General features: G+C 71.1%; 40 protein-coding genes. 19 read left to right on the top strand and 21 right to left on the bottom strand.

Annotation, left to right across the window (positions count from 1 at the left end; translation table 11 throughout):
• The first annotated feature begins 1,401 nt into the window (after positions 1-1,401).
• Positions 1,402-3,768 (top strand): DUF4082 domain-containing protein, encoded by a 2,367-nt coding sequence (locus ABD481_RS41510; protein WP_344671407.1) that lies wholly within the window; start codon positions 1,402-1,404, stop codon positions 3,766-3,768.
• 141 nt (positions 3,769-3,909) lie between these two features.
• On the opposite strand, the gene ABD481_RS41505 is transcribed toward ABD481_RS41510, so the two are convergent.
• The 6 genes from ABD481_RS41505 to ABD481_RS41480 all read right to left on the bottom strand — a co-directional run bounded on the left by ABD481_RS41505 (position 3,910) and on the right by ABD481_RS41480 (position 12,919).
• Positions 3,910-5,028: an AAA family ATPase gene (locus ABD481_RS41505; protein ID WP_344671406.1), complete on the bottom strand. Its 1,119-nt coding sequence runs from the start codon at positions 5,026-5,028 to the stop codon at positions 3,910-3,912.
• Positions 5,025-5,693, bottom strand: a complete 669-nt coding sequence (pnuC, locus tag ABD481_RS41500) for a nicotinamide riboside transporter PnuC (protein WP_344671405.1) — start codon at positions 5,691-5,693, stop codon at positions 5,025-5,027. Before pnuC ends, ABD481_RS41505 begins: the two co-directional genes overlap by 4 nt.
• 67 nt (positions 5,694-5,760) lie before the next feature.
• Positions 5,761-7,026: an acetyl-CoA acetyltransferase gene (locus ABD481_RS41495; protein WP_344671404.1), complete on the bottom strand. Its 1,266-nt coding sequence runs from the start codon at positions 7,024-7,026 to the stop codon at positions 5,761-5,763.
• Complete coding sequence (locus ABD481_RS41490; protein WP_344671403.1) at positions 7,026-8,561, bottom strand: OB-fold domain-containing protein; 1,536 nt, start codon at positions 8,559-8,561, stop codon at positions 7,026-7,028. The genes ABD481_RS41495 and ABD481_RS41490 overlap by 1 nt, the downstream gene beginning before the upstream one ends.
• 51 nt (positions 8,562-8,612) lie before the next feature.
• Entirely contained in the window at positions 8,613-10,778 is a 2,166-nt protein-coding gene (locus ABD481_RS41485; RefSeq protein ID WP_344671402.1) for a hypothetical protein, read from the bottom strand.
• A gap of 188 nt (positions 10,779-10,966) precedes the next feature.
• The gene (locus ABD481_RS41480) at positions 10,967-12,919 is read right to left on the bottom strand and encodes a substrate-binding domain-containing protein (protein ID WP_344671401.1); all 1,953 of its coding nucleotides are present in this window, start codon (positions 12,917-12,919) and stop codon (positions 10,967-10,969) included.
• 228 nt (positions 12,920-13,147) lie between these two features.
• Here ABD481_RS41480 and ypfJ point away from each other — a divergent pair, with 228 nt between their 5' ends.
• The 6 genes from ypfJ to metK all read left to right on the top strand — a co-directional run bounded on the left by ypfJ (position 13,148) and on the right by metK (position 19,121).
• Positions 13,148-14,095 carry a KPN_02809 family neutral zinc metallopeptidase gene (ypfJ, locus tag ABD481_RS41475; protein ID WP_344671400.1) on the top strand — a complete coding sequence of 316 codons (948 nt, stop codon included), beginning with the start codon at positions 13,148-13,150 and terminating at the stop codon, positions 14,093-14,095.
• Positions 14,096-15,090: 995 nt separating this feature from the next.
• Positions 15,091-15,405, top strand: a complete 315-nt coding sequence (mihF, locus tag ABD481_RS41470) for an integration host factor, actinobacterial type (RefSeq protein WP_344660914.1) — start codon at positions 15,091-15,093, stop codon at positions 15,403-15,405.
• Positions 15,406-15,504: 99 nt separating this feature from the next.
• Positions 15,505-16,113: a guanylate kinase gene (gene gmk, locus ABD481_RS41465; RefSeq protein ID WP_344671399.1), complete on the top strand. Its 609-nt coding sequence runs from the start codon at positions 15,505-15,507 to the stop codon at positions 16,111-16,113.
• Between the two features lie 78 nt (positions 16,114-16,191).
• The gene (gene rpoZ / locus ABD481_RS41460; RefSeq protein ID WP_344671398.1) at positions 16,192-16,512 is read left to right on the top strand and encodes a DNA-directed RNA polymerase subunit omega; all 321 of its coding nucleotides are present in this window, start codon (positions 16,192-16,194) and stop codon (positions 16,510-16,512) included.
• A 65-nt stretch (positions 16,513-16,577) separates the two neighbouring features.
• Positions 16,578-17,801, top strand: a complete 1,224-nt coding sequence (gene coaBC, locus ABD481_RS41455) for a bifunctional phosphopantothenoylcysteine decarboxylase/phosphopantothenate--cysteine ligase CoaBC (protein ID WP_344671397.1) — start codon at positions 16,578-16,580, stop codon at positions 17,799-17,801.
• A gap of 120 nt (positions 17,802-17,921) precedes the next feature.
• Positions 17,922-19,121, top strand: a complete 1,200-nt coding sequence (metK, locus tag ABD481_RS41450) for a methionine adenosyltransferase (RefSeq protein WP_344671396.1) — start codon at positions 17,922-17,924, stop codon at positions 19,119-19,121.
• Positions 19,122-19,331: 210 nt separating this feature from the next.
• Here metK and ABD481_RS41445 read toward each other — a convergent pair whose 3' ends face one another.
• A complete protein-coding gene (locus tag ABD481_RS41445) occupies positions 19,332-19,562 on the bottom strand; it encodes a hypothetical protein (RefSeq protein ID WP_344671395.1) in 231 nt (76 codons plus the stop codon).
• 1 nt (position 19,563) lies between these two features.
• On the bottom strand, positions 19,564-20,115 hold the full coding sequence (locus ABD481_RS41440) for a carboxymuconolactone decarboxylase family protein (RefSeq protein WP_344671394.1): 552 nt from the start codon (positions 20,113-20,115) through the stop codon (positions 19,564-19,566).
• A 124-nt stretch (positions 20,116-20,239) separates the two neighbouring features.
• Here ABD481_RS41440 and ABD481_RS41435 point away from each other — a divergent pair, with 124 nt between their 5' ends.
• Together ABD481_RS41435 and ABD481_RS41430 are read left to right on the top strand one after the other, a co-directional pair.
• A complete protein-coding gene (locus tag ABD481_RS41435) occupies positions 20,240-20,863 on the top strand; it encodes a TetR/AcrR family transcriptional regulator (protein ID WP_344671393.1) in 624 nt (207 codons plus the stop codon).
• On the top strand, positions 20,860-21,126 hold the full coding sequence (locus tag ABD481_RS41430) for a hypothetical protein (RefSeq protein ID WP_344671392.1): 267 nt from the start codon (positions 20,860-20,862) through the stop codon (positions 21,124-21,126). Before ABD481_RS41435 ends, ABD481_RS41430 begins: the two co-directional genes overlap by 4 nt.
• Before the next feature lie 96 nt (positions 21,127-21,222).
• Here the strand turns inward: ABD481_RS41430 and ABD481_RS41425 are convergent, their stop codons facing one another.
• The 4 genes from ABD481_RS41425 to ABD481_RS41410 all read right to left on the bottom strand — a co-directional run bounded on the left by ABD481_RS41425 (position 21,223) and on the right by ABD481_RS41410 (position 25,398).
• A complete protein-coding gene (locus ABD481_RS41425) occupies positions 21,223-22,326 on the bottom strand; it encodes a Gfo/Idh/MocA family protein (protein WP_344671391.1) in 1,104 nt (367 codons plus the stop codon).
• Positions 22,327-22,429: 103 nt separating this feature from the next.
• On the bottom strand, positions 22,430-23,176 hold the full coding sequence (locus ABD481_RS41420) for a sugar phosphate isomerase/epimerase family protein (protein WP_344671390.1): 747 nt from the start codon (positions 23,174-23,176) through the stop codon (positions 22,430-22,432).
• A gap of 103 nt (positions 23,177-23,279) precedes the next feature.
• Positions 23,280-24,200, bottom strand: a complete 921-nt coding sequence (locus tag ABD481_RS41415) for a sugar phosphate isomerase/epimerase family protein (RefSeq protein ID WP_344671389.1) — start codon at positions 24,198-24,200, stop codon at positions 23,280-23,282.
• 1 nt (position 24,201) lies between these two features.
• On the bottom strand, positions 24,202-25,398 hold the full coding sequence (locus ABD481_RS41410; protein ID WP_344671388.1) for a Gfo/Idh/MocA family protein: 1,197 nt from the start codon (positions 25,396-25,398) through the stop codon (positions 24,202-24,204).
• 141 nt (positions 25,399-25,539) lie between these two features.
• Here ABD481_RS41410 and ABD481_RS41405 point away from each other — a divergent pair, with 141 nt between their 5' ends.
• On the top strand, positions 25,540-26,742 hold the full coding sequence (locus tag ABD481_RS41405) for an ROK family protein (protein WP_344671387.1): 1,203 nt from the start codon (positions 25,540-25,542) through the stop codon (positions 26,740-26,742).
• 277 nt (positions 26,743-27,019) lie between these two features.
• Here the strand turns inward: ABD481_RS41405 and ABD481_RS41400 are convergent, their stop codons facing one another.
• From ABD481_RS41400 to ABD481_RS41380, 5 genes are all read right to left on the bottom strand, one after another.
• A complete protein-coding gene (locus ABD481_RS41400; RefSeq protein ID WP_344671386.1) occupies positions 27,020-28,036 on the bottom strand; it encodes a LacI family DNA-binding transcriptional regulator in 1,017 nt (338 codons plus the stop codon).
• Positions 28,033-29,445 carry a GH1 family beta-glucosidase gene (locus ABD481_RS41395; protein WP_344671385.1) on the bottom strand — a complete coding sequence of 471 codons (1,413 nt, stop codon included), beginning with the start codon at positions 29,443-29,445 and terminating at the stop codon, positions 28,033-28,035. The genes ABD481_RS41400 and ABD481_RS41395 overlap by 4 nt, the downstream gene beginning before the upstream one ends.
• Entirely contained in the window at positions 29,442-30,329 is an 888-nt protein-coding gene (locus tag ABD481_RS41390) for a carbohydrate ABC transporter permease (protein ID WP_344671384.1), read from the bottom strand. Before ABD481_RS41390 ends, ABD481_RS41395 begins: the two co-directional genes overlap by 4 nt.
• 13 nt (positions 30,330-30,342) lie before the next feature.
• Positions 30,343-31,317 carry a carbohydrate ABC transporter permease gene (locus tag ABD481_RS41385; protein WP_344671383.1) on the bottom strand — a complete coding sequence of 325 codons (975 nt, stop codon included), beginning with the start codon at positions 31,315-31,317 and terminating at the stop codon, positions 30,343-30,345.
• A 133-nt stretch (positions 31,318-31,450) separates the two neighbouring features.
• Positions 31,451-32,776: an ABC transporter substrate-binding protein gene (locus ABD481_RS41380; RefSeq protein WP_344671382.1), complete on the bottom strand. Its 1,326-nt coding sequence runs from the start codon at positions 32,774-32,776 to the stop codon at positions 31,451-31,453.
• 424 nt (positions 32,777-33,200) lie between these two features.
• On the opposite strand from ABD481_RS41380, the gene ABD481_RS41375 reads away from it, so the two are divergent.
• On the top strand, positions 33,201-34,580 hold the full coding sequence (locus tag ABD481_RS41375) for a hypothetical protein (RefSeq protein ID WP_344671381.1): 1,380 nt from the start codon (positions 33,201-33,203) through the stop codon (positions 34,578-34,580).
• Positions 34,581-34,639: 59 nt separating this feature from the next.
• Here the strand turns inward: ABD481_RS41375 and ABD481_RS41370 are convergent, their stop codons facing one another.
• Positions 34,640-35,032 (bottom strand): VOC family protein, encoded by a 393-nt coding sequence (locus ABD481_RS41370; protein ID WP_344671380.1) that lies wholly within the window; start codon positions 35,030-35,032, stop codon positions 34,640-34,642.
• A 165-nt stretch (positions 35,033-35,197) separates the two neighbouring features.
• On the opposite strand from ABD481_RS41370, the gene ABD481_RS41365 reads away from it, so the two are divergent.
• The 3 genes from ABD481_RS41365 to ABD481_RS41355 all read left to right on the top strand — a co-directional run bounded on the left by ABD481_RS41365 (position 35,198) and on the right by ABD481_RS41355 (position 38,690).
• Positions 35,198-36,325 (top strand): M24 family metallopeptidase, encoded by a 1,128-nt coding sequence (locus ABD481_RS41365; RefSeq protein WP_344671379.1) that lies wholly within the window; start codon positions 35,198-35,200, stop codon positions 36,323-36,325.
• The gene (locus ABD481_RS41360) at positions 36,325-37,473 is read left to right on the top strand and encodes an acyl-CoA dehydrogenase family protein (RefSeq protein WP_344671378.1); all 1,149 of its coding nucleotides are present in this window, start codon (positions 36,325-36,327) and stop codon (positions 37,471-37,473) included. The genes ABD481_RS41365 and ABD481_RS41360 overlap by 1 nt, the downstream gene beginning before the upstream one ends.
• A gap of 212 nt (positions 37,474-37,685) precedes the next feature.
• Entirely contained in the window at positions 37,686-38,690 is a 1,005-nt protein-coding gene (locus tag ABD481_RS41355; RefSeq protein WP_344671377.1) for a hypothetical protein, read from the top strand.
• A 193-nt stretch (positions 38,691-38,883) separates the two neighbouring features.
• Here ABD481_RS41355 and ABD481_RS41350 read toward each other — a convergent pair whose 3' ends face one another.
• The gene (locus tag ABD481_RS41350; protein ID WP_344671376.1) at positions 38,884-39,900 is read right to left on the bottom strand and encodes a site-specific integrase; all 1,017 of its coding nucleotides are present in this window, start codon (positions 39,898-39,900) and stop codon (positions 38,884-38,886) included.
• A 256-nt stretch (positions 39,901-40,156) separates the two neighbouring features.
• Between ABD481_RS41350 and ABD481_RS41345 the strand changes: the two genes are divergently transcribed.
• Positions 40,157-40,711 (top strand): HAD domain-containing protein, encoded by a 555-nt coding sequence (locus ABD481_RS41345; RefSeq protein WP_425559401.1) that lies wholly within the window; start codon positions 40,157-40,159, stop codon positions 40,709-40,711.
• On the opposite strand, the gene ABD481_RS41340 is transcribed toward ABD481_RS41345, so the two are convergent.
• Both ABD481_RS41340 and ABD481_RS41335 read right to left on the bottom strand, forming a co-directional pair.
• Complete coding sequence (locus ABD481_RS41340) at positions 40,602-41,567, bottom strand: MerR family transcriptional regulator (RefSeq protein WP_344671375.1); 966 nt, start codon at positions 41,565-41,567, stop codon at positions 40,602-40,604. The genes ABD481_RS41345 and ABD481_RS41340 overlap by 110 nt on opposite strands.
• An 81-nt stretch (positions 41,568-41,648) precedes the next feature.
• A complete protein-coding gene (locus ABD481_RS41335) occupies positions 41,649-42,551 on the bottom strand; it encodes an aminoglycoside phosphotransferase family protein (protein ID WP_344671374.1) in 903 nt (300 codons plus the stop codon).
• Between the two features lie 56 nt (positions 42,552-42,607).
• Here ABD481_RS41335 and ABD481_RS41330 point away from each other — a divergent pair, with 56 nt between their 5' ends.
• The 4 genes from ABD481_RS41330 (at position 42,608) to ABD481_RS41315 (ending at position 48,545) form a co-directional block, all read left to right on the top strand.
• Positions 42,608-43,051, top strand: a complete 444-nt coding sequence (locus ABD481_RS41330) for an Lrp/AsnC family transcriptional regulator (protein WP_344671373.1) — start codon at positions 42,608-42,610, stop codon at positions 43,049-43,051.
• 249 nt (positions 43,052-43,300) lie between these two features.
• Positions 43,301-44,971, top strand: coding sequence for an amidohydrolase (locus ABD481_RS41325; RefSeq protein WP_344671372.1), 1,671 nt, complete (start codon positions 43,301-43,303; stop codon positions 44,969-44,971).
• 1,001 nt (positions 44,972-45,972) lie between these two features.
• Complete coding sequence (gene lnt / locus ABD481_RS41320) at positions 45,973-47,808, top strand: apolipoprotein N-acyltransferase (RefSeq protein WP_344671371.1); 1,836 nt, start codon at positions 45,973-45,975, stop codon at positions 47,806-47,808.
• Positions 47,805-48,545: a polyprenol monophosphomannose synthase gene (locus ABD481_RS41315; RefSeq protein WP_344671370.1), complete on the top strand. Its 741-nt coding sequence runs from the start codon at positions 47,805-47,807 to the stop codon at positions 48,543-48,545. The genes lnt and ABD481_RS41315 overlap by 4 nt, the downstream gene beginning before the upstream one ends.
• Positions 48,546-48,878: the final 333 nt, after the last annotated feature.

Genomic DNA, 48,878 nt, shown 5'->3' with positions numbered 1-48,878 from the left:
GCCCAGGTATCAAGTCCATGCCGCTGCGGTGATGGTTGTTGGGCTGCGGTTGGGCTTGCATGAACTTGACACCTGGTCGGCGGTACTGTAGGCAAAGCCCTGCCGACGTGACCGAGGAGAACAAACCCAAACCCCAGGGAGAGGACTGAAGAATCCGGGGGCAGTGGGCGGCCATTTCAGCCCTGCGGCCGCCGGTGGGACAAACCTTTGGCCACCCGGCGAGGCACACCTTCGGCCACTCGGTGAGGCAAACCTTCGATTGCCCGGCGAGGCACGTCTTCGGCCGCCCGGTGGGGCAGGTCTTCGGCCGCCGCCCGATGAGGCTGGTCTTTCGCTGCCCACGCGAGAGGATCTTTGGGGCGCCCGGTGAGGCAGTTCTTTGGGGCGCCGGTGCGGGCGGTCTTCGGCCCCTGCTTTGCTTTGAACCTTCCCGGCGGCCGTAGTCAGCGAGGTGCCCAGCCCCCTGCCCCGTGATTGTCAGCTCTCTGCCTGGGTTGTTGGTTTGTTCTCCTCGGTCACGTCGGCAGGGCTCTGCCTACAGTACCGCCGACCAGGTGTCAAGTTCATGCAAGCCCAACCGCAGCCCACCAACCATCACCGCAGCGGCATGGACTTGATACCTGGGCGGCGGTGCTGTACCCGTAGGGCTGCCGACGTGAGCGAGGGGAACAAACCCCCACCCCACAAACCGCCAGCGCAGCGACTAACCGGGCCCACCTATGGAGCAGCGCCAGTTCTCCGAGGGATCAGAGGTCCCCGCTGGAGGCGCCTGCCTTTGGCTTTTCACCAACATCGGCCTCCCAGCCAGCGGCGGGGCCGGCCAGGAGGCCTTAGCCCCTACGGCTGTAATGCGGGTGGTGCTGGTAGCGCGGACGATGTCCTACTTCCCGTTGCCGACCTTGCCCTCCATGCCCTCCACGCGCTCCATCCGCCCCATGCGCTCCATATCCTCAATACCCTCAAGGCCCTGAGGGGAGACCACGGCCGTGGCAGTCCCGCTCTTGCCAGAGCGCGGAACGTCCTGCGGGTCACCGCCCACATGGACCACAACCCTCTACTCAGGCGCGGTTGCGGCATTCGCCACCTGCGGAGTGAGTATTGCGGCGTACAGGAGCGTCGTGAGGGCGATCAGCGTGGTGGGGCGTGCGGAGGCCGGGCTCGGGTCATAGGTGCTGTTCCTCCCTTGTCTTCGGCAGAATGGACGGTCCTGCCGGTCATGGTGCCGCACGAGGTATTGCGGAACGTTTGGCAATCCGTTGGATCGCTGGTCAAAGCGATTTTCCCGGACACAACATCAGAACACTTACATCGTGGGACGGGCCTGTCCTAATGTGCTCGGTTGTCCGGGCCGCCGGACGCCGCCGCTGGGCGGCCGCGTACAGGTTCCAAGGGGTTCTCCGCATGTCTTCGTCCTCGCACCAACGCTCCCGCGCCCGGATCGGCCTCGCCGTCCTGGCCGCCGTCACGGCCGTCGGCGGGCAGCTCGCCGGCGGCGCGCCGGCCCGGGCGCTCGGCTCCCGGACACCGATCCAGACTCGCCCGCCGCTGGCCTACGTCGTCGACGCCGGGAGTACGGCGGCCGGTGACATCACCGTCCTCGATCCGTCCACCGACACCGTGGTGTCGACCATCCGCGCTGTTCGCAACCCACAGGGTCTGGCGTTGACGCCGGACGGCAGGACGCTCTACACCCAGGGCGATTCCGGCGTGGTGGCGCTGGACACCGGCAGTCAGGCGGTCCGGGCCACGCTCCCGGTGGCCAGCGCGGTCCTCGCGATCGACCCGGCCGGGACCACGCTCTACGCCGGGGGTGCCAGCTCCCTGACGGCGATCGACACCGGTAGCAACGCCGTCGTCGCGACGGTTCCGCTGGCAGGCGGCGTCGGGCAGATCGGCGTCGACCCGAACGGCAAGCTGCTCTACGTCGCCCGGAGCGCCCCGAGCGCCCCGGGTGCTCAGAGCGGTGCCACCGGCCCGATCTCCGTCATCGACACGGCCACGCGGAAGGCGATCGCCTCGATCGACGCGATCGCGTCCCCCTCGGCCATCGCCTTCAACGCCGCCGGGACCCAGGCCTACATCACCGACGCGTCGAAGAACACGGTGACGGTGATCGACACGGCCACCTCCAGCGTTCGGTCCACCATCCCCGTCGGTAAGAACCCGCAGGGTGTCGCCGCCGCGCCGGACGGCTCGAAGCTGTACGTCAGCGACCACGACGACCAGGCCGTCTCCGTCGTGGACCCGGTTGCCGGCACGCTGACCTCCACCATCCCGGGCCGCCCGGGCCCGCAGGAGGTGACGATGAACAGCGCCGGGACCGAGGCGTACGTCGTCAACCAGGGCGACAGCTCGGTGTCGATGATCGACACCGGCACGGACACCATCTCGGCGACCGTGAGCGTGGGGGCCAACACCCAGCACGTCGCCCTCTACGACGGGACCGCCGGGCAGTGCCCCTGCTCCATCTTCCCGGCCTGGTCCGCGCCGACCACCGCCGACTCCGGCGACCCCTACGGCGTTGTGCTCGGGGTCAAGGTCAGCCCCTCCGCCTCCGGCCGGATCGAGGGCGTGCGGTTCTACAAGTCGGCCGCCAACAGCGGAACCCACACCGGGTCGTTCTGGACCTCCGACGGGACGCTGCTGGCCACCGGCACCTTCACCGGCGAGACCGCGACCGGCTGGCAGACGCTGATGTTCGCCAACCCGGTGGCGGTCAAGGCCGGAGGCACCTACATCGCGTCCTACTACGCCCCCAATGGCCACTACGCCTACGACACCGGCTACTTCATCAACGACCCGGCCGGCCGGGCGCCGATCACGGCGTTGGCCGACAGCGCCGGCGGCGGCAACGGCGTCTACAGCTACAACAGCGCCTCGGCCTTCCCGGCCTACACCTACAACGCCGTCAACTACTGGGTGGACGTCGTCTTCGACGGCGCTAACGTGCCGACGTCGCCGCCGGACGTCACCGGCACCAGCCCGACCGCCGGCGCTTCCGGCGCGGCCAGCACCACCGCGGTCAGCGCCACGTTCTCGGCGCCGATGGACGCGAGCACGACGCGCTTCACCGTGACCGATGCCGCCGGGACGCAGGTGCCCGGTGCTGTCAGCTACAACGCCGCCCGCACGGTCGCGACCTTCACCCCGGGGACCGAACTGCCGTTCGGGACGGTGTTCACCGCGTCGATCCAGGGCGCGGACGGCTGGGGCAACGCGATGACCGACCCGGTCAAGTGGACCTTCACCACCGGCACGAACCCGCCGCCGTACACGTGTCCTTGCTCGCTGTTCGACAAGAGCGCGACGCCGGCGGTCGAGGACTCCACGGACCCCAACCCCGTGGAGGTCGGCATCAGGTTCACGCCGAAGGTCAACGGCACGATCACCGGAGTCCGCTTCTACAAGGGCGCGCTCGACACCGGAGTGCACACCGGAACGCTGTGGAACGACAGCACCGGAGCCGCCCTGGCGACCGGCACCTTCAGCAACGAGACCGCCACCGGTTGGCAGACGCTGACCTTCGCGACGCCGGTCCGAGTGACCGCCGGAACCACCTACGTCGCCTCGTATCACGCGCCGGTGGGCAGGTACGCGTACACGAACGGGTACTTCACCTACCCGTACCTGAACTATCCGCTGGCGGTTCCCGCCGGACCAGGTAGCAAGGGCAACGGGCTCTACGCGTACGGGAGCCTGAGTACGTTCCCGAATTCGGTGAGCAGCGGGACCAACTACTGGGTCGACGCGGTGTTCAACGCGTCTTAGTAGCTGGCCGGTGGGCCGATGGGCTGGTGGGCCGGTCGCCCGATTGACCGGACTGGTGGCTGATGACTGATAACTGGCGGCTGATGGCTGGTGGCTCGTGCCCACCAGTCACCAGCCACCAGCCGTTTTCGGCCACCTCGCCTACCCCAACGGATCCGCCAGCCGCCATCCCTCGTCCAAGAGAGCGTCGACCGCCTCCATCGCCGACCGCAACCGCTTGTCCCGATCCCCGCCGACCTCGATCCACGGCGTGTCCCCGGCCGCCAGCACGTCACGGAACCGCTGCGTCATCCAGCCGCGCAGGTGCTCGCCGTCGCGCAGACCGTCGTCGTGGAACGGGACGTCGGCATCCCCGGTCAGGATGTACAGCGCGCGCGGCGGCAGCTCAGCCGCGATCTGGGCCACCTCGGCAGTGGTGCGGCCCATATACCGCTCCTGCCACACGGTCGTGGCCAGCGCGTCGGTATCGCAGACCAGCACCGGCCCACCGAGCCGCGCCCACCGGTCCTCGTCGGCGGTCTGGCGGATCACCACGTCGACGAAGTCGTCGTCGGTCCACTCCAGGTCGAACACCGTCGGCTCGGGCTGCCCGGCCCGGGCCGCCCGGCCGCGGGCGGCGGCCAGCTTGGCGGCGGTGAGCTCGCGGCCGTACTCCCCGACCCAGCCGGTGACGGCGTGCAGCCCGCCGCGCATCCGCAGCGCGGCCGCCAGGTCCTGGGACAGGGTCGTGGTCCCGGTGGACTCGGCGCCGATCACGACCACGCGCTTGGCGAACCAGGCCCGGACCCCCGCGTCCAGCTCCAGCCAGTGCGCCGTCGGATCGCGACGGACCGCCGTGCCGGAGACCGGGAACGTGCCGCGCGGGGCGTCCAGCCGGACGTCGGCGGCATCGAACCGGCGGGCCAGCTCCTGGCCGTAGCCCTCGGAGCTGAAGACCGCGTCGACCGCGACCCCGTGGTTCTGGCCGGCGGCGATGCCCTCGCGCATGAGCGCCACATGGCCGTCCCAGACCTCGGCGTCCGCGTAGTCGACGGGGATGTTGTCGACGACGCCGGTGATGCCCACATGCGGCTGCTCGGCATACGCCTCGCGCAGCCACGACACCCGCGCCGACAACGGGATCGACTCGACATCGGCGGCCATCACCACGACCGTCACCCGGCGACAGGAACTCGCGGCGGAGCGGATCAGGAAATGGTGGCCGGCGTGCGGCGGGTAGAACTTGCCGATCACCAGGCCGTGCTCGAACAGGCCGCTCACAGCACACCTGCCGGGGCGGGAGCCACCGCGCCGCCGAGACTCGGTGCCGCCGTCTGCCGTCGCCAGGTCCGCAGGCCCAGCACACACAGCCCGAGGAAGATCACGTAGACGATCCCCGTCAGATACAGCGACTTCACGAAGTACAGCGGGATGTAGACGACGTCGGCGGCGATCCAGAAGTACCAGTTCTCGAACAGCTTCAGGTTCAGCAGCCACTGCGCGCCCAGCGACAACGCCGTCGTCAGCGCGTCCCAGAACGGCGCGATGTCATCGGCCTGCCGCAGCACGACCGTCAGCACCCAGGTCGCGGGCACGATGAAGATCAGCACGGCGACCAGCATGCCACGGCTCGCGTGCGCCATCGTCCGGCGGCTGCGGCGCGCGCCCCCGCGCAACCACTGCCACCACCCATAAACACCCAGCGCGAAGTAAACGATCTGCAAGATCGCATCCGCATAGAGCTTGGCAGTCCAGAACAGCACGAAGAAGAACACGTTGTTCGCCAGGCCGATCGGGAAGTTCCAGATCCGCGCCCGCACGGTCAGCGCCACGCCGATCGCGCCGGTGAGAAACCCGAGCAGCTCGGCCCAGCTGACCTTGTCGGTGCCGAAGGTGAACAGCACCGTGTTCAGCGGTGCGACCAGGTGTTGCAGGAAGTGGTTCACGGAGTCCCCCGATCACGCTTGTTATCGTCGAGGTGACGATAACCGGCGTGATCGAGATCTGTCCAGTTCAGGCCGCCGAGCCCGACCCCGCCACGGACTCCACTCTGGACCCCGCCCCGGACCCCGCCCCGGACCTCGGCCCCAGCCGCGTGCCAAGAATCGAGACGAACCCGACCATCTCACCGGGATACCCGCCGAGATTGTGCGTCAGCGCCAGCTCCCGCTGCCCGAACGTCCCGATCCGCCGCCCGGCCGGGGCCTCGCCGCGCAGCTGGAGCCAGGCCTCGTAGACCATCCGCAGCCCGGAGGCCCCGACCGGGTGGCCGAACGACTTCAGCCCGCCGTCGGGGTTCACCGGCAGGTCGCCGTCCAGGTCGAAGGCCCCGGACAGCACCTCCCGCCAGGCCTTCCCGCGCTCGCAGAACCCCAGGTCCTCCATCAGGACCAGCTCGGTGGGGGTGAAGCAGTCGTGCACCTCGGCCATCGCCAGCTCGCGGCGCGGATCGGTGACGCCGGCCTGCCGGTAGGCGTCCTCCGCGGCGGCGACGATCTCCGGGAAGGTGGTGTAGTCGTACGCCGGGTCGCCCAGCGGCAGGCCGTTGCCCGCGACCAGCGACAGGGCCTTGATGTAGAGGGGGCGGTCGGTGTACCGGAGGGCGTCCTCGGCGCGCACGACGATCGCCGCCGCCGCGCCGTCCGCGACCCCCGCGCAGTCGAACACCGACAGCTCGCCGGCCACCCTCGGCATCGCGATCAGCTGCTCGACCGACCACTCCTTGCGGAACTGGGCCTTCGGATTGCGCGCGCCGTTCGCATGGTTCTTCGAAGCGATGCGGGCCAGGACGGTGCGCATGTCCTCGGCCGACACGCCGTACTTGGCGGCGTATGCCGGGACCACCATCGAGAACATCGCCGCGGCGGTGACGGTGCGGGCGGTGCCGTCACCGGGGATCGGGAAGGCGTTCAGGCCCTGGTAGCCGGAGTCCTTCACCTTCTCGACGCCGACCGCCATCGCCACGTCGTAGGCGCCGGACGCCACCGCGTACGCGGCCTGCCGCAAGGCCTCGGAGCCGGTCGCGCAGTAGTTCTCGACCCGGGTCACCGGCTTGCCGACCAGCTCCAGCGGCCGCGCCAGGGTGATGCCGCTCATGCCGGACTGCGCGGTGCCGAGCCAGTAGGCGTCGATCTGCTCCTTGGCCAGGCCCGGGCCGGCGAAGGCCTCGTCGCAGGCGGTGCGCAGCAACTCGTCGGCGCCGCTGTCCCAGTGCTCGGCGAAGCGGGTGCAGCCCATGCCGACGATCGCGACGCGGTCCTTGATGCCGTGCGAGGCCATCAGCGGATTCCCTCCGGGCCGGGCGGGAGGCCGCGGACCGGGCGGACCGGGCGGGCCTTCCAGAAGTAGTTGTGGACGCCGTCGGCGCTGCTCAGGCGGCGGAAGGTGGCCTGGACGCGCAGGCCGATGGCGACCTCGGCAGGATCGACGTCGGTCAGCTCGATCGGGAGCCGGCCGCCGCCGTCGAAATCGACGACCGCGAAGACGACCGGAGGGCTGGGGGAGTAGGCGAGGCGGTCGATGGTGAAGGTGACGACGGTGCCCTCGGCGTCGGCGGCCGGGTGGGGGGCGGTGTCGAAGGGGGAGGGTGGGAGGTGGACGGGGTGGTGGGGTTCGGGGTGCTGGGAGTCGGTGTGCTGAGACTCGGTCTGCTTCGAACCGTGCTGAGGATCAGTGTTCTGGGAGCCGACGAGGGCGAACTTCCACGCGGTGGCGCGCGCCGCTGCCGACGCCGACGTGCGCGCCGGCTCCGGGCGGCGCGGCGGCTCGACCGGGAGGAAACCGCGCCAAGCGAGATACCGGCCGTAGGGCAGGAGGGCGCCTTGAGCGATCTGGTCGGCGACGGTCGGCGTCGGCCCGGTGTGCGTTGCCAGGGCATCGGTGGTGCGCCACAGGAAAGCGTCGGCACCATCCGCCAGGACCAGCAGCGCGATCGTCTGCCCGGGCCGGGCGTTCTCGAGCGCCGAGGCGAGCAGGAGCGCGGGCTGGGCGGCGCCGGCGTTTCCGAGCGTCCGGACGAACGGGTCGTGCAGCCGCTCCGCCGGAACGCCGGTCTTCTTCAGGACCGATCTGGCGGCGCGCTCGTGGGTGCCGGCGACGAGGAGGACGTCCACAGCCTCCGGCCGCAGGCCCGTGGCGGCGAGCAGCGCGTTCCAGGCCTCGGTGCCGACCGTGGCGTACCGCGTCTCGCCGAAGCGCTCCTCCCACGTCTTCGAGGCCAGGTCGCCGGGGGTGCGCCAGCGGTCGAGGAACTCCTCGGTGGCGGCGGCGTGGCCGACCAGCTCGGCCAGCACCGGGGCCGCCGCGGTGCCGTCGCCGACGAGCAGCGCAGCGGCGGCGTCGCCCCCCGCGGCCTCGTCCGCGCCGCCCGGGCGGCCGGTCCGCAGGTCGGAGGTGACGACGAGGTGGCTGCCGGCGCCGGACAGCGCCGCGTCCAGGACGCCGACGGCGGAGCGGACGGCGCCGGTGGCGTCGTAGGCGGCGGTGGCGCGGGGCAGGCGGAGGGCGGCGTGGACGGCGGTGGCGTTGGTGCGGTCCTGGTAGGCCGGGGCGGTGGTGCAGAACCACAGGGTTTTGATGGGGGTGGGGGTGGGGGTGGTTGCGGTTGCGGTGGCCGGGCTGGCGGCGGCGGCCGGCCCGGACACGCCGAGCAGCGCGGCGCGCGCGGCGGCCACCGCCATGGTGGTCGTGTCCTCGTCGTAGGAGGCGATGCCGCGGGTGCCCTTGCCGCCGCCGCTCCCGGCGACCGCCGCGACGGTGGCCAGGTCCAGCCTCCGGTAGGGCAGGTGGACGCCCCAGCCCAGGATTCCTCGCATGGCGGCATGGTAGCGGAAATCTGATGGGGCGTCAGATCAACGTCGGAGGCGCTACTTCACCTCGCCGGCCAGTTCCTCCAGCCCCAGCCGGATCAGCTCGCCGGAAACGTCCCGGTCCAGGTCCCGGTGGCAGGCGCAACGCCGCATCGGGATGTTCAACGCCACACAGATCGCCGCGCCGTAGAGGCGGGTGGTCCGGGCCCGGTTGGCGTCCGACGCGTGCGCCGGATGCGAAATCGCCCCGGCCACCAGCTCCGCGAGATCCTCCCGCTCCCGGTTCACCCCCAACCACCGCATCGACGCCCCGGCCGTCGACCGCAACGCCGCCGCCGCCGACGGCGCCAACCCGTCCATGGCCCGCGCCACCCGCGCGAGCGAGATGCAGTGCGCGGGCCCCCACTCCACATAGCAGCGCTGCCACAACTCCGGCCCGAGCACCGTCGACAACACGGTCCGCAACGGCGGCTTCGGCGCCGGCTGGGTGAATCCGGGCACGACGAAGTCGGGAACGGCGAGGTCGTCGGGCAGACCGACGAGCGTCGGGGGATCGGCGTCGGCGTCGGCGACCGAGGGCCGCGGCGGGGGCAGGGGCGCCGGGCTCCGCTCGGGCTCAGCCTCGGGCTCGGGGACCGGGATCGAGTCCGGGTCCGTTGCCGGGTCCGCTTTTGACGTGGAGCCGAGCATGACGGTGCGCATAGGCGAAATGCGCGGCGGGCGCCGGGGCGTGGGCACCGCATCAGGCTCGCCCTGCGGCCCATCCCCGACAGGCCCGAACCTGTCACGCGGCAGGATGAGCGTCGGCGCCTCGTCGCGGAACAAAGGACGATCATCCGCCTCGTCGCGGAACAGCGAGGGGACCGGGAACTGATCATCAGCTTCGAGGAAGAGGGGCGCTGGTCCGGGCGCGAGACCCGCTTCCTGATCCTCAAACAACCCCTCGGCTTCGCGAAGCTCCTGCTCACGCCGACGCTCAGCAGCCCGCTGCTCCTGCTCCCGCTGAGCTGCTTCAGCCCTACGCCAGCGCTCGGCTTGCTCGGCTTCGCGCCGAGTTGCCTCGGCCTCACGCCGACGCTCGGCTTCCTCAGCCTCTCGCAGCCGCTCGGCCTCCTCAGCTTCGCGCTGTTCCCGCTCACGCTGTTCCCGCTCACGCTGTTCCCGCTCGCGCCGAGCCTTCTCGGCCGCGCGCTGCTCCGCCTCTCGCCGCTGCTCCGCCTCCCGCAGTCGCTCGGCCTCCTCGGCTTCAAGCCGCTCCCGCTCGTGGCGAGCCTTCTCGGCTGCTCGCTCCATCTCCTCGCGCCGGGCCGCCTCAGCTGCTCGCTTCTCCTCCTCCCGGCGCGCGATCTCAGCCTCGCGCCGCTCCCGCTCCTTCTGCTCGCGTTGCTCCTTCTCGCGGCGTGCGTCCTCGACGTGGCGCTGCTCGCGCTCGGCCCGCTCTATCTCGGCTTCGCGCAGCTCCCGTTCGCGCTTGCGGCGTGCCTCCTCGGCCTGCCGTTGCAGCTCCTCGCGACGTTCCTCGGCGGCCGCGCGGCGCTCCTGCGCACGCTGTGCCTCCGCCTCGGCCAGACGCCGTTCGTGTTCGCGGCGTGCCTCCTCCGCCTCGATGAGCGCCTGCTTGCGGCGTGCCTCCTCGGCTTCGCGCTGCTCGCGTTCTTCCTGCTCCTGCTGGGCCTCGGCCTGGTCGTGGCGCCGGAGGTAGTTCTCGATGATCTGTGCGCCGCGCTGGTCCGGTCGGACCGGCACGTTCGGTGCGTCGTTGCGCTCCGGCCGGGGACGCTGGCGGCGCGGCAGGTCCTCGTCGTCGCCGGCCTCGCTCAGGGTGTTGAGCTGGGTGTCTCGCTCGGCGACGCGGAACTGCGGTCGCTCGTCGGCCTCGCCGAACAGGATGTACGACGGGCTGGCGAGCGGCGCCGAGGGGGACCAGAACGGTTCGTTCGAGTCGTCCGAGCCAGAGTTCGCCGAGCCCGCGCCCGCCGTGCTGGAATTCTCCGAGCCTGAGGTGTCCGCGACCTTCGTGGCGGAGTCACCCGAACCCGAACCCTCCCCCCACTCCGCCGCATGCGCCGCCGCGACCTCGTCGCGCGCCGACATCCACGCCGCCGGCCCGCCCAGCAGCGACGGGTCGGCCAGGGTGATGGTGCGCATCGCCAGGCGGGGCGTCGGCAGGGCGGCGCCGCCCAGCGCACGGTGCTGGTGGCAGCGCAAGCCCGGCTCACGCACGTGCCGTTGGCACGAACTCCCGTCTTGAGTGGGTGCCCCGCAGTGATAGGCCATGCACGCATGTTCTCGGGTTTGGCGCGGATCTGTCATCTGGTTCGCAGGGTTCGTCCACACCGGATTCGCAGGGTTCGCGCGCGGCATTCTCGCGGCGGCGCGGGGTGTGGTCGGAACAGTGCTCTGAAGTGCCCCTATTGTGTCGTGGTGCTGCCCAGGACGGCTGCCGTCATCTGGCCCATGTCGCTGAAGTGGACGGCCGCGCCGCCGGTGACCGCGGTGATCTTGTTGAGCAGGGTCAGGTCGACGTCGGCGCCCAGTGCGACCACGAATACGCGGACCGGCTTGGCGGGGTCGCCCGCCGCTTTCAGTTTGCTGATGAGCTGGTCGGAGCTCATGCTGTTGAGGCTGTCGTCCTTGCCGTCGGTGAAGACCACCACCGTGTTCACCCGCGCCGGGTCCCAGCCCTTGACCACTTCCTGGTACGCCGCCAGCAGCGCGTCGTAGAGGCCGTTGCGGGAACCCGGCTTGTCGGTCAGGGCTCCGTACGCCGCCATCATGCGCTGTCCGTGCGTCCCGCCGCTGCCGCCGACGTCGGCCGAGCCCAGCTCCGCGATCGGCAGCAGCTGGTCGATCTCGGTCGCCCCGCCGGTGCCGCCGGGGGAGTTACCGGTGTTTCCACCCGTGGCTCCACCCGTAGCTCCGCCCGTGCTCCCGCGCGCCGTCGTGAACGTCCACAACCCCATCGCCGCCCGCGTCCCGAACAGCGCCATCGCCTTCTCGCACGCCGCCCCGGTCAGCTGCAACCGGGTCTGGCCGCCGGTGCCGGGCACGGTCTGCGCCATCGACCCCGACACGTCCACCACCGCCAGCATCCGCAGCTGCTTGTTCAGCGTGTCCCACAGCGCCAGCGCGTGCCCGGCGGCGCCGTTGTCGGCCTGCACCGCGGGCTCCAGCAGGTTCCCGTGCAGCTCCGGGTCGGCGGCCAGCACCGGCGACCCGGTGCCGTCCGGCGAGCGGAAGCCGTGCTTGTGCAGCGCGTCCTGCGCGGTCGTGTTCAGGTACAGCCGCAGGCGGTCGGCGGCCAGGGCGTGCGGGTCGTCGGCGCCCTTCAGCACGGTCATCGGGTAGTCCAGCGATGCCGACGCGTCCGACGGATACAGCGCCGCCAGCGGCACCTTCGGTTTCGCGCTGTTGTACTGCCACACCTTCTGCTCCGACGCCGGGAACGCCACAATGCCCGGCCCGGCCGCGCCGGCGGCCTCGGTCTGCGGCAGGTTGGCGAGCAGCTTCGGCAGCGACGGCGCCGCGTTGTTCGACATCCCTTTGACGAACCCGGTGATCCCGACCTTGAGCTGCGGGTCGTTGACCGCCTGGCCGAGCATCCGGTCCAGGACGATCAGCGCGGCCAGTCCGGCGCCGTCGTGGGCCGGATCGGCCACTGCCACCAGCGGTCCGCCTTGCGCGGGGGTCCCGGCCGGGCCCTGCGCCTGGGACTGCGACAGTGCCAGCTTCACCAGCTGGTCCCAGCTGAACGTGCGCTGCTTGTTCTGGCCGGACTGCCCCGACGCGTCGCTCTGCCCCGACGGCGCCGCTGACCCAGTCGACCCAGTCGACCCACCCGTCGCAGCCGCGATCGCCCTCGCCATCGCCTCCGCCACCGGCCTCGGCGCCGCCACCACCGTCGGCGAATCCGCGATCGAACTCCCGCTCTGCGGCACCGCCGCCTGCCCCTTGTCGGTCGAGCGCGCCATGTCCAGCCACAGGGAGGAGTCCGGGATCCACACGTCGGGCTTCGCCGTCAGGTCCGGGGCGGCCGCGGTCCCGGCCAGGTAGCGTGCCATGTCCGCGGAGTCGGTCTGCGTCAGCACCACCCGCACGCACGGCACCGGGTCCGGCGCCAGCACCGGCGTCAGCACCCCGGCCAGGTCGGGCGAGGCCGCCACGGTGAGCACCGTCGGCCCGGCCGGGCAGCCGCCCGCCAGGCCGCCGACCGTCGCCGCCGGATCCGGCCGGTGCCGCAGCGCGTACCACCCCGCGCCGCCGCCGGCCGCCCCCAGCACCGCCAGGGTGGTCACGACGATCGGCACCGACACCCGCGCGCCGGGGCGGCGCGAGGTCGAGCGGTGGCTGTGCGCTTGCACCATGGCGCGGTTCCTTCCGTGTGACCCCTGACACTCGATGGCTCGATGGAACGCGCGCAGGCTAGTGCGTCAGGGTCCGGATTTCCAGAGGTCCGGGGCCCGCCGGGCATTACCGCCGCTCCGCGTGTCGGCCCCGCGTGTCGGCCCGCGGGCCGGTTGCGCGTCCAGGAAGATGGCGGGGAAGATCGCTGACAGGCCGCCGCCCCCGCACAGACAGGAGCCACCCGCCCCATGCAGTTCGACGACGACGCCCAGCTGGACTCCAGCCAGGTCAGTGACGAGCGCGGCTCCGGCCCCTCCCGCGGCGGCCTGGGCGGCGGATTCGGCATGCCCGGCGGCACCGGCGGGCTGATCGGACTGGTCCTGGCGGTGATCGCGGCGCTGGTCGGCGTCCCGGTGGCGCTCACCGACAGCGGCTCCAACCACAGCACCACGCCCTCGAACGCGGTTTCGGCCAACGGCTCCTCCAGCAGCGCGGTCACCACCGGGAGCCTGGCCGCCAAGTGCCGCACCGGGGCCGACGCCAACGCCAACGACGACTGCCGCGTGGTCGCGGTGGTGAACTCGGTGCAGAACTACTGGTCCGGCTTCTTCGCCCGCAACGGCCAGAAGTACCCGCAGGCGCAGACCGTCATCTACAGCGGCGCCACCCGCACCGCCTGCGGCAACGCCACCTCCGCGGTCGGCCCGTTCTACTGCCCCGGCGACCGCACCGTCTACCTCGACCTGGGCTTCTGGCAGGAGCTGCGCACCAAGTTCGGCGCGCGCGGCGGACCGTTCGCCCAGGCCTACGTCATCGCCCACGAATACGGCCACCACATCCAGAACCTCACCGGCTCGATCCGCAACGCCCAGGGCTCCCAGCAGGGCGCGAACAGCGGCTCGGTGCGCGTGGAGCTCCAGGCCGACTGCTACGCCGGGCTCTGGGCGCACTACGCCACCACGACGAAGGACGCCTCCGGCAGGATCCTGATCAAGGACCTCACCAAGCAGGACATCGCCGACGGCCTGGACGCCGCCTCGGCGGTCGGCGACGACCGGATCCAGAAGGAGTTCCAGGGCCGGGTCACCCCCGAGACCTGGACCCACGGCTCGGCGGCACAACGCCAGAAGTGGTTCCTCACCGGCTACCAGACCGGTGACTTCAACGCCTGCGACACCTTCTCCGGCGCGATCTGAGCGGGAAGCCGGGAGCCGGCGGCGGAAGCCCTGGTCCGGCGGCCTGGGCAGACCTCGGCAGCCTGCTCTGAAAGCTTGCCGGAGCAATGGTTCGGCGCGATCGGGGCGGGCGGGCGAAGCCCTGCTCCGGCGGCCCGGGCAGAAAAGCTTCCCGAATCCGTTTTCCAGTGCGATCTCAGTGGGCTGTCGAGGTCCTGTTCCGGCAACTCGCTCCGAAAGCATGCCGGATCCGTGATTCGGTGCGTTCCAAACAAGGTTGCCGGTGTCGTTTTTCAGCCATCCGAGCGAGTCCCCGGAGTTGTTTCCAGCAGGTTCGCAAAGGCTTGCCGGATCCATGATCCGGGGCGCGATCGGAGCGGGCTGCCGACCCCCGCGCCGCCCCCGTCCCGCCCCGGCGCCGCCCCGGCGCCAACCCCCGCCACCGCATCCGCCGCACCCCCGCCACACCCCCCGCCACACCCTTAGCCGAAACCCCTCCACCGCCCCGCGCCGGCCCTCCGCGACGGATTGCGCAGCCCCCTCCGGCGCCCTCGCGAGCGCCCCTCCGGCGGTCCGGAAGCGGACCCGCACGCGCCCTTGCGAACCGTTCCGAGGTTGTCCCGGTCTTGTTCCGGGCGGGCGGCAGTCACAGGCGGTTCGCCGCCGCGCCCGATACCGCGTCGCGCGGGAATGCCGGTTCTGGCAAAGCGATCTGACGCGATATCAGGGGCATGACGAACCGCTGCCAGGCCTCGGATCCGCATCGAATCCCGCCCGTTTCGCACCCTTATCGCAGAGTATGTACACCAAGCGCCGGGACGAGAAGCGCCGATCCCCTCTCCTTGCCCCCGACTACGGGTGTACGCTGCGGATTCGTTCCACCAGTTGTACCCGTGGGATCCGTCCGCCAGGTGTGGTCCCACACGTTCCGGGGGAGTTCGAGGCATGCCATAGCGCCTCCGAATGAACCGGGGACATGTCCACCGACAGTACTCGAAGTCCAGAGGTGAACAGGCGTGGCTCTTCCGCCCCTCACTCCAGAACAGCGTGCGGCAGCTCTGCAGAAGGCCGCCGAAGCCCGGCGTGAGCGCGCCGCTTTGAAGGCCCGCCTCAAGGCGGGTGGCGTCACGCTCTCCGATGTAGTGCGCGAAGGTCAGAAGAACGAGATCGTCGGCAAGATGAAGGTCTCGGCGCTTCTGGAGTCGATGCCCGGCATCGGCAAGGTCCGGGCCAAGCAGATCATGGAGCGTCTCGACATTTCCGAGACACGCCGGATCCGCGGCCTGGGTGCCAACCAGATCGCTTCGCTGGAGCGTGAATTCGGCGCGTGACGCCGGTAACACCTTTGCGCCACGCCATGGCGCCGGGGTAGGCGACGCGTGAAAGTTCCGTCGGAATCGCGGCCGGTCGGACCGGTACGATCTTCTCTTATGAGCGATCGCGCCGGAATCAACGGCCACGGTTCCGACACACCTTCCCCAGCACTGCTCACAGTGCTGTCCGGGCCGTCCGGCGTCGGCAAGACGACGCTGGCTGCCCAGGTGCGCAAGGCGCACCCCGAGGTCTGGCTGTCGGTCTCGGCCACCACCCGCGAGCCCCGCCCCGGCGAGGCCGACGGAGTGCACTACTTCTTCCTGGACCGGCCGGCCTTCGAGGACCTGATCGCCAAGGGCGAGTTCCTGGAGCACGCCGAGTACGCCGGCAACCTGTACGGCACCCCCCGCCACGCCGTCGAGGAGCGCCTCGACGCCGGCCAGCCGGTGCTGCTGGAGATCGAGCTGCAGGGCGCCCGCCAGATCCGGGACACCATGCCCGAGGCCCGCCTGGTCTTCCTGGCCCCGCCGTCGTGGGAGGTGCTGGAGGAGCGGCTGCGCGGCCGCGGCACCGAGCCCGAGGACGTCATCGCCAAGCGCCTGGCCACCGGCCGGATCGAGCTGGCCGCCGAGTCCGAGTTCGACGTCGCCATCGTCAACACCACCGTCGAGCAGGCCGCGGCCGAGCTGGTGCGGCTGGTCACGGCCCCGGCGGAGCCGGCCTGAGCGCGCCCGCGCCGCCGGCCCGGGGGATTCGGGCAGGTCGGGACGGGCCCGGGTGTTATCCTTGTACGTCCGGGTTCCATGGATCCGGTAATTGATCTTGATCTAGAGGAGTCCTCACGCGTGTCCGCCACTGAGCCCGAAGGCATCATCAACCCGCCGATCGACGAGCTGCTCGACGCGGCCGGCTCCAAGTACAGCCTGGTGATCTACGCGGCCAAGCGCGCCCGGCAGATCAACGCCTACTACTCCCAGCTCTCCGAGGGTCTGCTGGAGTACGTCGGCCCGCTCGTGGACACCCACGTCCACGAGAAGCCGCTGTCGATCGCGCTGCGCGAGATCAACGCCGGCCTGCTGACCGCCGAGCCGCTGGAGGCCGGCGCCCCGGGTGCCGCAGTCTGAGCAGCCCCAGGTCGGCTGTCGCGGGACGATCCGATTAGGGTCGTACCGTGACTGACGCTTCTTCGATGCCGCTCCCTAACGTCGTTCTCGGCGTGGGGGGCGGCATCGCCGCTTACAAGGCCTGCGAGCTGCTGCGGCTGTTCACCGAGTCCGGGCACGCCGTCACCGTGGTGCCCACCGCCTCGGCGCTGCGCTTCGTCGGCGAGCCGACCTGGTCGGCGCTGTCCGGCCGGCCGGTGTCCGCCGAGGTGTGGGAGAGCGTGCACGACGTGCCGCACGTCCGCCTCGGCCGGCACGCCGACCTGGTCGTGGTCGCCCCGGCCACCGCCGACCTGCTCGGCAAGGCCGCCCACGGCCTGGCCGACGACCTGCTGACCAACACCCTGCTCACCGCCACCTGCCCGGTGGTCTTCGCCCCGGCGATGCACACCGAGATGTGGGAGAACCCGGCGACCCAGGAGAACGTCGCCACGCTGCGCCGCCGCGGCCGCTACGTCATCGAGCCCGCTGTCGGCCGGCTCACCGGCGCCGACACCGGCAAGGGCCGGCTGCCCGATCCGGCCGCGATCTTCGAGTACTGCCGGTCGCTGCTGGCGCGCGGCGGCGCCGAGGCCGATCTGGCCGGGCTCCACGTCGTGGTCACCGCCGGCGGCACCCGCGAGCCGATCGACCCGGTCCGCTTCATCGGCAACCGCTCCTCGGGCAAGCAGGGCTACGCGCTGGCCGCGACCGCCGCCGCCCGCGGCGCGCGGGTGACGCTGGTCGCGGCCAACACCGCGCTGCCCGATCCGGCCGGGGCCGACGTCGTCAGGGTGTCGACAACCGCCGAACTGCGGGCGGCGGTGCGGGCCGCCGCGGCCGACGCCGACGCGGTGGTGATGGCCGCCGCCGTGGCCGACTTCCGGCCCGCCGAGCCGGCCGAGGCGAAGATCAAGAAGGCCGACGACTCCTCGGCCCCGGAGATCCGGCTGGTCCAGAACCCGCACATCCTGCGTGAGCTCGGTCACGCCCGGCTCCGGAGCGGGCAGACCGTGGTCGGGTTCGCCGCCGAGACCGGCGACGCGCACGGCACCTGGCTGGAACACGGCCGCGCCAAGCTCGCGAAGTACGGCGTCGACCTGCTGATCGTCAACGAGGTCGGCACCGATCTGACGTTCGGCGCCGACCACAGCGCGGCCGTGGTGATCGGCGCGGACGGCTCGGAGGAGCCGGTTCCGGACGGTCCGAAGGGGCGGCTCGCCGATGTCATCTGGGACCGGGTACTTAAGGTGCGCAGTCGCACCGACTAAACTGGTCTCGCGGTCGTTCTCGATCTTGCGCCGCGCGGTGTGCTCTGTTGCCCGCGTGTCGTCGGGCCGGGGCGTCGCGTCGAACTGTAGTCAGCAGCCGCTGCGAACCGAGGAGTACCCATGTCCGGTACCGTCCGCCGCCTGTTCACCTCCGAATCGGTGACCGAGGGGCACCCCGACAAGATCGCCGACCAGATCAGCGACGCGATCCTCGACTCCCTGCTCAAGGACGACCCGAAGTCCCGGGTCGCGGTCGAGACCCTGATCACCACCGGCCAGGTCCACATCGCCGGCGAGGTCACCACCAGCGCCTACGCCGACATCCCGCGCCTGGTCCGCGAGACGATCCTGAACATCGGGTACGACTCGTCGAAGAAGGGCTTCGACGGTGCCTCCTGCGGCGTGTCGGTGTCCATCGGCTCGCAGTCCCCGGACATCGCGCAGGGCGTGGACGTCGCCTACGAGTCGCGGGTCGAGGGCGACGAGGACGAACTGGACCGCCAGGGCGCCGGCGACCAGGGCCTGATGTTCGGCTACGCCTGCACCGACACCCCGGAGCTGATGCCGCTGCCGATCGCGCTGGCGCACCGGCTGTCCCGCCGGCTGGCCGCGGTCCGCAAGGACGGCACCGTGCCCTACCTGCGCCCGGACGGCAAGACCCAGGTCACCATCGAGTACGACGGCTCCAAGGCGGTGCGCCTGGACACCGTGGTGCTCTCCTCGCAGCACGCCTCGGACATCGACCTGGAGACGCTGCTGGCCACCGACATCCGGGAGCAGGTCGTGGCCCCCGAGGTGGCGGCCCTGGAGCTGGACACCCGCGACTACCGGCTGCTGGTGAACCCGACCGGGCGCTTCGAGATCGGCGGCCCGATGGGCGACGCCGGCCTGACCGGCCGCAAGATCATCGTCGACACCTACGGCGGCATGGCCCGGCACGGCGGCGGCGCGTTCTCCGGCAAGGACCCGTCCAAGGTGGACCGCTCGGCCGCCTACGCGATGCGCTGGGTCGCCAAGAACGTCGTGGCCGCCGGCCTGGCCGAGCGCTGCGAGGTGCAGGTCGCGTACGCGATCGGCAAGGCCGAGCCGGTCGGGGTGTTCGTCGAGAGCTTCGGCACCGGCGTGGTCGAGGACGTGAAGATCCAGGAGGCCGTGCTCCGGGTGTTCGACCTGCGCCCGGCCGCGATCATCCGCGACCTGGACCTGCTGCGCCCGATCTACTCGCAGACCGCGGCGTACGGGCACTTCGGCCGGGACCTGCCGGACTTCACCTGGGAGCGCACCGACCGCGCCGACGCGCTGAAGAAGGCGATCGGCTAGCTCGGCCTCCGATCTGATCGAGAGCTGATCCGGAGCGGGTCCGGCGCGGGTCCGAAGCAACTTCGGACCACGTTCGGACCGGGTTCGGACCGGGTTCGGAGCAGAACCAGCACGGAAAGAAGCCCCGGTTTCCTCAAGGGATCCGGGGCTTCTTTCTTTCATCGTGCTCCGTCATTTGAGCTTCGCGGCGCCTTCCCGGGCCGCGGGGCCTCAGGCCGCCGTGCCCTCACAGTCGGGCGCCGCCTCGTAGACCACGCGGCGCACGCCCGGCGCCGAGACGATCTGCGCCCGGCTGCCGCCGGCGTGCGCGATGTGGAGGTAGCCGCCCTGGACGGCGATCCGGACGTCGCGCAGGGTCTGGCTCGGCACCCCGTCCGCGTCGTCGGCATAGTACCCGGGGACCAGTTCCACCAGCTCGGCGACCTGCCAGCGCAGCTCCATGTCAGCGGGCTCCTTCCAGCGCCGGGGCGGCCGGGAAGTCCAGCTCCGGCTGCGCCAGGTGGTTGAAGTAGTTCGACAGCACGTTGAGCGCGACGTGCGCCACGGTCTCGGCGAGCTCGGCGTCGGTCACGCCGGCGGCCCGCGCTTTCGCCAGCGCCTCGTCGCCGACCCGGCCCCGGTTCCCGACCAGGTCCGAGGCGATGCCCAGGAGGGCGTCGGTGTGCGGATCCGCGTCGTGGGCGTGGCGCGTCTCCATCAGTTCCTCAGGGCTCATCTTCAGCAGGCGCCCGCCGCGCAGGGTGTGCGCGGCGACGCAGTAGTCGCAGTCGTTCTCCTGCGCGGTGAGCAGGGCCAGCTGCTCGCGGTGGCGCTCGGTGAGGACGCCGCCGAGCAGGCTGTCGCGCAGGGCCAGGTAGCCGCGCAGGGCGGCCGGGCTCTGCACGAGGGTCGCGTAGAGGTTCGGGACCTTGCCGAGCTGGCGCCTGGTGGCGTCGAGCAGCTCGGCCTGGGCGGCGTCGGCGGTCTCCGGGGTGACCTGGGTGATCCTTGGCATGCTCAAGATGGTACCGATCGGTTCCGTTTACCCACAAGGGTTTGCCGGGAACTCGGTACCGACCAGTGCCCTTTTCGCGGATCCGCCTTGACCGAAAACGGAACCAATCGGTACCATGTGCCTCATGGCAGTGCAGGCTAGGGAACGTCTCCTGACAACGGCGGAGGACCTCTTCTACGCCGAGGGGATCCGCGCGGTCGGCGTGGAGCGCATCCTGTCCGAGTCCGGCGTCGGCCGGGCCTCGTTCTACCGGCATTTCGCGAGCAAGGACGAGTTGGTCGTCGCGGTGCTGTCCGGTCGCGACCGGCGCTGGCGCGAATGGCTGCGCACCGCCGTGGACGGCTACGGCCTTCCGCCCGCCGACCGGCCGCTGGCCGTGTTCGACGCCTTGTCCGAGCGCTTCGCCCGCGACGACTTCCGCGGCTGCGCCTTCATCAACACCATGATCGAGGCGGCCGACCGGGACAGCGCCGCGCACCAGGTCGCGGCCGAGCACAAGAGCTCGGTGACCGGCTATCTCGACACGCTGCTCGCCGACGCCGGCCGGGCCGACCACGCCGAGCTCGCGCCGGAGCTGATGCTGCTGGTCGACGGCGCGATCGTCACGGCCCTGCGGGAGGGGAACCCGGACTCGGCCGTGCGGGCGCGGCGGATCGCGGAGGCGCTGCTGGCGCGGCAGCCCGATCCGGGGGACGCGCGGGAGGCGGTGCGGCGCCGGCTGCGGGTGGTGACCGGCGGGATGCGATGACCGCTCTGCCCGGCCCTTCTCCTGAGCTCGGCTTTCTCCCGGACTGGACCTGTCTCGGCGTGTTCCCCGTCAGCCGGGAGCGGACGGTGGCCACGATCGTCCGCGAGTGGCTGCGTGAACGGGAGGTCGAGCGGGAGCCGAGCGGGGAGGATGTGATGGTCCATAACCTGTGCGGCCATGACGCCGACGGGTCATGGAGCACCGAGGCCCGGATCTTCGTCCGGACCTCGGCGCTGATGGCGCTGATGGCGCTGATGCGCTGATGGCACCGACAGACTGAGGACCCCTCCGCCCGTACTGCGGAAGGGCCCTGATCCCGTCCTGCGGCTTGTGGCCTGGGGCGGGCTACGGCTGGAGCGCTACAGCGTTGCCGCGAACGGGTCCCACTCCTCCGGGAGCGCCTCCAGCTTCTCCGCCCAGGCCGGCACCGGCACGAACGCCGCGCCGTCCGCCGAGGCGGCGATCGCCGCCATCACTTCCAGCACGTGCAGCGCCAGCTCGCCGGACGCGCGGTGCAGGGTCCCGGACCGCAGCGCCCGGGCCATGTCCAACACGCCGATGCCGCGGCCGACCGCCGTGCCGGTCGTCTCGACCGTCTCCGGCTCCTCGGCCCCGAGCCGCCGCAGCCGCAGCCGGCCGTTGAAGTGGTTCGGATCGGGGACCAGCAGGGTGCCCTCGGTGCCGGTGATCTCGATGGCCTGCCGGGGCTGCGGGGAGTCGAAGCTGAACGTCGCCGCCCCGCCGGCGCCGCCGGCGAACTCCAGCAGGGCGTTGACGTGCGTCGGGACCTCGACCGGGAACGCGGTGCCGGCCTTCGGGCCGGAGCCGACGATCCGTTCCTCGTGCGCCTTGTGCCCGGCGGCGGCCACCGAGGCGACCGGCCCGAGCAGCGCCACCAGCGCGGTCAGGTAGTACGGCCCCATGTCGAACAGCGGACCGGCGCCCCGGGCGAACAGGAACTCCGGACTGGGGTGCCAGCGCTCCGGGCCCGGGCTCTGGAACCACGCCGCGCCGGCGACCGGGGTGCCGATCGCGCCGGAGGCCACGGTGCGCAGCGCGGTCTGGATCGCGGCGCCCAGGAAGGTGTCCGGGGCGTTGCCGACCCGCAGCCCCGTGGCTGCGGCCTCGGCCAGCACGGCCCGTGCCGACACCGGGTCCAGCGTCAGCGGCTTCTCGCCGTAGACGTGCTTGCCGGCGGCCAGCGCGGCCAGCGCCACCTCGGCGTGCGCGGCCGGGATCGTCAGGTTCACCACCAGCTCGACCTCGGGCAGCGCCAGCACCTCGGCCACCGCTCCGGAGTCCGGCACGCCGTGCTCGGCGGCCACCGCGGCGGCGCGCTCCACGTCCAGGTCCGCTATCGCCAGCACCCGCAGGTCCGGGAAGCGCGTCAGGTTCTGGAGATACTGCGTGCTGATGTTGCCGGCGCCGACCACCGCGACGCCGACCGGTCCGCCCCCGCTCATCGCGTTCCCGCCGCCTTCCTTGGATTCCCGTCGGATGTCAGGGCCCCGGCGTCGAGCCGCCGGGGTGGGGTGCCGGGCCGCGCCGGGCCCGGCAGCGGGCCGCTCACGCCGGTCCACGACCGTCCAGGTAGGCCAGGCTCGCGCCGAGCGCCTCGAAGATGTCGGTCGCGCACTCGTCGAGCTCGACGACCCGCCAGGCGTCGGCCGGCGCCGCGGCCAGGATCGCCGGGACCGGCATCGCCCCGGTGCCGACCGCCACGTGCGGCTCGCCCTTGACGATCGGACCGTCCTTGACGTGCAGCGCCACCACCCGGTCGGCCAGCCGGCCGAGCACCGCGGCCGGGTCCGCGCCGCCGACCGCGGCCCAGTAGGTGTCGATCTCGAACACCACCTCCGGGGCGGTGAGCCCGACCAGGATCTCGAGGGCGTGGCGGCCGTCGAGCACCGGCTCGAACTCCCACCAGTGGTTGTGGTAGCCCAGCCGCAGGCCGTGCTCGGCGGCCTTCGCGGACAGCGAGTTGAGCAGCTCCGCGGCCTGCTCCAAACCCTCGCGGGTGGTGAACTGCTGCTCCGGGATGCCGGCCGGCAGGATCACCAGGTCGGTGCCCAGCACGGCGACCGCCTCGAAGACCGGGGCCGGGTCCGGCTCGCGCAGCATCGCCATGGCGTGCGCGCCGGAGACGGTCAGGCCGAGGTCGTCGGCCAGGGCGCGGAAGCCCTTCGGGTCGTCGGTCGGGTCGTAGGGCTCGACGGCGGTGAAGCCGAGCCCGGCCAGGCGGGTGAGGGTGGCCTCGCGGGAGGCCATGTGGTCGCGCACGGTGTAGAGCTGAACGCTCGGCTGACGGGTCATGGTCCTGGCTTTCGTTCTCGGTCGTGTAGGCGTTCGTTCAGTTCTTTCGGCCGCGGGCGTTCGGCCGAAGACGGACGGGGGTCGGGTGGCCGGGCGCGGCCGGTCAGCCGACGATGAGCGGGGACAGTGTGCGGTGGGCGATCCGCAGCCCCTGCTTGACCTTCTCCTCGGTGCCGCCCCACACAGGGTCCTCGTGCTCCACGCTCAGCACGCCGGTGAACCCGCCCTCGTAGAGCGCGTCCACCACGCCGTTCCAGTCCACCTGGCCCAGGCCGGGCACGCGGTAGCGCCACCAGCCCTCGTCCCAGGGGTGCTCCCGGCTCAGGGTCTTGCCGAAGAAGCCGTAGCGGTCGCGCGCCGCCGGGTCCAGCTGCGTGTCCTTGGCCTGCGCGTGCGGGATCCGGTCCACGTACGGCTTCAGCGCCGTCACCGGGTCGATCCCGATCCACAGCAGGTGGGAGGGGTCGTAGTTGAGGTACAGCCCGAGCGAGAACATCCACTCCCACAGCTCGGGGGAGTAGGCGATGTTGCCCGGGTAGCCGTCGGGGTGCCAGCCCTCCATCACGCAGTTCTCGATGATGATCTTGACGCCCCGCTCGCCGGCGTAGTCGACCAGGCGCGGGAAGGTCCGCTCGGCGAGCTCGGCGTTCTCCTTCACGCTCAGGCCGGGGTGCCGGCCGATGAAGGTGCCGACTGTCTCCACGCCGAGCCGCGCGGCGGCGTCGACGGCGTGCAGGAGGTGCGCGGCGATCTCCTCGCGGCGCTCGACGTCCGGGTGGAGGTTGTTCTCGTAGTAGGCCAGCGACGACAGGGCCAGTCCGTGCTTGTCGAACAGCGCGCGGACGTCGTCGGCCTGGGCGTCGTCGAAGTGCGCGACGTCGATGTGGGAGGCCTCGAAGTCGCGGCCGCCGACCTTCGGCCAGACCGCGACCTCCAGCGCCTGGTAGTCGTTCTCGGAGGCCCAGGCGGCGATGTCCGCCAGCGGCAGCTGGGGCAGGCAGGCGGTCAGGAAGCCGAGCTTCATGTCAGGACACCTCGATCCAGGAGCGGTTCGCGGCCGAGGCCAGGACCGCGTCGGTGATGTGGGCGGTGCGGGCGGCGTCGGGGAACGCGGGGTAGAGGGGGGACTGCTCGGGGGTGCCGCGCAGCGCGGGGTCGGCGATCGCGGCGTAGACGTCCGCGGTGAAGGCGGCGAAGCAGTCGCGGTAGCCCCACGGGTGACCGGCCGGGACGGCGTTGACGCGGGCCGCGCCCGGGGAGAGGTTGTCGCGGCGCAGGATCTCGGTGCGATCGCGGCCGCCGAGCAGAAGCGATTCGGGGTCCTCGCCGTCGAAGCTGACGCTGCGCTCGGCGCCGTCGATCTCGAACCAGAGCCGGTTCTTGCGGCCCGGGGAGACCTGCGAGACGACGACCGCCCCGGTCGCGCCCTGTTCGGTGCGGAAGAGGACCTGGACGGCGTCCTCGGTGGTGACGGCCACCGCGGTGGTGCCGTGATCGGTGCCGCGTTCGGTGCCGTGGCCGGTACCGCTTTCGGCGCCACTATCGGTGCCGTCGCCGGCCGACGTGAACGTCTCGCGCCCGGCGGCGGCCCGCTGCGGCATCACCGTCTGGGCGGCGGCCACCAGCTCCGCGATCCGGTGTCCGCTGACCCACTCCACCAGGTCGCACCAGTGCGAGCCGATGTCGGCGAAGGCACGCGAGGCGCCGCCGACGGCCGGGTCCACGCGCCAGTTGTTGTCGTCGGGGCGGGCCAGCCAGTCCTGGAGGTAGTGGCCGTGGATCAGGCGGATCGCGCCGAGGTCCCCGGCCCGGACGCGCTCCCGCGCCTCCACGGCCATCGGGTGGTAGCGGTAGACCAGCGGAACGGCGGCGACCAGGCCCGAGCGCTCGGCCAGCGCGGTCAGCTCCTCGGAGTCGGCGCCGGTCAGCGACAGCGGCTTCTCGCAGACCACGTGCTTGCCGGCCGCGAGCGCGGCGCGGACCAGCGGGCCGTGCAGCGCGTTCGGGGTGCAGACGTGGACCACGTCGATGTCGTCGGCGAGCGCGAGCTCCTCGGCGGTGTCGAAGGCGCGTCCGGCGTTCAACCGCTGAACCGCCGCCTTCGAACGCTCCGGTGTCGAGGCCGCGACCCCGACGACCACGCCCCCGGCGCGGCGGATCGCGTCGGCGTGCACCGCCGCGACCATGCCCGCTCCGGCGATGCCCGCCCGAATCGTCGTCATCCGTTGTCCTTTCCCAGCCCGTTTGCTTTCGTGATCGACAATATTGCCGCTCTTTACGACTGACAAGAGTCATGATTAGGCTTAGTTCTGTCATAAAGAGCCAGTGCGCGGCGCCCGCCGCGCCGACCGGGAGGGGCCCTCATGAACAGTGCGGCCAAGCGGCGTCTGGCGTCGCTCAGCGAGCTGGCCGGCCTGGTCGCGGACGGTGCGGCCACCACCCGGTCGGCGATCGTCGGGGCGACCGGGCTGTCCCGGGCGGCGATAGCGCAGCGGGTCGACCTGCTGATCGAACGCGGGCTGCTGGTCGAGACCGAACCCGCGGCGGCCGACCGGGGCCGGCCCCCGCTCACCCTGGACCTGTCGGACGCGGAGATCGTGGTCGCGGGGTGCGATCTGGGCGCCACGCACAGCCGGGTGGCGGTGGCGACGCTGTCGGGACGCGTCCTCGCCGAGCGGGCGCGGGCGATCGACATCAACGCCGGACCCGAGGCGGTCCTGGGCCGCGTCCGCGCGGACCTGGAAGAACTCCTCGCCGAGGCCGGGCGTCCGGCCGAGCACCTGCGCGCGGTGGGCATAGGGGTGCCCGGACCGGTGGAGTTCGCCAGCGGGACGGTGGTCCGGCCGCCGATCATGGCGGGCTGGGACGGGTGCCGCGTGCCGGGCTTCTTCGAGGACCGCTTCGCGATCGCCGAGCGGGCCCCGGTGCTGGTGCCGGTACTGGTGGACAACGACGTCAACACGATGGCGCTGGGCGAGTACACCCACCGGCGCGACAGCAGACATCTGCTGTACGTGAAGGTCGGGACCGGCATCGGATGCGGCGTGATCTCCGACGGTCTGCTGCACCGCGGCGCGTCGGGAGCGGCCGGCGACATCGGCCACATCCAGCTGCCGGGCCACGAGGAAGTGCTCTGCCACTGCGGCAACACCGGCTGCGTGGAGGCGGTGGCGTCGGGGTCGGCGATCGCCGCGGCGCTGCGGGCGCAGGGCATCGAGGCCGGCGGGGCGGCGGACGTGGTGCGGCTGGTGTCGGAGGGACAACCCGCGGCCCGGCGCCAGGTCCGGCTGGCCGGCCAGCGGATCGGGGAGGTCCTGGCCTCGCTGGTGTCCTTCCACAACCCGGACACGATCGTCATCGGCGGGATCCTGGCCCAGCTGCACGAGGACCTGCTCGCCGACGTCCGCGCCGTGATCTACCGGCGCGCGCTGCCGTTGGCGACGCGGAGCCTGGCGATCGAGACGTCGGTGCTGGGGGAGCGGGCCGGGGTGATGGGGTCGGTCCGGCTGGCGGCGCGGCATCTGCTGTCGGTGGAGGGGATGGCCGGGATCATCGGGGACGTCTGAGCGGACTGAGGTCTTCGGGGACGTCTGAGCGGACTGAGATCATCGAGGATGTGTGAGCGGATTGAGGCCGGGCGCGCGCGCCGGACACCGGAAAGCGGCGGTGCGGAAGCGCAGCCCGCGAAGCCCGCGCTTCCCCACCGCCGCCGCGAAGCGGCCCGGTCCGAAACCCCTCACCATCCCGGCCGGGCCGCGTCCAGGGACCCGGGTCGGAGATTCGGCGCCACCTGCTCGCCGGCGGTCGCCGGCGGGTGGTGACGCGGATCCCCGAACCGGGTCGCTACGCCGAGGCCCGCACCACCAGCGGGTTCGGCAGCACCACCGATTCCGGGGCCGGGTCCCCGGAGATCTGGGCCAGCAGCGAGGCCACCATCGCGCGCGCCATCGCCGGCAGCGGCTGGTGGACGGTGGTCAGCGGCGGCTCGGTCAGCTCGGCGACGTCCAGGTCGTCGTAGCCGACCACCGCGACGTCCTCCGGGACCCGCTTCCCGGCCGCGCGCAGCGCCCGCAGCGCCCCGGCGGCCATCAGGTCGCTGGCCGCGAACACGCCGTCCAGATCGGGCTCCCGGCGCAGGAGTTCGGCCATCGCCGCCTCGCCGGAGGCCATGCTGAAGTCGCCGTAGGCCACCAGGCCGGGGCCGTCGAGGGCTTCCCGGTAGCCCAGGAGCCGGTCGACGCCGGCGCACATGTCGGTGGGGCCGGCGATGGTGGCGATCCGGGTGCGGCCCAGGCCTCGGAGGTGCTCGGTGGCCTGGCGGGCGCCCGCGACGCTGTCCGAGTCGACGTGCGGGATGGGCAGCGGGCTCATCGGGCGGCCCATCAGCACCACCGGCAGCGGCGAGTCGGACAGCTCCTTCACCAGCGGGTCGTCGCCGTGCAGCGACATCAGCATCACGCCGTCGACGTGCCCGCCGAGCAGGTAGTTGGTCAGCCGCTGCCGCCCGGGACCGGGCGGGACCATCATCAGGACCAGTTGCAGGTCGGTGTCGGCCAGCGCCTGCCCTATGGCGCGGGTGATGCCGGCCAGCATCGGGTCGCTGAAGACCCGCGCCTCGGCCTCGCTGACCACCAGGGCCACCGAGCCGGTGCGCCTGGTGACCAGGGAGCGGGCCGCGCGGTTCGGGGAGTATCCGAGTTCGGCTATCGCCGCCTCGACCGCGGCGCGGGCCTCCGGAGAGACCCGGGACCCGCCGTTGACCACCCGGGAGACGGTGGCCCGGGACACCCCGGCCACCGCCGCCACGGTTTCCAGGGTCGGCGAGGCCGAGGCCTCGCCGCCCTGGTTCGTGCTGTTCACAGACCGCTCCCGTTGTCCTCGACCACGCGCCGGTACCACCGCCCGCTAGCCTTCACCACGCGGCGCCCGGTCGCGAAGTCGACACGCACGATGCCGAACCGCTTGGAATATCCGTAGCCCCATTCGAAATTGTCGAGCAGGGACCAGACGAAGTACCCGCGCAGGTCGACGCCCGCCGCGATGGCGTCGCGCGCCGCCGCGATGTGGTCGCGCAGATACGCCACCCGGCGCGGGTCGTCGACCTCGCCGTCCGGTCCGGCCTCGTCCTCGAAGGCGGCGCCGTTCTCGGTGACCGCCATCGGGATCGGGCCGTACTCCCGGTTCAGGCGGATCAGCAGGTCGGACAGGCCGGTGGCGTCGACCACCCAGCCCATCGCCGTGCGCTCCCCCTCCTGGTGGACGAAGCGCACCGCGTCCTCGCTGCCGACCCAGGGCGAGAAGTCCGAGGCGCCGTGGCCGTCGTCGCGCGGGCCCTCCTCGGTGCCCGGCGGCAGCGGCGCGGCGACCAGGGAGGGGTTGTAGAAGTTGATCCCCAGCTGGTCGATCGGGGCGCTGATCAGGGCCAGGTCCCCGGGCTCGACGAAGGACCAGTCGGTGACCGCCGCGGTGTCCCGGACCAGGTCCTCGGGATAGGCGCCGCGGAACAGCGGGTCCAGGAAGATCCGGTTCTGGATCGCGTCGACGCGCCGCTGGGCGTCGGCGTCCTGCGGCGAGCCGGTCAGCGGCCGGAACTCGGTGGCGTTGAGCGTGATCGACAGCTGGGCGTCGGCCGGCAGCGCCTGGCGCAGCGTGCGCAGCGCCAGGCCGTGGCCGAGCAGCAGGTGGTGCGCGGCGCGCAGCGCGACCTCCGGCTCGTGGCGGCCCGGGGCGTGCACGCCGGAGGCGTAGCCCAGGAACGCCGAGCAGAACGGCTCGTTCAGCGTCGTCCACTTCTTGACCCGGTCGCCGAAGCGTTCGGCGACCAGCCCCGCGTAGTCCGCGAACCGGTAGGAGGTGTCGCGCGCGCCCCAGCCCCCGGCGTCCTCCAGGGCCTGCGGCAGGTCCCAGTGGTACAGGGTCAGCACCGGCTCGATGCCGGAGCCGAGCAGCTCGTCGACCAGTTGGTCGTAGAAGTCGAGCCCGGCGGCGTTGGCCGGGCCGCGGCCGGCGGGCTGGATCCGCGGCCAGGCCGTCGAGAACCGGTAGGCGCCCAGGCCGAGCTTGGCCATCAGCGCCACGTCCTCGCGGAACCGGTGGTAGTGGTCGGCGGCGACGTCGCCGGTGTCGCCGTTCAGCACCTTGCCGGGCGTGCGGCTGAAGGTGTCCCAGATCGACGGGCCGCGGCCGTCCTCGGCCGCCGCGCCCTCGATCTGGTACGCCGCCGTGGCCGCGCCCCACAGGAAGTCCTTCGGAAAGTCCCCGTCGCTCATCCCTTGACCGCTCCTTGCATGATCCCGCCGACGATCTGACGGCCCAGAATGATGAACACGGCGAGCACCGGCAGCGTCCCGAGCAGGGTGCCGGCCATGATGATCGACTGGTCCGGGACGTAGCCCGAGCCCAGGTTGTCGATGGCCACCTGCACCGTGGGGTTGTGGCTGGTCAGCACGACGATCGGCCAGAAGAAGTCGTTCCAGGAGGCCATGAACGTCAGCATCCCCAGCACCGCCATCGCCGGCCGCGCCGCGGGCAGCACGATCGAGACGAAGATGCGCAGCGAGGACGCGCCGTCCACCCGGCCGGCCTCGACCAGCTCGTCCGGCAGCGCGCCGACCAGGTACTGCCGCATGAAGAACACGCCGAACGCGCTGACCAGGGTCGGGAAGATCACCGACTCCAGGTGGTCGCCCCAGCCCAGCTTGGTCATCAGCAGGAACAGCGGCACGATGCCCAGCTGGTAGGGCACCATCGTGGTGCCGATGGTCAGGCCCAGCAGGATGTTGCGGCCGCGGAAGCGCAGCTTGGCGAAGGCGAAGCCGGCCAGCGTCGCGAACATCACGGTGCCGGCCGCGGTGCAGCCCGAGACGATGAGCGAGTTCAGCAGCGCCTTGCCCATGTCCACGTTGTCCATGGCGGCGCGGAAGTTCTTGAACAGGTTCCCGCCCGGCAGCCAGTTCGGCGGCACCTGGTTGATCTCGGTGTTCGAGGTCGAGGCCGCGACGATGGTCCAGTAGAACGGGAACAGCGAGACGATCGCCGCCACCGCGAGGATCGCGTAGGTGAACTTGGAGCCGTGCATCTGCTTGCCGGCCATGCTCGCGCTGTGTCTCCGGCCCCGCTTGGGCGGCCGGTGGGTGGTGATCACTGTCGCCATATCAGTCGACTCCTCACTTGGCCGACTGCGCGCGGCGCGCCAGCAGGAAGTTGATCAGCACGAACACGATGATCACCAGGAACATCGCCCAGGCGATCGCCGCGGCCCGCCCCAGGTGCTGGTCGGTGAACCCGCGTTCGTAGAAGTACATGGACAGGGTCTGGTACTGGCGGTCCACGCCGCCCATCTCCGGGTTGCTGCCGCCGCCGCTGAACAGCAGCGGCTCGCCGAACAGCTGGCTGGCGCCGATGGTGGAGACCACGATGGTGAACAGGATGGTCGGGCGCAGGCCCGGCAGGGTGACGTGCCGGAACTGCTGCCAGCGCGAGGCGCCGTCCATCGCCGCGGACTCGTAGAGCTCGCCGGGGATGGACTGCATCGCGGCCAGGTAGATCAGCGCGTTGTAGCCGGTCCAGCGCCAGGTGACGATCACCGAGATGGCGATCTGCGCCGACCAGGTGCCGTTCTGGAAGTCGATGTTGTGGAAGCCGGCGAAGTGCAGCACCCAGTTGATGAACCCGTAGTCGCGGCCGAACAGCTGGGCGAAGACCAGCGTCGCGGCGGCCACCGAGGTCGCGAACGGCGCGAGCATCGCCACCCGCCAGAAGGTGCGGCCCCGCAGCTTGTAGTTCAGCAGGTGCGCCAGGCCCAGGGCCATCATCAGCTGCGGCACCGTGGAGATCACGCCGAGCTGGAAGGTGTTGCGGAAGGCGTTCCAGAAGTTGTCGTCGCCGAGCAGGTCGGTGAAATTCTTCAGTCCTACCCAGGTGGACTGGTCCGGGGACTGGAGCTCCACCTTGTGCAGCGAGGTCCAGGCGGTCCAGATCAGCGGATAGAGCCCGAACGCCGCGAACAGCAGGAAGAACGGGGAGACGAAGGCATAGGGGGAGTACTTCAGGTCCCATCGGGCCCGCCGGGTGCGCCAGGGTCGGTCGCCCGGCGGGGGGAGCGCCTTCTCGGTGGGGGTGTCTGCGGTCGCCACGGCCATTGCCTTCGTCCTCGGTTCACTCGATAGGGGTCGCCGCGCAGCGGGCGACCATGATCAGGGAGAATGGGGGGAAGGCGCGCGGGCCGGTCTGTCTTCACGCCCCGAAGACAGGCCGCCCGCGCGCCGCTTGTGATCAGCCGCTGGACGCGGACTTGATGTCGGACATCGCCTTGTTCCAGGAGTCGTCCGGCTTCTGGCCCTGGGCCTCGACCCGGGTGATGGCCTTGGAGATCAGATCCTTGATCGTGCCGTCCTTCGCGCCGAGCACCGCCTGCGGAATGCTCGCCGCGGAGTCGGAGTAGATCTGGCCGATCGGCGAGTCGCCGAAGTACGGGTCGGTGTGCGCGGCGATCGCCGGGTCCTTGGCCGCCGCCTCCGAGGACGGGAAGTGGCCGCCGTTGGTGAACATGGTCTTCTGCTGGTCCGGCGCGGTCAGCCAGCTGATCAGGTCGTAGGCCTCCTTCTGGTGCTTGCTGGCCGTCGGGATGCCGAGGTACGCCCCGCCCCAGTCACCGGTGCCGCCGGGGATCTTGGCCACGCCCCACAGCCCGGTCATCGCCCCGGCCTCGCTCTTGATGTAGCCGGTCATCCACGCCGGGCAGGCGATGGTGGCGAACGAGCCGGTGGTGAAGGCCTGGTTCCACGCGGTGCTGAACTGGCTGAGCTTGGCGGTCAGACCCTGCGTGGACAGCTGCATCGCGGTGTCCCAGGCGTTCTTGATCGCCGGGTTGCTGTCCGCGATCTGCTTGCCCGAGGAGTCGTAGTACTGGTTCGCGGACTGGCCCACGATGGCGTTGAAGATGCCGCCGGCGGTGTCCACGAACGCCTGGTTGGCCGGCGCCTTGGCCTTGTAGTCCAGGCCGGTCTTGATGTAGCTGGCCCAGTCCGGCCACAGCGCGCTGACACTCGCGCTGTCGGTCGGCAGCCCGGCGGCCTTGAACAGGTCGGTCCGGTAGCACATCGCCAGCGGTCCGTAGTCGGTGCCCAGGCCCATGACCTTGCCGTCCGACGTGGTGGCCGCGGCCCACTTCGCCGGGTAGAAGTTGCTCTTGAGGCTCGCCGCGCCCAGCGAGTTCAGGTCCACGAACTTGCTCGACAGGTTCTGGTCCACGTCGGCGATGCGCCCGACCTCGATGCCCTGGATGTCGTCCAGACCGCTGCCGGCCGACAGGTGGGTCAGCAGCGCGGGGTAGTACTTGCCCTCGTCCTCGACGCTGTCCTCGACGATCTTGATGTTCGGGTGCAGCTTCATGTACTGGTCGTAGAGCCCGGCCTCCTTGTAGCCGAAGGTCCCGAACAACCCGACCTTCAGCGTGACCTGGGCGCCGCCGCCCCCGGAACCACCGGTCGTGCCGTCGGCCGTCTTCGACGCCGACTTGCTGCTGCAACCGGACGCGAGCAGCACGCCCGACAGGACCAGCGCGAGCGCGGCCGTAGTTCTCTTCCGTGCGCTGAGCATATGTATGCCTCCAGAAGTGGACCGCCGACGCGGCCACGAAGCGAGGTGCGGTGGGGTGAGAGCGCTCTCACGAGTGATCGTGTGCGCCGTGAGAGCGCTCTCATGGATTGGTCAGAGGGTGCTCCGTACGGAAGCGGCCGTCAAGGTCTCGTAACCGTTTCGTTGCGTGGCGGACAGCCGGCGTGGGCAAAAACGAGGTCCTGACCTGGGGGAAAGCGCCACTTGCGGGAAATCGGGGCGGAGCGGTGGTCCGGGGCGGCGTCGTCCGGACACGAACGAGCACGTGGCCGGAGGGCGGCCACGCGCTCGGGGAGGGGAGGGCTCGGGGGTGGTGCGTGGATGTCGGGTTGGTTGAATGCGTGGAAAATGCAGAAGATATCGAGCGGGAAATCGGGTCCGGCCTATTCTCGATCACGGAGAACGTATGTTCCGGATCTGGAATCGGCGGTATCAATGGGGTATGCGGTTCAGGCGGGGCGACGAGGGCGGGCCCGGCGTTCCGACCGGGCGGCGCGTGGACGAGTTGAGCGACGCGGCCGACGAGGCGATGCTGCGTCGACCGGAAACGCCGGAGGCGGCCGACGCGGCCCGGCGGGCCGTCGAAGCCGCCGAGCGGCTGCTGGACCACGACGGCGGCCTGCCGAACCAGCGGCGCCTGGCGCGGGCGTTGTGGCGGCGGGTGTCGACGTACGCGCTGCCAGGAGAGCGCGGTGCCCTTGAGCACGCGGCGCTGCGGTGCTGGTCGCTGTGCGTCGGCATGCTCGACACGGCACGCGGCGACGCGGTGGCGTTCGACGACGTCGTCGGGGACGTGGGCATGTGGGCCGGGGTGCTGGTGCCCGCGTTGGGCGCGGTCGGCCGGCACGCGGAAGCGGCACAGGTGTACGAGACGAGCGCGGTGGCCGCCGGCAAGGCGATGGGTGCGCGTGGACGGCAGGCCAGAGCGCGGCTGATGCTGTTCCCGCTCGCGGCCACTGCCGACACCATGGCGCAGTTGTTCGTCGACGGGTCGTGGAACGCCGGGGCGGAGCAGGCGCTGGACGACGCGATCACCTCATGCCACGGCGTGCTCGGCGTGCTCCGCGGCTATCTGTCCGGCGGTTCGTTCGAGGTCACCGAGGTGGCTCGGACCTTGCAGGTGATAAGCCGTTTGCAGACCGTCGGGGGTCGGCTGCGCGATGCCGCGGCCGCGCTTGATGAGGCAATCGCCTTGCAGGGAACGGTGGCCGGCGAAGGGCCGCGCTATACGGCGATGCTGCACGGGCTGAAGGCCGAGCGGGACGGTCTGCGCGGATACGTCCCATTCACCGCGCCCACGTCACGGCCCGAACCGGTGGCTGAACCGGCGGCTGAGCCGGCGCTCGCCGTGCCCCGCCGAGCGTTCCTGCGCGCGATGCGCGATGCCGGCATCGACGCGGACGACGACGCGCTGCCGTTGACCGACGCGCTCGCCATGGCCGCCGCCGAGCGGATGCGCCTCGCCGAATCCGAGGACCCCCTTCGATACGGACCGGCTTGCGGGCTGCTGATGGCCTGGCGCGCACGGGTGCTCGTCGACATCGGCAACCTTGACCTCGCCCGTGCCTGGGCCGACTCCTCGGTGCGGCATCTGAGCCGCTACGCCGACCGACCGCGGAGAATCCAGTCGTCGCTCCTGGTGGCGCTGGCTGTGCTGCAGCGTGCGGCGAGCGCGAGCGGCCATACAGAGCAGGCCGTCAGCGCCGGCCTGCGGGCTGCGTCGCTGTATGCCGTTCTGGTCGCGGGTGACCCGAGTTATGCCCAGGACCTTGCGGGCGCGATCTAGGGCGCGGCGGATTGGGGTCGGGGTCGGGGTTGGGGTTGGGGTCGTCGAAAGTTCCGGAACTAGCCCAACAGTGCGAAAAGGTCGACGCCGCTGCCGTCAGGATCGATGACCGACGCATAGCGCTGCCCCCACGGCGCGTCCCACGGGCCGCGCAGCCCGTGGTACCCGGCGTCCATCAGCTCGGTGAACTTGGCGTCCACCTCGGCCGGGGTGTCGAACTGGAAGGCGATGGTGGTCCGCGGGCTGCCGAAGGGGCGGGTCCACGCCGAGGTGAAGCTCTGGATGGAGGACTCGCTGTCGAGCAGGAGCCGGACTCCGTTTCCCAGGTCGGCTTCAGCGTGACCGTCGGGAGAATCGGCGCCTGTGAAGGTGAGGCCGAGGCGCTCGTAGAAAGCGATGGACACGGACAGGTCTGCGACGACGATTCCGATCGCTGCGGCTTTCGCGCTCATGCGCCCGACCCTAGCCGTGCCCCCCGACGCTGTCTCGTTGGCTGAGCGCGCATGGACCGTGTGTCGGCGCTCGGTCCACCCCCGCTGCATCGCGCCTCGCCGGGCGGCAAATCTCCCGATTCCGCCACATCGTGGGAAGCCCCATAGGCCACTATCCTGACCCTCGTGACACACCACACACATGATCTGACCGACCGCCTCGCCCGCGCCCAAAAGGCCGCCGCCGAGGCCGGCCTGGACGCCCTGTTGATCAGCCCCGGCGCCGACCTGCGCTACCTGACCGGGTACGAAGCCCTGCCCCTGGAGCGCCTCACCTGTCTCGTCCTGCCCGCGAGCGGCGACCCCCTGATGGTCGTCCCGGCGCTGGAGAAGCCCGCCGCCGAAGCCTCCCCGCTGGGCGGCCTCGGGCTGGAGATCCTCCCCTGGAACGAGACCGACGACCCCTACGCGCTCATCGCCTCCCGCCTGCCCGGCGGCGGCGCCGCGCTCGGCACCGTCGGCCTCGACAACCACATGTGGGCCGAGAAGGTGCTGAATTTCCGCCGGGTGCTGCCCGGCGCGGAGCAGGCCCTGGCCGGCGTCGTCCTGGGCGACCTGCGGATGCGCAAGACCGCCGACGAGGTGGCGTCCCTGCGTGCCGCCGGCGCCGCCATCGACGCCGTCCACCGCCGGGTGCCCGAGTGGCTGCGGCCCGGGCGCACCGAGCGGGAGGTGGGCAAGGACATCGCCGACGCGATCCTGGCCGCCGGCCACGCCACCGTCGACTTCGTCATCGTCGGCTCCGGGCCGAACGGCGCCTCGCCGCACCACGAGCTGTCCGACCGCGTGCTCCAGGCCGGGGACCAGGTGGTGGTCGACATCGGCGGCGCGATGCCCGACGGCTACTGCTCCGACTCCACCCGGAACTACAGCCTCGGCGCGCCCTCGGCCGAGTACGCCGAGTACTTCGCGGTCCTGCTGGCCGCCCAGAAGGCGCAGTGCGAGGCGATCCGCCCCGGGATCACCGCCGAGGAGCTGGACGCCGTCGGCCGCGACCTGATCACCGAGGCCGGCTACGGCGACAAGTTCATCCACCGCACCGGCCACGGCATCGGGCTGGAGACGCACGAGGAGCCGTACATCGTCTCCGGTTCCGCGCGTCCCCTGGAGCCGGGCATGGCCTTCTCCGTCGAGCCGGGCATCTACCTGGCCGGCCGGCACGGCGCCCGCATCGAGGACATCGCGGTGTGCACCGCCGACGGCGGCGAGCGCCTGAACCTGACCGCCCGGGACCTCGTGGTGGTGGACGTCTGATGGTCGCGGTGGAGCGGTCGCTGCCCGGCGACGAGGCCGAGGCCCTGTTCGACCTGGTGCGGGATCTGTGCGCGAACGAGCTCGCGCCGCGCGCGGCCGAGTACGAGGCCGAGGAGCGGTTCCCCCGCGAGGTGTTCCGGACCCTGGGCCGGGCGGGCCTGCTCGGCCTGCCTTATGACGAGAAGTACGGCGGCGGCGGGCAGCCCTACGAGGTCTACCTCCAGGTGGTGGAGGAGCTGGCCCGGAACTGGCTCACCGTCGGCCTCGGCGTGTCGGTGCACTCGCTGTCCTGTTACGGCCTGGCCGCCTTCGGGTCCGACGAGCAGAAGCAGAAGTGGCTGCCGGACATGCTGGGCGGCGAGCAGCTCGGCGCCTACTGCCTGTCCGAGCCGCAGTCCGGTTCCGACGCCGCCGCGCTGACCACCCGGGCGGTGCGGGACGGGGAGACGTTCGGGGTCAGTGGGACGAAGGCGTGGATCACGCACTCCGGCCACGCCGATTTCTACACCCTGATGGTCCGCACCTCCGGGGAGGGCCCCAAGGGGATCAGCGCTCTGCTGGCCGAGGCCGACACTCCGGGGATGACGTTCGGCAAGCCCGAGAACAAGATGGGCATGCGGGGCTCGGTGACGGCGCAAGTGCTGCTGGACAACGCGCGGGTGCCCGCGGACCGGCTGCTCGGCGAGGAGGGTCAGGGCTTCGCGATCGCGCTGTCCGCGCTGGAGGCCGGTCGGCTGGGCATCGCGGCGTGCGCGGTCGGTCTCGCGCAGGCGGCGTTGGACGCGGCCGTGGACTATGCCAAGACGCGTCAGCAGTTCGGCAAGCCGATCGCCGACTTCCAGGGGCTGAGCTTCATGCTCGCCGACATGGCCACCGGTGTCGCGGCGGGGCGGGCGTCGTACCTGGTCGCCGCGCGGCGGCGTGACGCAGGGCTGCCCTATGGCACCGAGGCCGCCATGGCGAAGCTGTTCTGTACTGACATGGCGATGCGGGTGACCACGGACGCCGTGCAGGTTTTCGGCGGATACGGATACACCGCGGACTTCCCCGTGGAACGCTATATGCGCGAGGCGAAGGTGCTTCAGATCGTCGAGGGAACCAATCAGGTCCAGCGACTCGTTATCAGTAGGGCACTGACGCGCGTATGACGGTCAGCCACCTTTTCGTCCACCGAATGATCGTTCGCCACCTGACAGCCTCCGTACAGGCGCGGCGGCGGACACGCGTATAACCGCATACGTAAAACGACGGGCCCCGAGGGGACCGCTCCCCATTGAGGATCGGGACAAATCGGGGCCTACGGGCGCCTGGTCGTGGATCGTCTTATCAGCGATACAGCAGACCATGTACCGTGCTGCCCATGACGCAGCAGCCGAATCAGAACTACCCCCAACCCGGGGGTTGGGGACAGCAGCAGGGACAGCAGCCCGCGCAGCCGGGGTGGGGCCAGCAGCAGCCCGCCCAGCAGCAGGGGCAGCAGCAGTGGGGGGCCGCTCAGCCCTCTTACGGGCAGGCGCAGCCGGCCCAGCAGTACGGTGGTTCCACCCCCTCTTACGGTGGCGGTTCCTCCACGGGGGGCGACTCCTGGGGCAAGGTGTGGGGGTTCTACGCGGCGGGCGCGCTGGCCGCGATCACCGCGATTCTCACGTTCGTGATGCCGTGGGCCGCGATCAAGATCGGCGACAACACGTTCAACTTCACCGCGCTGGGCACCGTCTCGTCGCAGGGTAAGAGCGCGTCGGCCGACGGGTACCCGAAGATCTGGGGCATCCTGGTCATCGTCGCCGCGGTCGTCGCGGTCGCGGGCGTGGTCCTGGTCCTGCTGCTGAAGAAGGCGGTGATGGGCTGGGTCGTCGTCGGCGGCTCCGGTCTGGCGCTGATCTTCGCGGTACTGGCCGGTCTGCTGGGCCACAACAAGATCAAGGACGAGCTGACCAGCGGCGACACCGCCGCGATCGGCACCCATTACAGCTTGCAGTTCTTCGGCCTCGGCGCCTGGATCGGCATTCTGGCCACCTTGATCGGCACCGTCCTGGCGGTGCTGGCCCAGCTGTCGGTGACCACCGGCGGCGCCCCGGCCTCCGGCGCCTCGGCGTCGGGCTACCAGGCGGGCTACGGCCAGCAGCAGTTCGGCCAGGCCGGCAACTCCCCGGCGTACGGCCAGCAGGGCCAGCCGGGCCAGCAGCAGTGGGGCGGCCAGCAGGCCGGCCAGGCCCAGGGGCAGCAGCAGTGGGGCAACCCGCAGCCGCCGCAGCAGCAGGGCGGCCAGTGGGGCGGCCAGTACGACCCGGCGGCCAACCAGCCGACCCAGGCCGTGCAGCCCGGCTACATGCCGCCGCAGCAGCCGCCCCAGCAGCCGCGGTAAGCAGCGGCGGCGTCAGCACACGGGGTATTTTCAGCAGCGGCTGCTGAATCCTGCGTTTGCCTGTAGTACACGGCGGTCCCCGGAGGAATCCGGGGGCCGCCGTCGCCTTGTGGGGTGTGCTTTCTCGCCGACTTGTTCTTATCGCCTATGTGCTTACTTGCTCACGTACTTACGTGTTCAACTGCTCACCTGCTCACAGCTCAGCCGCCTCGGCGGCCGCCGCTTCCTCCACCTGCCGCCGCCGGTCCGTGACCGCCCGCCGCAGCTGTTCGAAGCGCGACGGCAGCGGAATCCAGCCGGGCGACCCGGCCAGCGCCATGTTCGCCTCCACCACGGCGCGGGTGTAAGCACGCTGCATCCCGCGGGGCATCAGCGGCATTCCCGGCGGGCGCCTTATGGCCTCGCCTTCTACGTTCAGGCGTCCGGCGTGGTTCGGGCTGACCGAGACCCAGAGCGCCTTCGCGCTTCCGTGCAGGGGCTCCACCAGCGTCTCGCGGACCGCCAGCCAGGCCTTCAGTGCCGCGCGTGTGCCTTCCGACAGCCGCACCCGCTCCTCGACCGCTTCACTGGTGGTCCGTGCCTGCGGGCGCCGGACCACGCGGACGCTGCTCAGGTCGTCGGCGACGTCGGCCAGCGTCAGCGCGGCCAGCTCGCCGACCCGGGCCCCGGTGTCCAGCTCCACGCCGATCAGCGCGAACAGCCGCACGCGGCCCGCCGGGGCGCTGCTCATCTCGGCCCGCTTGGCCAGGTACTCGTGCAGCTGCGAGCGCGAGGGCCCGTCGACGGTCTCCCGCAGCTCCGGCAGGCCCGGCCGGTCGGCGACCGCCACCAGGACCCCGCTGTGCTCCCCGAGGATCTTCAGGCAGTCGACACGGATCCGCATGGAGGCGTTGGTGGCCTGCGCGTTGCCGGCCTTGGCCCGCCGCCGCAGCTCGCCCCGCGCGGCCAGGTCGAGATAGGCGCTGATCGGCCCCGGCGCCAGCAGCTCGGCGGCGCTGCCGGCGTCCCGGAACGGGAACTCCTCATGGTTCCGGACCAGCGCCAACTCGCCGGCGACCCACCGCAGCTGCCGCGCCCGCGCCTTGCTGACCTCCCGCTCGGTGATGACCCGCTCGGTCCAGGCCTCGATCGAGACACTCGCCGCGGGAGTATCCGGCGTCGCTGTACCCCGCTTCGACGAGCCCGTCCGCGAGGGCGGCGTTTCCGGCACGGTGGGGTTCCCTTCCCGATCAGCCTACGGATAACAGGCCTTTAGCCTCCCACATCCGGAGCTCGTGACGCCCGCGCCACGAAAAGCCGCATCGGGGTTCAAGGGCCGTGATTCACGCTAGGGGAAGGTACTGACAGGGTGCTGGGAGGCGTGCGATGTGCGGGGTGCGGATCCGCTCGGCCCTGAGTACCCTGCCGATCCAGACGGCGGCGCTGCGGGGGACGAGGGCTTGCTGAGGTGCCCTACCGTGTGCAGCATGAGTACGCCGCTGCTCTTTCTCGATGTCGATGGCGTTGTCCTGCCTATTGGAGCGTGGATGGAGGAGCTGACTTCGGAGCTCGGCCGACGGCTGACGGCGCTGCCGGTCGAGCTGGTCTGGGCCACGGCCTGGCAGCATGATGCGAATGTGGAGATCGCGCCCCGGGTCGGGCTGGCGCAGCTCCCTGTTGTCGAGTGGCGGGACACCAGCGTCGCGGAGGACGACGAGGACGAATACTTCGGCTTGCACTGGAAGACGCGGCTGCTGGTCGAGTGGGCCGGCGGCCGCGACTTCGTGTGGGTCGACGACGAGGTCACTGACGCCGACGGGGCTTGGATCGCCGAGCATCATGGCGGGCGGGCGTTGGTGCATCGGGTGCGGCGGCCGGCGGTGGGGCTGACCGATGTGGACTTCGAGGTGCTGGAGGGGTGGTTGGCGGCGCCTAACCCGGCGCCTGCGCCCCCGCTCCCCGCGCCGCCATCCGAGGCCGCAGCGCCCGCAGGAACCAGTCGAACACCGGACCCAGGCTCTCCGGCTCCGGCCACCGGTTGATCGCCGCCAGCAGGCGCCAGTAGCGCTCGACGCGCGGATCTGCGGCGACCTCCAGGCGCTGCCACAGCCAGGCGCGCAGGGCGTCGTTGTCGGGCTTGCTGAAGGTGGTCGCGTACTGGGCCGCGAGGTCGGCGATGATCGGGGCGGCGGCCGGGGATTCGGGGGCGATGCCGTCGGCGATGGCCTGGGTGATGCGGGCGCGGACGTGGGTGGTCAGCTCGTGGTGCAGACCGGTGGTGTCGCCCGCCGCGCGTTCGGCGGCCTGGTACTCGGCCATGCGGCGGACGCCGGCGCGGAAGTCCGGGTCCTGGGTCAGCTCGGCCAGTTCGATCCAGGCCTCGACCTGGTCGGGGGTGGCGTCGTCGGGGAGGTCGGGGGTGGCGGCGCGGAGCAGGTCCACCAGGTCGGGGTTGGCGTCGACGCCGCCGAAGGTGCTGTCGACGAACTCCTCGATCAGGCGCTTGCGTTCGGCGTCGGACATGCGGGCCATCTTGTGCATCAGGTCCATCTCCTGGTGAGTGGCACCCCGGGCCGCCACCGCGCCCAGCACCGCCCGCCGCAGCCGCAGGGCGCGGATCTGGACGTCCAGTGCCTCGGTGTGCGCGGCGGCGACCTCGGCCAGCGTCGCCTCGCGCGCCAGCACGCGCCGCACCGTCGGCAGGTCGACGCCGAGGTCGCGCAGCGTCCGGACCAGGTCCAGGCGCGCGACGGCCGCGACGTCGTAGACGCGGTAGCCGGCCGGGGTGCGGCCGGTTTCGGGGACGATGCCCTCGTCGGCGTAGAAGCGGATCGTCTTCACCGGCACGCCGGTGCGGCGGGCCAGGTCGCCGATCGTGTAGAGGGCGTCGTCGGTCACGCGTCCTACCTTCCGGCCTCCAGTAGGTGGAGACTCAAGCCCTGTTGAGGGTTGTCGATTCCTGTCAAGGCATGGTGGGTCCTACTGGGCATCGAGGATCGCCTGGATGTCGTGCCGGCTGTCGGCCACGATCCGCGGGTTGGTACCCAGCCCCAAGTAGTACGGCAGCGCCACCAGCGCCACCGACAGGGCCCACCCGCGTCCGCGCTCCCACGTCGCGTCGTCGACGCCGAGCGCCGACCGGAAAGCGTCGCGCGCCTCGCCGTGGAACAGGTTCCACGCCGGCAGCAGGTCCACGGCCGGGTCGCCGGTGGCCGGGGCGAAGTCGATGACGGCGCGCAGCCGCCCCTCGCGGACCAGCAGGTTGCCGCCTTGCAGGTCGGAGTGGATCCACACCGGCTTCCCGGGCCAGGCCGGGGCGTCCATGGTCTGCTTCCACACCGCGAGCACGGCGTCGGCGTCGATCTCGGACCCGAGCGCGGCGACCGCCTCGCGGACTTCTTGGTCCCGGTCGGTGATGGCGCGGCCCCGGCCCGACTCGGTGGGGGCGGGTGCGCCGGTGGTGTCGATGGCTTGCAGAGCTTTGAGGAAGTGGGCGAGGTCGACGGCGCAGGTGACGCGATCGATGGAGTGGTCCGTTCGCACCGCCGGCTCGCCCTCGATCCACGGCAGCACGGACCACGGATAGGGATATTCCTCAATCGGTGCCCCCACCCCCGCCGGGACCGGCACCTCCAGCGGCAGCAACGGCCCCAGCACCGGCAGCCATCGCTGCTCCCGCCGTAGCGAGCCGACCGCCCACTCGATCCGCGGCAGCCGCGCGCACAGCCGCGTCCCCACCCGGAACATGGCGTTGTCGGTGCCGGTCGACGCCACGCGTCGGATCGGCAGGTGGGCCCACTGCGGGAACTGGGCGGCCAGCATGCGGGCCACGAGCCCGGCGTCGGTGTCGACTTCGTCGGGATGCATCTTCGGGTCGGCCATGGGCGGCAGGGTATGCCGTGTAGGCGGGGGAGCACCGCAGGATTTACGGTGGGCGCGTGGACGATATCGACAGGCACATCGTGGCGGCTCTGGTCGCCGACGGCCGCATGAGCTACACCGACCTCGGGAAGCTGATCGGGCTGTCGACCTCGGCGGTGCACCAGCGGGTGCAGAAGCTGGAGGAGCGCGGCGTGCTGCGGGGGTTCCGGGCCGTGGTGGACCCGGAGGCGCTGGGACTGGCGCTGACGGCGTTCATCTCGGTGAAGCCGATAGACCCGGCGGCGCCGGACGACGTGCCGGACCGGCTGCGGGACCTGATCGAGGTCGAGGACTGCTACAGCGTCGCCGGCGACGAGAACTACATTCTGAAGGTGCGGGTCGGCACGGCCGGCGAGCTGGAGTCGCTGCTCGGCCGGATCCGGACCGCCGCCGAGGTCTCGACGCGGACGACGGTGGTGCTCTCGACGCCGTTCGAGGACCGGATGCGCAGCGCGCATTGAGGGGCAGCAGCTGGAGCAGGGGCGAGTGCGGCCGAGTGGGGGGTCGAGCGCGAAGCTGGGCCGAGCTGGGCTGAGCTGAGCTGGGCTGAGGAGCAGGGTTGAGGGCTGACCTGGGAGGCCGGCGCTGAGATCGCGCGGAGGCTGGGCCGAGCTGGGGCCGATCTGGGGGCGAGCTGGAGCTGAGCGGAGATCGAGCGCGGAAGCGAGCCGCGGCGGGGCTCCGGTAAGCCGTGCGAGACACTGTTCCCCATGACGAACACCGCCCCGTCCGATCCCACGTTCGACCCCGACCGCCCGGCCCCCGCCCGCGTGCTGCTGCGCGGCGGCACCGTCCACTCCCCGGAGGAGCCGTTCGCGACGGCGATGCTGGTCGAGGACGGCAAAGTGGCCTGGCTGGGCTCGGACAGCGCGGCCGACGTGGCGCACGCCGACTCCGTCGACGAGATCGTCGAGCTGGACGGGGCGCTCGTCACGCCCGCGTTCGTCGACGCGCACGTCCACCTCACCTCCACCGGCCTGGCGCTGGCCGGCCTGGACCTGCACGACGCCCTGTCGCTGACCGACGCCCTGGACCGCATCGCCTCCTTCGCCGCCGGGCTGCCGGCCGGGGAGACGGTCATCGGGCAGGGCTGGGACGAGTCCCGCTGGCCGGAGCGGCGCGCGCCGTCACCTGCGGAGTTGGATCGGGCTGTCGGCGGTCGCCCGGCGTATCTGTCGCGCGCCGACGTGCACAGCGCACTGGTGTCCCCGGCCCTGGTGGCGGCGGTTCCCGAGGTGCGCGGTGCGGTGGGGTTCGACGCCGAGGCGGGCTTGGCGCGCCAGGATGCGCACCACCTCGTGCGCCGCGCCGCTTTCGCGCTGCTGGGCCCGGGCGCGCGCGGGGCGTTCCAGGCGGCGGCGCTGCGACGCGCGGCGGAGCTGGGGATTGGCGCGCTGCACGAGTGCGGCGGACCTGACATCAGCGGGGAGGCGGACTTCCTCCAGGTGCTGGCGGCGGGGCGCGAGCTTGGCGGCCCGGAGGTCTTCGGGTACTGGGGTGAGTTCGGCGCGGCGGCCAAGGCGCTGGAGCTGGGGGCTGTCGGGGCCGGGGGCGACCTGTTCTTGGACGGGTCGATCGGGTCTCACACGGCGTGTCTGGCGCATGCGTATGCGGACAAGTACACCCTCGGCGCTTCTTATGCGGATGCCGAGCAGGTCGCTGAGCACGTCGTGCAGTGCACCGAGGCGGGAATCCAGGCCGGGTTCCACGTGATCGGCGACGGCGCGATGGCGACGCTGCTCGACGGCTTCGACGCGGCTGCTGCGCGGGTGGGACGTGATGCGCTCTACCGGATCGGGCATCGTGTCGAGCACGCCGAGATGATCCCGGCCGGCGGTATTGAGCGGCTGCTGGCGTTCGGGATCGTGGCGAGCGTGCAGCCTGCGTTCGACGCGGCGTGGGGCGGCGAGGACGGGATGTACGCGGCGCGCCTGGGAGCCGAGCGGGCGCGCGCCATGAACCCGTTCGCGGCGATGCAGCGGGCCGGCGTGCTGTTGGCCTTCGGGTCGGACGCCCCGGTGACGGCGCTGGATCCGTGGGGCACGGTGCGGGCCGCGGCGTTCCATCAGACGCCGGAGCACCGGATCTCGGTGCGAGCGGCGTTCGCGGCGCACACGCGGGGCGGGTGGCGGGCGCTGGGAGGGCGGGCGACGGCTTCGGGGATGCTGGTGCTGGGGGAGCCGGCGACGTATGCGGTGTGGGATGTGGAGCCTGAGGATGTGATTGTGCAGGCTGCTGATGAGCGGTTGTCGGCTTGGTCGACGGATCCGCGGGCGGGGGTGCCGGGGTTGCCGGATCTTTCGGTGGGGCGGGGGGTTCCGGGGGCGGTGCGGACTGTTGTTCGGGGGCGGGTGGTTTTTGATGGGGGGAGGGTGGGTTAGGGCGGTGAAGTAGTGATATGGGGGGCGAGGTGAGAGTGAGATTCGGAGGCGAGGCGAGGCGGAAGGGCGAGGCGGAAGGGCGAGGTGAGGGGCGAGGCGAGGCGGAAGGGCGAGGCATGAAGGTGAGGCGGGGCGGGGCGGGGCGCGGTGAGGCGGGGTGAGGCGCGGTGAGGTGAGGCGCGGTGAGGTGAGGCGGGGTGAGGCGCGGTGAGGCTAGGCGGAAGGGCGAGGTGAGGGGCGAGGCGAGGCGGAAGGGCGAGGCATGAAGGTGAGGTGAGGCGCGGTGAGGTGAGGCGCGGCGCGGCGCGGCGGGGTGAGGTGAGGCGGGGTGAGGTGAGGTGAGGTGGTTTTGGGTTTTTGAGGTGGATGAGATTTTCTGGGTGGGAGAAGGTCGAGGTTGGAGTGTTTGGAACAGTTTGGTCACAAATCTGTTCCGCGCCTTTCCGAGTGATCACCGATGCCACCGAGTCCTCCCGGGTCCGCCGCGCTGACCTGGGGCTCCGTTCCTCCGGCGCAGGCCAAGACTGGTAGGATCACTGGTTGACAGGCGCCACAGGAGTCCGGGTACCGTCGGTGGCTACGTCCACCGGCGCCGAACGCTGTCGCGCGGTGTTCCTGTCTGGCTCGGGGCGATCCGGCGCCGAGCGGTTCGATGGGGGCACAGCGACGGCGGCGGCGAAACACGGGTGGGTCTTCACCGGGAACCCGGCGGATCCAGTAGACAACGGTGTGCGGGACTCGCGGCCAGCGAGTCCGCGCCCGGTCCGAAGGATGCCGCCGGGTTTTCGTGTGGGTGGGTCGGTGGGTGGGTGGGCCGGCCTCCGCCCTGCTGCCGCCTCGCAAAGGGCCCAGCCGCGCCCTGGAGGCCCCGCCTCGTTCTGCGTGCACCATGGGTTTCCGCGCTGTTCTGCGTGCGTTGCTGCGCTGTCTCGTGTTGAGAGCCTGCTCAAGTAAAGTGCGCTCAAGGTTTCCGCAGATCTTTCTTAGGGTGGGTCGCGCAGGTGGCGAACGTGGATGAGGCCGGCGGCCCGCAGCGTCGGCGATGGTTCCGGCGGCGGCCGAGCCGGGAGGCGGTGCGTCTGGCCGCGTTGGCGCTGCTGGCCGGTGCGGTGCTGAACCTGGCGTTCGCGCCGGTCGGGTGGTGGCCGGTGGCGCCGTTGATGGTGGCCGCGGTGTCGGCGCTGTTCGCGGGGCGGAGCGGGCGTCGGGGCATGCTCATCGGGTTCTGGTTCGGGACTGGGTTCTGCTGGGTGATGTTCCAGTTCCTGCGGGTCTTCGGGCCGGGGGCGCAGGAGGCTGTGGGGCTCATCGAGTCGCTGTACTTCATTCCGTTCGGGTGGGCCATGGCGCGGGTGTCGATGGCCCGGTTCGCGCCGCTGTGGCAGGCGTGCCTGTGGGTCGCCGAGGAGGCGGTGCGGTCGCGGTGGCCGTTCGGCGGGTTCTCGTGGGGGCGGCTGGCGTTCTCGCAGCCGGATTCGCCGTTCACGCCGTTGGCGGCGGTGGGTGGGGCGCCGTTGGTGACGTTCGCGGTGGCGTTGTCGGGGACGTTGTTGTGGCGGGCTGTGGTGGTGCTGCGGGAGCGGGAGCGGGAGCCGGGGGTTGGGGGCGGAGGCGGAGGCGGGGGCGGCAGCCGTGCCTTGTGGCGGAGCGTGGGGGCTCGGTGGTCGGCGGCGATGGTGGTTGGTGCGCTGCTGATCCCGGTGGCGGGGTATGCGGTCCCGCTGCGCTCTGCGGATGCCGGCACGCCGCTGCGCATCGCGTTGATCCAGGGCAACGTGCCGCGGCTCGGGTTCGGGCGCGAGGAGCAGCAGGCGGCGGTGCTGGACAACCATGTGAAGGAGACCGAGGCGCTGGCGGCGGACATCCGCGCCGGCAAGGCGGTGAAGCCGGATGTGGTGGTGTGGCCGGAGAACGGGTCGGACATGGATCCGTACACCGATCCCGGGGTGAAGGAGGAGATTCAGGCGGCCGTGGACGCGGTCGGGGTGCCGGTGCTGATCGGGGCTGTGATCAACGCCAATGCGGAGGGGACGAATGTTCTGAACCGGCTGATCGTCTGGACGCCGGGGCCGGGGCCTGGGAGCGGTATGGGTGCTACGTATGACAAGACGCACCTGGTGCCGTTCGGCGAGTACCTGCCGTTCCGGGACATTCTGACCAAGGTGATCAAGCGGTTCAACATGATTCCGCGCGACTTTGTCCCGGGGCATGGGGTTGGGGATCTGACGCTTGGGGATGTGCCGGTCGCCGCGGTGATTTGTTTTGAGGTCGCGTATGACGATGTGGTGCGTAATGCGGTCAATGGTGGGGGGCAGGTGTTGTTGGTGCCTAGTAACAACGCTTCCTACATGGGGACCGGGCAGACGTACCAGCAGTTGGCGATTGCTCGGTTCCGGGCTGTGGAGCATGGGCGGTGGACGTTGGAGGCTGCGACGTCTGGGGTGTCGGCGGTGATCGATCCGCGGGGGAAGGTGCTGGCGCAGACGGGGGAGTACCAGGCTCGGTACTTGGATATGGAGGTGCGGCGTAGTACTGAGCGGACGGTGGCGGATCGGGTGGGGGCGTGGCCTGAGTTGTTGTTCGCGGTGGTGGGGGTTGGGGCGGCGATTGTGTTGGCGGGGGTGTCGAGGGGGGTGTCGGGTGGTGTGTCGGCTGGTGTGTCGAGGGGGGCGTCGGCGAGGCGGTCGAAGACACTGCGGCGCGTCCGGGCTCTGATTCCGGGTTTCAGAGGTCGAGCCGATACGCTGCCCGATGCGGCGCCTGATGAGAACACATTGACGACCCCCGAGCGGGATGCCGCCCCGCTCACCTCCGCGGCGAAGGGCCGAGCACGTTGACCAATCTGCGCGTCTTGGTGATCATTCCGACGTACAACGAGTCGGAGAACCTGGCGAAGATCGTCAGTCGGGTCCACGCGGCGAACCCGGATGTCCATGTGCTGGTGGCCGACGACAACTCTCCGGACGGTACCGGCAAGCTGGCCGACGGGCTGGCTGCGAAGGACGAGCGGGTGAAGGTGCTGCACCGGGCCGGGAAGGAGGGGCTGGGGAAGGCGTACTTGGCGGGGTTCGCGTGGGGGATCGAGCATGAGTACGACGTGATCTGCGAGATGGACGCGGATGGTTCGCACCGGCCGGAGGACTTTCCGGCGCTCATGGCGGCGCTGGTGGAGCAGGACGCGGATCTGGTGATCGGGTCGCGGTATGTGCCCGGGGGGAAGACGGTGGGGTGGCCGAGGCGGCGGGAGGTGCTTTCGCGGGGTGGGAATACGTGGGTGCGGTTGATTACGGGGATGCGGCTGAAGGATGCGACTGGGGGGTATCGGGTTTTTCGGCGGGCGACGCTGGAGCGGATAGATCTCGCGACGGTTGCGAGTGCTGGGTATACGTTCCAGGTGGATTTGGCTTGGCGGACTACGCGGGCTGGGATGAAGGTGGTTGAGGTGCCGATTACTTTTGTGGAGCGGGAGTTGGGGGCTTCGAAGATGAGTGGGGGGATTGTTGCGGAGGCTTTGTGGAGGACTACGGTTTGGGGGGTGCGGTATCGGGCGGGGCGGTTGGTGGGGAGGGGGTGAGGTGTAGTTTTGAGATGTAGTTTTGATGTGCGGTTTGTGGTGGGGTGAAAGGCTTTTTTGACGACCTTCGGCCATGGTGCTGACTGGTCGGTGGCGGTCCTTGGGTGGGTGGTGCGGTCGATCTCCGAGAGCTGTTGCGGGGGTGGGGAAAGGCCAGGTCAAAGGCCAGATCAAAGGCCAGATCAAGGGCCAGATCAAAGTCAACTGCGCCTCCGGCGGCCCCTCCGGGGAGGGCCTCGCTCTGGAAAGAGTGGGCCAGGCGGGTTGGCGCGGCTTTGCGCTGTGGTTCCGGTTTCGGTTCCGGTCTTTCCGTCGCATCGTCGCCTGAAGGAA

This window comes from Catenulispora yoronensis (assembly GCF_039531695.1).
Classification (GTDB): domain Bacteria; phylum Actinomycetota; class Actinomycetes; order Streptomycetales; family Catenulisporaceae; genus Catenulispora; species Catenulispora yoronensis.
The sequence above is the reverse complement of the archived record's forward strand: the minus strand, read 5'-3'. Positions and strand labels throughout refer to the sequence as shown.

What these genes read in the sequence shown, in the direction of transcription:
- coaBC (WP_344671397.1), top strand. Translation starts at nt 16,578, where the DNA reads ATGCCGCTCCCTAACGTCGTTCTCGGCGTGGGGGGCGGCATCGCCGCT.
- ABD481_RS41335 (WP_344671374.1), bottom strand. Translation starts at nt 42,551, where the DNA reads ATGGCCGACCCGAAGATGCATCCCGACGAAGTCGACACCGACGCCGGG.
- metK (WP_344671396.1), top strand. Translation starts at nt 17,922, where the DNA reads ATGTCCGGTACCGTCCGCCGCCTGTTCACCTCCGAATCGGTGACCGAG.
- ABD481_RS41355 (WP_344671377.1), top strand. Translation starts at nt 37,686, where the DNA reads ATGACGCAGCAGCCGAATCAGAACTACCCCCAACCCGGGGGTTGGGGA.
- ABD481_RS41370 (WP_344671380.1), bottom strand. Translation starts at nt 35,032, where the DNA reads ATGAGCGCGAAAGCCGCAGCGATCGGAATCGTCGTCGCAGACCTGTCC.
- ABD481_RS41410 (WP_344671388.1), bottom strand. Translation starts at nt 25,398, where the DNA reads ATGACGACGATTCGGGCGGGCATCGCCGGAGCGGGCATGGTCGCGGCG.
- ABD481_RS41345 (WP_425559401.1), top strand. Translation starts at nt 40,157, where the DNA reads ATGAGTACGCCGCTGCTCTTTCTCGATGTCGATGGCGTTGTCCTGCCT.
- ABD481_RS41440 (WP_344671394.1), bottom strand. Translation starts at nt 20,115, where the DNA reads ATGCCAAGGATCACCCAGGTCACCCCGGAGACCGCCGACGCCGCCCAG.
- ABD481_RS41405 (WP_344671387.1), top strand. Translation starts at nt 25,540, where the DNA reads ATGAACAGTGCGGCCAAGCGGCGTCTGGCGTCGCTCAGCGAGCTGGCC.
- ABD481_RS41510 (WP_344671407.1), top strand. Translation starts at nt 1,402, where the DNA reads ATGTCTTCGTCCTCGCACCAACGCTCCCGCGCCCGGATCGGCCTCGCC.
- ABD481_RS41395 (WP_344671385.1), bottom strand. Translation starts at nt 29,445, where the DNA reads ATGAGCGACGGGGACTTTCCGAAGGACTTCCTGTGGGGCGCGGCCACG.
- ABD481_RS41445 (WP_344671395.1), bottom strand. Translation starts at nt 19,562, where the DNA reads ATGGAGCTGCGCTGGCAGGTCGCCGAGCTGGTGGAACTGGTCCCCGGG.
- ABD481_RS41490 (WP_344671403.1), bottom strand. Translation starts at nt 8,561, where the DNA reads ATGCGAGGAATCCTGGGCTGGGGCGTCCACCTGCCCTACCGGAGGCTG.
- ypfJ (WP_344671400.1), top strand. Translation starts at nt 13,148, where the DNA reads ATGCAGTTCGACGACGACGCCCAGCTGGACTCCAGCCAGGTCAGTGAC.
- ABD481_RS41385 (WP_344671383.1), bottom strand. Translation starts at nt 31,317, where the DNA reads ATGGCCGTGGCGACCGCAGACACCCCCACCGAGAAGGCGCTCCCCCCG.
- ABD481_RS41380 (WP_344671382.1), bottom strand. Translation starts at nt 32,776, where the DNA reads ATGCTCAGCGCACGGAAGAGAACTACGGCCGCGCTCGCGCTGGTCCTG.
- ABD481_RS41420 (WP_344671390.1), bottom strand. Translation starts at nt 23,176, where the DNA reads ATGACCCGTCAGCCGAGCGTTCAGCTCTACACCGTGCGCGACCACATG.
- ABD481_RS41390 (WP_344671384.1), bottom strand. Translation starts at nt 30,329, where the DNA reads ATGGCGACAGTGATCACCACCCACCGGCCGCCCAAGCGGGGCCGGAGA.
- rpoZ (WP_344671398.1), top strand. Translation starts at nt 16,192, where the DNA reads ATGGATCCGGTAATTGATCTTGATCTAGAGGAGTCCTCACGCGTGTCC.
- ABD481_RS41435 (WP_344671393.1), top strand. Translation starts at nt 20,240, where the DNA reads ATGGCAGTGCAGGCTAGGGAACGTCTCCTGACAACGGCGGAGGACCTC.
- ABD481_RS41495 (WP_344671404.1), bottom strand. Translation starts at nt 7,026, where the DNA reads ATGGCCTCGCACGGCATCAAGGACCGCGTCGCGATCGTCGGCATGGGC.
- ABD481_RS41375 (WP_344671381.1), top strand. Translation starts at nt 33,201, where the DNA reads ATGTTCCGGATCTGGAATCGGCGGTATCAATGGGGTATGCGGTTCAGG.
- ABD481_RS41425 (WP_344671391.1), bottom strand. Translation starts at nt 22,326, where the DNA reads ATGAGCGGGGGCGGACCGGTCGGCGTCGCGGTGGTCGGCGCCGGCAAC.
- ABD481_RS41325 (WP_344671372.1), top strand. Translation starts at nt 43,301, where the DNA reads ATGACGAACACCGCCCCGTCCGATCCCACGTTCGACCCCGACCGCCCG.
- ABD481_RS41360 (WP_344671378.1), top strand. Translation starts at nt 36,325, where the DNA reads ATGGTCGCGGTGGAGCGGTCGCTGCCCGGCGACGAGGCCGAGGCCCTG.
- ABD481_RS41480 (WP_344671401.1), bottom strand. Translation starts at nt 12,919, where the DNA reads ATGGTGCAAGCGCACAGCCACCGCTCGACCTCGCGCCGCCCCGGCGCG.
- gmk (WP_344671399.1), top strand. Translation starts at nt 15,505, where the DNA reads ATGAGCGATCGCGCCGGAATCAACGGCCACGGTTCCGACACACCTTCC.
- ABD481_RS41415 (WP_344671389.1), bottom strand. Translation starts at nt 24,200, where the DNA reads ATGAAGCTCGGCTTCCTGACCGCCTGCCTGCCCCAGCTGCCGCTGGCG.
- ABD481_RS41430 (WP_344671392.1), top strand. Translation starts at nt 20,860, where the DNA reads ATGACCGCTCTGCCCGGCCCTTCTCCTGAGCTCGGCTTTCTCCCGGAC.